We start from the raw sequence: 56451 nt of genomic DNA on the forward strand, positions 1-56451 counted from the left end.
GTCTTTTTAAAAGATTTTTGCAACCTAACTTAACTCACCCGAAGCACCCAAACCGCAGCACCCAGCTACGCGCCCCGCATGACATGCGGCGCGCATTATAGGCCGTTTTTTAAGGGCCGCAAGCGGGACATACAGAAATGACGATCATATGGCGATTAATTAACCAACAGCTCAGGCCGCGACCTTACGGCTATTATATTCAGCCACCATTTGTTGCATCTGGCTCTCATCGTAGGGCATCAGATTACTTAAAATCATGCGCTTCTCGCCTTTGCCAATTTGCTCGCCCTGCTCACTTAACGCAAATTCCAACAATGCATTACCTCGCTTCCCCTCGACAGATAAAGAGGAAGCCGTCAGGCGCAGTTCCACCTTATATTGCGGTAATCTAAAAAAGCTTAACGCCATGCTTTCGTATATCACCAATGGCCGTTGTGGGTTAATCATAACCTGATGCTGCTGCATCAGTGGCTGTAATATATGAGGGAAATTCTGGCCAGAGAATTTCACATAATCACGGATCAATGGCTCTATGACACTCAGGTCATGCTGACTCGCGCCACTGTGCTGCAAAGATAAGTATGTTTTATCCTGGCTATCACAAATCGTGATCAGGTTTGGTTGCTCTTTGCATTGCAGTAATACGTCTGCCGCTACCATGCCAGAAAACTGACAACTAAGTTGCTCAGTGATACCGTAGCGCGTTAACAAATAAGCAAATAGCAGGTCTCCGGGCACGCAGAAACGTTTAGCGTCCTCATCGTGTATCGGATTGAAATCCGTCGCAACCTGCTTAGCAAATTCACTAGCCTGTTTACGGCTAAAGCTGAAACCTTCAGCATTCTGATTCACGTATTGTTCTAGCAGCATTCGCTTTCAACTCATGTAACTAATAAGCGTGCCATTGTACTCAAATTTACCTTATGAATGGTCTAGCCAGTAAATATGACTCACTTAGCGTCATTAATTGCTTGCTTTTCGCACAAAGCCAAACTACTGTATATGCATACACTGTACAAATAGACATGTAGAGGAAGCTATGTATAACCACCTATCCGGCATCTCGTTAAATAACGCGGCAGAATCTTTAGTAACTCTGAGTAAACCGTCACAGGCAAGCTATATGGCTGGCAGCGCTAGGGCTGACGATACACAAGATAATTTACTGCAGTTATTGAAACGCTCTGAAAATACACCGGGCTGGATCTTACTGATAGCACCCAACAACTTACCCAGTAAAAGCTGGCTAACACGATACCAATTGCCGCTAAATAAGATACTGGTGATACATGAAAAACAGATATCTGACCTTAACGCCACCTTAGTACGCGCATTAAGCTCAGGCACTTGCCAGCTAGTGGTAAACTTTGCCAAGGCATTATGTCCAGGTGCATTGCCGTGTTGCCAGCAGCTGGCCAAAGTAAACAATGTACTTTTTTATCAGGCAGAGCAGCTCTCTGGCATGACACTGCCACACTAACGACTAAAGAGTGAATTAAGACGTAATAGCGGCATGCCGACAATAAGACTACGCTAGGGTATGATACCCCGTCTTATTCTATAAATGAGCGGATACTATGTTGTGCTATTGTCACTCAGGGCAAGACTTCAGCCTTTGCTGTCAGCCGCTATTAACAGGTGCCACAGCGGCGCAAACCTGTGAACAGTTAATGCGATCTCGATACAGTGCTTATTGCAGTCACGAAATAGCCTACATTTTGGACACCTACCATCCATCTAAACAGCGGGAAAATAGCCTGGCAGCCATTAAGCAGTTTGCTGACAGCTGTCATTTTATCGCGTTACAGGTAAACAGCAGCGAGCAAACGGATACCGGGGGCTTTGTTGATTTTACCGTGCGTTATTTACAGGATAATGTATTACAGCAGTTCAACGAGCGCTCCCGTTTTGTTTATGAACATCGCTGGTATTACCTTGACGGCATTCTGACAGACGCCCCAGCAATAAAAATTAGCCGTAATGACAAGTGTCCGTGCGGCAGTGGTAAAAAGTTTAAGCACTGTACTGCGCATATCCCATCGGGCCAGATGTAAACGCTGAAGTACGCATCTGCAGAGTACCATGTTATGCCGCTTTATTTTGATGCAGCTGTTGTAACACTTCATATAACGCAGTGGGATCAGCCGGCATTTTATGAACGGCTTCAGCGGTTAGATGACGACGGGCATGCAAACTCAAATTCCGCCACACATCGCCTCTGATACGTTTTTGTTCATCAAACTGTGCCAGCGGCCCAGGGTTAAGATAACTGGTTAACTTTAACTGCGACATGCCCCCATGTTGTAATGCAATACTATGTTGCAACAACCTATCGAGATCCCCGTCTTGTAACGCAAAGCGGCGTGCTGCAGACGTATCTATCCCCAGTTGTTGACGCAGTCGGTCGGGCTTAGGTTCTGTAACAGGCTCTGGCGTATAAAATTGAGCGGCTTCTTCTACCTCTGGTGACAACAACGATAAATACAGCGCAAAATCGGCCCTGTGCGCCTGATGCAATGCCTGATTTAGCTTTACATCTAGCTGCCATTCATTAATTACCATCGGCTGAATATGTCCTTCATCACGCAATGAAATGCCTTGCTGCAATTATCGGCAGTCAGATAAAAAAGTTTAGTAAATGGCTTTACATCAAAAGTCAGTTTGATAATATGCCGTCCACTCGTGGAGGGGTTCCCGAGTGGCCAAAGGGATCAGACTGTAAATCTGCCGGCACTGCCTTCGAAGGTTCGAATCCTTCCCCCTCCACCATTTCACTTCTTTACTGTCATTATTTATCCCCCTCGTCTTTCAGCCCCTCAGCAAATTTAGTACAACACCAGATTACAGCTTGGTTTTCTTCTCGGAAAAAACTAATTATCTTGCTAAAGCGGCCGATATTTCCGACACTTAGCTTAATTAAAATTAGTTTTTTGTGGTGCTGATGGATAACAAGACGCTTGAAAATCAACGCGTGCTCATCGTTGACGATCAACGTGCCTTTCAACTGATGTTTAAAGGTATCTTGTACTCTATGGGCGCTACCAATGTCGCCTTTGCGCCAACCGGTGAGCAGGCGTTAGCTAAATGCGCCAACATCAACTATGACATCCTGTTTGTTGATTACCATTTAGGGATCGGCAAAAACGGCAAACAATTGCTGGAAGATTTGCGTGAGAAAAAACTTCTGGCGCCACACAGCATTTTTATGCTGGTTACCGGCGAAAATACCGTACCCATGGTGATGAGTGCCGTGGAGCTGGAACCGGATGATTATTTAGTTAAACCCTTCTCACAAAGTGTATTGCGCAGCAGGATCCAACGCATTCAGCGCAAGAAAACTCAGCTATCAGCAATTTATCAGGCGCTCTATGATGATGAAGCCCAGCATGTAGTCGAGCTGTGTCAGCAGGAGTTAAGCACAGAGAGCCGCTATCAACAGTTTTGCCGCCGGGTATTGGTAGAAAACCTCCTGGCGTTAAAACGCTACGCGGAAGCTGAACAAATATTACAGAGCAGCCTGTCTCAGCGCCGCAACGGCTGGGCCCTGTTACTGCAAGCCAGATTGTGTTTTGAATTACAGCGGTTTGATGAAAGCCTGTTGTTATGCCAGGAAGCGATTGAGGATAACCGCTATTTTGCCGAAGCTTTCGATATACAGGCGCAGAATTACCTGGCCCTGGGTAACCTGGATGCGGCCTTCAGCAGTATACTCGCGGCAGCCGAAATAGCCCCCTACAGCATGAACAGACAATATCTGGTATTGGAAATTGCCCGCCAGCTCGACAACCTGCCGCAACAAGTACAGGCCAGTAAACAATTGTACGAGATTACCAGGCGATCTATTAAGCAGGACATCATGCACCTGCTTAATTATATCCGCACCGTGATCGATGCCGCCGTACGCACTACAGATCCAGCGCAGCGTAACCGCTATTTGCAGGAAGTATCACTGGCGCTGCAACGGGTAAAGCGTGATGAGGGTATGACACGGGAAATCAATTTTGAGCTGTTCGAAGCCTTGTGTCAGGCCAGGCTGGAGTCATTAAGTGGTGCGCAGTATCAGGCGAAAAAAACCTTTGCCGCCGTGGCAGATCAGTTGCCCGAACAGCATCAGATTTTACCGGATGCCATATTTCTGCTAAACCAAATCGGTGAGTTTGAGCAAGCCAATACGTTGACCAAACTGCTACCGGCAGAGCTGATGAAAAATCCCCTGTTAAAAACCCTGTTTAGCGAGCAGCAACAGTTTGTTGATGAAAAACAGCAGCAGTTTGGTGAGCTGAACAAAGCCGGCATTAACAGTTATAAAGAGGGTAACTTTAGTGCCGCGATCAAACACTTTGAAGCGGCACTGGACCTGGCACCGATGAATACCGGCTGTGCACTTAACCTGATCCAGGCTTCTATCCAGCAACTGAACAAACAACAGAAAAATAAATCCAGAGAGTTGTTTGAACGATGCAAAAAAACCTTCCGCATCGTCGACAACATGCCGCTGCCGGAACATCACCGTATACGTTACAAAGAGCTACTGCAGCAATTTGATAAACTACGCGACGAGTTCAGACGCTAATTTATCAGTTCCAACGTTAACCAATAAGTTCTGCCGTTACTCACTTGACTGCCAACGCCTGAGCAAGCTCTGTAGCCAGCGTACTGGCGCCAATGCGCATGCCTTCTGCCGTTGCCACGCGCCCGGTAATATCTTCATACCATTGCACCAGCTGAAGTGCCTGTTGCAACGTTCTTACGCCACCGGATGCCTTAAACCCAACTTCTCGGTCTGCAGCTGAGATGACGGTCAGCATAATACGGGCGGCTTCCTCAGTAATACCCACCGCTGTTTTACCGGTTGACGATTTCACAAAGTCGGCGCCGCAGTCAATCACCAGCTCTGTCGCTTTAGTGATTTGCTGTGCCGTTAACAACTCACCAGACTCAATAATCACTTTTAAACACTTGCCCTGGCTTTGCTGGCGCACATCATATAAAAAATTTTTTACATAGCCCTGCTCGCCACGCAGTAAGGCTTTATAAGGCAAAACACAGTCAATTTCATCAGCGCCTAACATCAAGGCCTGCTGGATCTGCTCGCACACCAGATCTGTGGCCAAATCGCCAGACGGGAAATTGACCACTGTGGCCAGTTTAGCTGGCACTTTAAAGCCCGGCCACTGCGACAAGGTTTGCAAATATTGCGGATACACACAGTAAGCTGCCGCAGACAACTGCGGTAAGCTATTAAGCCAGCTGTCAAAACCGCTAACCGTATCGTCGTCTTGCAAGCGGGTTATATCAAGAAGCTTTGCCAGTTGTTGCAGGCGTAAAATATTGGTCATAACCTAGAGTCCAAAAGCAATGCAGCCATGCCGGCTGTCTGATTATCATAAGTGCCCTGTTGCTGGCGTGGAGCTTAAACCAGGTCAGGCTGGAAAAGCAAAATCCGCTTTAGAAAAAAACTGAAAAAAATTTTGAATTATTTACCCCAGCCATCGTCATAAGCTTCAGTAGTTGTTAGGTGATACTGAATCTCTCCTGTTCCGATGTCCTAGTGTTTACGCCGGCTTAACCGCCGGCGCTTTTTTATATGTTCATCCAGTACTGATTTTGCTTTAAGAACTCGGCCGCTTCTCTGGCTTTAGGATAATGCTTATGCACCAACTGCCAGAACTTTGCTGAATGGTTCAAATGGCGCAGATGGGCCAGTTCATGTACCACCACATAGTCTGCGACCCAGCAAGGCACCATCATTAAACGCCAGTTGAAGCCAAGCTCCGCTTTACTGTTGCAATAACCCCAACGGCTTTTCCAGTCACCGATAACAAACTGTGTTGCTGTCAGTTTCATTTCCTGCTGCCAGTAGGCTAAACGCTGGCCAAACCACTGCTGTGCTTGCTGTTGATACCAGCGTTTTATCTGCTTGCGGGCATGCGTCCCGAGGTTTTTCGCCTGGCAACGCGATGACAGGCTTACCTGCAGCCTGTCGTCAACCAAACGAACGTCAGACTGTGTCGAGACCTGCACATTCAGGGTTAACTGGCACTGCTGAAATGGCAGCTGTTTAAGCGCCAGCCAATCCGGTGCCACTTGTGCTTTGGCGTACTGTAGGTGCTTATCAATCCAGGGCTGCTTCGCAACAAGCAGGCGCTGAATATCGGCCTCACTGATGCCTAAGGGAGCCCTCACTGTCAACTGGCCCTGTTTAATCTGTAACGCCACACTGCGACGTTTTGCGCTGTACACCAGCTGATAAGACACTGTCATCCGACGCCACTTTGCGGCCATATTCAATAGCGGCTATTGTGCCATAGCCGGCGATAAAGTGTTATCATCCGGCCACTTTGCCAACGTATCAGTTTATGGGAACCGCCAGTTAATGAAAATTATCTCTTTTAATATCAATGGCATTCGCGCAAGGCTACATCAGCTACAAGCCTTGATTGATAAACATCAGCCAGACATCATCGGTCTGCAGGAAATTAAAGTACATGACGATGAGTTTCCGCTGGCAGAAGTGCAAGCCATGGGTTATCACGTTTATCATTTTGGTCAGAAAGGCCATTATGGCGTGGCAATGCTAAGCAAGCAGCCAGCGACGACGATGCAGTACGGTTTTCCGACGGATGCAGCGGATGCACAGCGCCGTATGCTGATTGGCCGTTTTAGCCTGGCCGATGGTACCCCTGTCACCGTACTGAACGGGTACTTTCCGCAGGGCGAAAACCGCGACCACCCGATAAAGTTTCCGGCCAAAACGAAATTCTATGCCGATTTACAACAGTATTTGCTCACCCATCACAACCCAACCGAGCATCTGGCGGTGATTGGTGATATTAATATCTCGCCTGTCGATTTAGATATTGGTATCGGTGAAGCCAATGCCAAACGCTGGTTACGCGAAGGCAAAACCTCGTTTTTGCCGGAAGAACGCGCCTGGTTACAGCAGTTAAAAGATTGGGGACTGGTAGACACCTTTCGGGCACTGCATCCGGATGTCAGCACCCAATACAGCTGGTTCGACTATCGCTCAAAAGGCTTTGACGACAACCGCGGCCTGCGCATTGATGTGATTATGGCAACAGCACCGCTGGCACAGCGCTGCATTGAAAGTGGTATCGATTATGAGTTGCGCGGGATTGAGCGCCCTTCCGATCATGCCCCGGTCTGGTCTGTATTTAGCTAATGCTGGCCAGGCTAAGTGGTTGTAGCCCGTTGCGGCTATAACCACTGGACAACAAAACTTTTATCCAGCTGCTGATAGGCTTTTTGCAATAAAGCCGCTAAATCTTTGTAACGCCACGGCTGTGACAGTGGCTTTAGCTCAATCCCCTGCTGCTGCATTTTCTGCCGTACTTGCTGGTACCAACTGGCAACAGAGGGCGGCAAAGGCGTAGCGGCACGCACACCTAACCAGTACCAACCCTGCAGCGGCACAGACGCCACCAACAGCATGCTGGCGACGATCTGCCCCAGATGTTCGTTACCCAGATACCAAAACTGCAACAGTGCCACCAACAGCGCCATCAGCGGCAGCAGTTTGCTACTTAAGGTAGTGAATAAAATTACCTTATTCTCAATGAAAATACTGTTCAGCTCCGGCTTTGCCGGCCATAGCTTACTGTACTCCCGGCCAGCTTTCACGGTAGCGTATAGCGGATACTGCATGGTTAAACTCCCATTCTCAGCTTGTTACAACGATAGCACAAAACAGCCTGTATTACCTCTGCCGCGTTCTTCGACACCGCGACAACCGTTACTGCGCTGCGCTTTTGTCAATTAGCAAAGGCTAAACTGGTGTTTTATCGCCTGCCAAGCTGATCCGTTAGCTTAGTTGCTATTCATAACGTGAATAAGCTGCTGTTTTCGTCATTTTCTACTTAAGAACAACTGCAGTGAAAACAAACAAAAAACATGCCAACCAAACTAATTATTAAAAAACAATAGCTTAAATAAATTAAACAGCGTTACACACAAAGTTATCCACAAATTCTGTGGACAACACCAAGCAATACACTACAGCATCTGAAGCAAAATAAGCCTGCTAATTAGTTATAAAAATGCCTATTTCGGCAAAGTTTAATGTAAAAGACACAAAAATAACGCATTGCTGTAATATTGGCGTGTATTTGCGCCTGTTTAGCCGGTTCTGTGTTATAACGCAAAGGTATTACGCAACACTTGGTTGTTCAGTTTGCAAAAGGTACACTTTGCCGCACATCCGATAATGCTAGTGAGAACGCCCCTCTATGACCACGCTGTACGGTATTAAAAATTGCGATACGATAAAAAAAGCCAGAGCCTGGCTGGAGCAGCTGCAAATCCCCTATCAGTTTATTGATTATCGCCTGGATGGTTTAACTGCTGAGCAACTGACAGAGTTTGCAAGGCATTGCGGCTGGCAGAACCTGCTAAACACCCGCGGCACCACTTACCGCCAGTTAAGCGAGGCTGATAAAGCCGGCATAAACGAGCAAAAAGCGCTGACCTTGATGCTGGCACAACCGACTATGATTAAAAGGCCTTTGTTGGTGCATAACAACCAGTACTTGCTGGGCTTTAAACCTGCTGACTATCAACGCCTGTTTGGAATATCTGCATGAGTGATGTTATTGAACTTACGCGGGAGCTTATCGGCCGCCCGTCTGTTACGCCGGAAGATGCCGGCTGTCAGCAGTTAATGGCGCAGCGCCTGGCCGCTGTCGGCTTTGACATTGAAGTGATGCACTTTGAAGATACGTTAAATATGTGGGCGCGCCGTGGCAGTAACAAGCCGGTTTTTTGCTTTGCCGGCCACACCGACGTGGTGCCTACCGGCCCGCTGGAGCACTGGCACACGCCGCCGTTTGAACCCACGGTGATCGGCGATACCCTGTATGGTCGCGGTGCGGCCGATATGAAAGGCAGCCTGGCAGCGATGATCGTGGCCACTGAGCGCTTTTTACAGCGTTACCCTACGCCAAAATTTGACCTGGCGTATCTTATTACCAGCGATGAAGAAGGGCCTTTTATTAATGGCACCAAAAGGGTTATTGAAACGCTGGAAGCCCGCAATGAGAAAATCACCTGGTGCATCGTCGGCGAGCCATCCAGCAGTAATAAAGCCGGTGATGTAGTGAAAAACGGTCGCCGCGGCTCGCTTACCGGCAACTTACTGGTCAAAGGCATTCAGGGCCATGTTGCTTATCCGCAGCTGGCAGAAAACCCGGTGCATAAAGCGGCCGCAGCGTTAGCAGAGCTTGCTGCCGAGCACTGGGATCAAGGTAATGCCTACTTTCCGGCCACCAGTTTTCAAATTGCTAATATCCATGCCGGCACGGGCGCGTCTAACGTAATCCCGGGTGAATTAAAGGTAATGTTCAATTTTCGCTACAGCACCGAGAGCACTGCAGAGCAATTGCAACAACGGGTAACTGCCTTACTGGACCGTCACGGCTTAAATTACAGCCTTAACTGGACGTTAAACGGGTTGCCCTTCCTGACCGATAAAGGCTCGCTGGTCGAAGCAACGGTAAAAGCGATATATCAGGTGCAAGGCTTCGAGCCACGGCTTGAAACCAGCGGAGGTACCTCTGATGGCCGCTTTATTGCTCCCACCGGTGCACAGGTAGTTGAACTTGGCCCTTGTAATGCCACCATTCATAAAGTAAACGAATGCGTGTCAGTAACCGATTTAGAGCAACTGACTAAAATGTACGAAGCGGTACTGGAGCAACTTGAGCTGAGTTTATGATCCTATGCGATGAGGCTGTGCTTACCGGCTTAACCGAGCGACACTTAGTGCAAAACGCACAAGGCGTTAAACTGCATGCAGAGGTTGCTGCGCCTTTTGCGGCCTTGTGCGCTGCAGCACTGCGTGACGGTATCGCCATTCGCGTAGCATCATCCTTTCGCTCTTTTGAGCGTCAGGCGCATATCTGGCAGGCTAAATTCAGTGGCCAAAAACCGGTGCTTGACCAAAATGGCCAAGCAGTCGTCATTAAGCAACTAGCTGGGCTGGCCAAACTTGAGGCAATACTGCTGTACTCTGCCCTGCCTGGCGCCAGCCGCCATCACTGGGGCACCGATCTGGATTTATATGATGCAGCGGCGGTAACTGCAGACTACCAACTGCAACTGACACCGGCTGAATATGGCACCAACGGGCCTTTTTACCGCTTAGCCTGCTGGCTTAACCAGCATAGCGCCCGCTATGGCTTCTTCTTGCCATATCAGCGTTATCAGGGCGGTGTAGCCGCCGAGCCGTGGCACTTAAGTTATCAACCGGTCGCTTGCGAATACCTGGCGCAATTTAGCCCGGCACTGCTGAAACACTGCTTAGAGCAACACCCTATAGCTGGCCAGGCGTTGGTGTTAACACACCTTGACGCCCTGTATCAGCGCTACATTAGCAATATTTGCCCACCACCATGAACTGGCCACTGTTTTGGGCGCTGTTGCTGGCTTTTGGTGTTGTGATCAGCAATATCCTGCTGGTAAAGCATCTTGCTAAGATCAAGCTGCCGCCAGCGAAAGTTAACGCTGGCGCTGATAAAACCAAAAAGGCGCAACAAATAGCGCAGACCGAGACTACTCAGCACCCGGCTCAGCACGATCAAACGCCGAGTAACCCTGAATAAAACGTTGCAGCTGATCGCGCAGGTTCGGTGGAGTCCCTTTAATTAGTAAGGTATCGCTATGCGGATCATACTGCACACGATCACCCAGCAGTTTTTGTTCGAAGCTCAGTGATAAACCTGCGCCCTGACCGCTAAATTTTATCAGTTTTTTCAGCTCTTTTACTTCAACCGGAAACTGCTCGGCTACCTGCAACTGCTGCTCCTGGCAATAGCGTAAAAACCCTTGTTGCTCCTGCTCGTCAATCACGGCCGACAATTCGGTTAATACCACGTCTTGCCCTGCCTTGGCGCGCTCTTCGCAGTAACTGTATACCTGTTTACGCGCATCGTTTTTCTCTGTGCTGTCAAAATCAGCAGCAGCAAAATACTCTTCGACACTGGCCAGTACCACTTTGCTATTGGCTTTAGCATCGGTGCCTTCCTCACAACCGAGAAAGTCGAGAAAGAAGTCGGCGACTTTACGCCCGGCCCGGCCACGGATAAAACTGATGTATTTGCCCTGCTCCGGCGAGCTTTGATACTCGGTTAAATCAATGCGCGCGGCTAACTGCATACGGGCAATATCTAAATGGCGCGACGTTGCCAGCTCCAATTCCTCGGTTAAAGAGAAATGGTCCTTACTGCCCAACAAACAAAACAGCAGATAGTCGCTGGCTAAATAGCGGTAATGACAAATCAGCAAATAACCGCTTTCCGGTAATTGGTGCGCTTGCAGCTGCTGCTCCAGCGCCGCGGTGGCCGTATTGGCCAGCACCATAAAGTCACTGTTTTGTTTTTGCCAGTCGCCCAGCACCGAGGCCACCTGCGGATCTTTATCAGCACTAAAGGCCGCATAACCTTTGGCGGGTTTACCGTTATAGGCCAGATGCAATTGCTCTACCAAGTGTGCCACGGCGGCGGTAGGCGTAACCAAGGCTGGCCGGTAATGCGCTTTACTTAACGCTTGTTCATCCAGTTCCAGATAATTAATCGCCAACTGCTGCACATCTACAGACATAACTTTTCCTGTTTAAAATGAATTCTGATACTATTCTACCTGTTTACACCACATAACTTGCGGATAATTCATGCCAATTGTATCAAAGTATTCTACCGCGCAGATTGAGAAACTGGTTAATCAGTTGCTGGATGTGTTGCACAGCGAAAAAGCCACTACCGAACTTAGCCTGATGTGTCTGGGTAATGCGATTAGCCATGTCGTTAATAGCAGTGTACCGCCAGCACAGCGCCAGGCCGTGGTCAGTCATTTTAATCAGGCATTAGTGGATGCCGTTAACATTAAAGCTGGCTAACACCCTATGGTGCTGGAAAACAACCTGTCGCTGGTTAAAAAAGTTAACCGCCTGCTGAACTGGGGCCACTGGTTCTGCTTTTTTAATATTCTACTGGCGCTGGGTATCACTTCGGTGTACTGGTTGTCGGAACCCCTGCCTGCCACTTTGTTAGGTCAGTTATATCTGCCGCTGAATTGGATAGGCCATACTGCCTTTTTGTGTTTTTTATTTTTTATCTTAACCATTTTTCCGGTCTCGCTGATCTTCCCTTACCAGCGCCACGTGCGTGGCCTGGCCGCCGTGCTGGCCAGTTGTGCGCTGGTAGTGTTGATTTTTGATGCCTATGTGTACGCCCATCTGGGGTATCACATTGGCAGTGCGTCTTTAGAGCAGGCAATAGATTTACTGCGCCAGCAAATTGTGACGAACCTGCGCAACTTTGTGCTGATCGTACTGGCCGTAGGCGCCATCCTGCTGGCGTTGCAACTTACTCTGAGCAACTACTGCTGGAAAAAAGTGGAACGCTTAAAACAAACCGGTATCGGCGGTATTGCCTTAACGGTGTTTATTGGCAGTTTCAGCTTAAGCCACCTGATCCATATCTATGCGGATGCTAACTTAAATTATGATGTGACCCGCCAGGATAATGTCTTACCACTGTCATACCCTGCTACAGCAAAAACCCTGTTAGCACGTTATCAATTGGTCGATTTAAACCGCCGGGCACAGTTGCAGCTGGATAAACTTAACCTGCCAGCCAGCACAGGCTCAAACAACGAACTCTATTGCGAAGCCACCCGGCAAGGCGCAGCTACAGTAGTGATTATCAGTGCTGTGCTAAATGAACAGCACCAGCCCGTACTGCGAAGCCTGAAGCTAAAACCACTGGAGCAGCATTTTGCTCCGACACAGGCGAGCGAGGCACTGTTAAACCTGGTTTACAGCACCTTTAACACTGAACAACAGCAGGCGCTGGGCAGTTTGCAGCAAGCACCCGGTTGGCTTAACCAAACAACGGCGCAAGGTGTCAGCATAAGCCGGCAAGATAGCACTGAGCTGCCACAGCTTCCCTGGGTAGCGACAGGTACGCCGGGGCAATTTGCCATCGTGTTTGATAACAGTCCAGAGCAGCATTTGGCGCTGTATCAGCAGTACACTAATGTGCTTTTGTTATCACTTAATGCCAGCTCTGCGCAATTTCGCCTGGCGCCGGTACCCGCCTGGAGTAACTGGTCGGCACTGCACCAACTGCAACCACACAGCGTAACGCAGCACTTAGACATAGTGCCGACCCTACTGGCGCAGGCCGGTTGCAACGACCATGCAAGCTGGCTGGGTGACAACCTGCAAAAGCCACTGAGCTTACCTAAGCTGACCATCAGTGGCGATGAAATTATCAGCTTTAAAAAAGATAAAATGTTAATACTGCGCACCGATGGCAGCTTCGGGGTATGGTCAGCCGGCACCCTGCTGCCACTTAACGAAAAACTCGACCAGCCAATGCTGATTGATGCGTTAAAACGTATCGATACACCGACAGTGGCAACACCCTAGTGCGCGTTGCCGGATGGCCTTTTCGTCGGCCGGCCGGCAAGCTCTAATTCAGCCAGGTGCAGCATATTGGTTAGCGCTATAGGTGCTACCGGCTGTGAAAAGCGCTCAACATAAGCAATAGCCGCCTCTTTTAGCATTTGCTGACATAGCTGATCGTACAAACTGAAATTGTCATAAGCCAACGGCTCGTTCAGCGCAGCCAGGTTAAGCTCACGCTGACGACGCATAAACCATTGCAGCAAAAACTCATACTGCTTTACCTCTAACCACTGGCGCCAATCCATACCTTACCCTTCATTATCAGCTTAGGCTTTACGTATCTATCAAAAATTCCGATTAGCGCAAGCGCATTAATTCACTTTAAACAATAACGAGAACCGCTATCATTTAGCTCATCACAGCTTTAAGGAGTTTTAATGATGACTAAGACCATTACCTTTGCCATTATGCATTTTAGCATAGCATTTTTGGTTACCTATCTGATCACCGGAAGCTTCGTATTGGGTGGTTTAGTGGCCGTAGTAGAGCCGGCGGTGAATACGGTAGGCTATTTTATCCACGAAAAAATCTGGCAGCGTTTGGGCAGCCGCCACACAGCGGCACTACCAGTGAAATACCTTAGTTAACGCCGCTATGATGCAGCAGCTGTTGCCCTGGCGGCAAGAAACTCCAGGCCAGTATGCGGCTGACTTTTTGCCCCTGGCGCATCTCTATAATGCGGTGTTGCGCCGCGCCAACGTTTTTTAATAACGCTTGTAATGGCGTCAGGTGTTTTTGCTGCGACACCAAACTGCTAAACCAGCCTACCTGCTGTTTAAATTGCAGGCTCTCGTTAATCATCTGGCTGATAAAAGCCAGCTCACCGCCGTCACACCACAGCTCATGTGGCTGACCGGCAAAATTACGCTGCTGTGCGCTGTGTGTTTTTGCCAAATTAGCCCACTTGCGTGCACTGGCAGCGCTGGCCTCCGCTGCTGAGGCATAAAACGGCGGGTTACACATGGTAAGGTGAACAAACTGGCCGGCGGCTATCACACCGGCAAAAATCGCTGCAGTTTGCTGCCTGATAATATGCACCCGGCCACGTAATACCGGGTTACTTGCTACTATGGCTTGTGCCGCTTTTACCGCTACTGCATCAATGTCTGAGCCAATAACCTGCCAGCCATAAAAACTGCTGGCAATGATCGGATAAATAAGATTAGCACCAGTGCCAATATCAACCAAGGTAACCTGTTTACCATGCGGAATGACGTTATCCTTACCGGCCAGCAAGTCGGCCAGGTAATGGACATAATCAGCCCGGCCGGGCACTGGCGGGCATAAGTAACCTGCGGGCAGCTGCCAAAACTTGACCTGGTAATAGTGTGCCAATAGCGCCTGATTAAGGGCTACTACTGCTGAATTATCACTAAAATTAATGCTTTGCTCGCCATCGGCTTTAGTTAGCACAAAAGCTGCCAGTGCGGGCTGCGCTTTAATCAGCGCCGCAAAGTCATATTTGCCCTGATGAAGATTACGTGGGTGTAATAACGCCTGCGCTACCATAAATTGCTGGCCTGTGTTACCTAAAACGGCGCGCAGTGTAGCATGGTCCAAGGAATAGTCAGCACTAGCGGCAAAAAAACGCTACAATAGCCGCCATGTTCAAAGCCCTTGGCGGCGTAAATAGTGGATGTCAGATGCTGGCGCTTGGAAAAATAAATCGTTTAACGGTAAAAAAGCAGGTTAAATTTGGCTTTTATCTTGATGGCTTAAGCTGGGGTGAGATCTTACTGCCCAATAATGTCGCCCCCAAAGATCTGCAAATTGGCCAAACGCTGGAGGTCTTTTTATATCTGGATTCAGAAGATCAGCTGATTGCCACCACCGAACGGCCGAAAATAAAGGTCGGTGAAGTCGCTATGCTACAAGTGGTCGCCACCACCAAAGTTGGCGCCTTTGTTAACTGGGGCCTGAAAAAAGATTTGCTGGTTCCCTTTAGCGAGCAGCAACTTCCGCTCAAAGAGGGCCAAAGCTATCTGTTGTACTGTTATGTTGATAACAGTAACCGTATTGTCGCCTCCAGCAAACTGGATCGTCATCTGCATAAAACGCCCGCTCCCTATCAGGCGGGCGATAAGGTTGACATTGTCATCAGTGAGCAAACCGACATTGGCTATAAAGCGGTGGTTAATCATCAGCACTGGGGCGTGCTGTATAAAAACGAAGTGTTTAAACCGCTACGCCGCGGCGACAAACTCAATGCCTATATAGTGAAAGTGCGCGACGATGGCAAAATTGACTTACGCTTAAACGCCGCCACCTATAAACAAGCGCTGGAGCTTACTACTCAAATTCTGGCCAAGCTGGAGCAAAATGGTGGCAAGCTGGCCCTGACCGATAAAAGCTCGCCAGAGCAAATTTACGCCAGTTTTGGTGTCAGTAAAAAAGCCTTTAAGCAGGCCATTGGCACCCTATACAAAGACAAGAAAATCGTCATCGCTGAGCACGGTATTATCTTAGTGCCATCTTAGTCGCAGCGCCCTGACAGCATAACGCCGGCAAATGCCGGCGTTATGCTTGATGGATTAACAATCTCGGTTAGCCGGTTTTGATAACACCAGATGCACCGCACTGGTAGCACGCTCACGAAAGCCGCCTTCGCAATAACACAGGTAAAACTGCCATAAGCGGACAAAATTATCATCGTAACCCAGCTGATGCACCTTATCGCGGGCATGCATAAAGTTGTCACACCAGTCTTTCAAGGTACGGGCATAGTCAAAGCCGATATCCTGCAGGTGGCGCACCACTAAGTCGGTTTTACGGCTGACAGCATCCGTCATGCGGCTGATCGACGGCAGACAGCCGCCGGGGAACACATAGCGCTTAATAAAATCGACTTCGCGCACATACTGACGGTAACGCTGGTCAACGATAGTGATGGCTTGCAGCACCATCAGGCCATCCGGTTTTAATAAGCTGGCGCATTTAGCAAAGTAGGTATCCAGGTACTCCTCACCAACCGCTTCGATCATTTCTATTGATACCAGTTTATCGTACTGGCCTTGCAGGTCGCGGTAATCTTCCAGCAACAAGGTGATCTGCCCCTGTAACCCCAGCGCTGCAATGCGTTGTTTGGCATAGTCATACTGCTGCCGTGAAATGGTGGTGGTGGTGACTTTACAGCCATAATGCTGGGCGGCATAAATGGCCATACTGCCCCAGCCGGTACCAATTTCAATCAGGTGGTCAGTGCTTTTAAGCTGCAGGCGCTGGCAAATCAGTGCCAGTTTATGCTGCTGGGCGCTGGCCAAATCAGCCGTCTCATCCGGATATACCGCGCTGGAGTACATCATGCTGTTATCTAAGAACAGGCGGTACATATCATTACCTAAATCATAATGGGCCGCGATATTCTTACGCGCCTGCGATTTAGAATTTTTATTACGCCAGTTCAGTAGTTTCAACAGCGGCCGGCCAAGCCGGGTAATGGCCGAGTCAAGCTTATCTAATGTGGCCAGGTTAAGGGCGAAAATACGTACCAAAGCGGTTAAATTGTCACAACGCCACCAGCCGTAAATATAAGCCTCGCCACCGCCGACAGAGCCTGACATCACCAGCTTTTGATAAAAGGCCGGATCCACTACGGTAATCACCGCTTTTAATGCCGCCTGTTCATCACCAAAACGCAAGCGCTGATTCCCCTCCACTACGGTGATATCACCGTGTTGCAGCTGGCTGATAAAATCCAGCGCGAATTTGCGGCACAGGCGCTCAAACCAGCTTAGGTTGTCAAATACTGAGGTTTCAGTAAGACTCATTGTCATGCATTGTTATCCTTCGTGTTGGGGTGGGCATGTACCGGCACGCCTTTTAGCAGTAACCTCAGTGCATGCCAGTATATACGTAGCAATACCTGTACGTTTTGCCAAGGATGGCGGATCAACCAGTGCCGTCGCCACGCCCGGCTTAATGTCTGACGCTCAAAATTCATCCAGGCACTGAATACCTGCTTGCCTGCTTTGTGGTTAGCGATACTTAAACGCAGCTTTTGTGCAGGCTTGGCGATCTGCCAGTGGTATTGCATATCGATGGAGTTAAATGGCGATACATGAAACGCTTTGGCATGCTGGTACTGAGTCTGACCACTGACAATAGTTTGCAGATAATAGTGCCGCTCGTTCCAGGGCGTATTGGACACCTCCGCCAGCAAATAGCAAAAATCACCGGCTGCATCAAAACAGTAATACAGCGTAAGCGGGCTGAAATACAGCCCCCAGTTTGCCAGCGGCGTTAACACAAATACCTGAGCGGGCTCAATAGTGCCGCCAAGCTCAGTGACTTTGTCACACACCGCCTGATAAAGACTGTTTGCACCGGGTAGATAATCCCGCCGGCGATAACTTAAGGCTGCAAATTGCTCATAGCCTATACCTGCGCCAGCCAATGCTGCGGAATTAAGCTGCGCAGTGTCCAGATAATACAACGCCACCTGATAGCTAAAGCCATGCTGCTTTGGTAACAGCCTTAGATGGCCAACTTCGCCCTGATACGCTGCATGGCCGCTTAGCATTAATAGTCCACTCCCAGTAGCGCAGCAACGTCTACCGCACTTTTGGCGCCGTCCTCATGAAAGCCGTTATACCAGTAAGCACCGCAAAAGTAGGTATGGTTAACCCCATTTATTTTGCTGCGCTGCTGCTGTGCCGCCAGCGTGTAATGGTTATACACCGGATGGTCGTATTGATATACGCCGAGAATTTTATCTGCCGCTATGGCAGCGCTATTGTTCAGCGTGACGCAAAAGGTCACCGGCGCACTAATGCCCTGCAAAATATTCATGTTGTAAGTTAGGGTGGCTCTATCGTTTATATTGGCATCTAAATTATAGTTCCAGGCCGCCCAGGCACGCTGGCGTGTTGGCAGTAACCGGGTGTCGGTATGCAGCACTACTTCATTTTTCTGGTAGGCAATACCGCCAAGCACCGCCCGTTCATCTTCGCTGGCGGCGTCCCCCAATAGCGCCAAAGCCTGATCGCTATGACAAGCCAGTACCAGTTTATCGTAATGCTCGGTGCGTCCGTCGGCAAACTGCAGCATAACGCCTTTGTCGTCGCGCTGTATCTGGCTGATGCGTTGGCCCAGTTTTACATTATCAGTGCCCAGCTTTGTGCAAAGCGCATCGACATAACGCTTAGAGCCGCCTTTAATGACTGACCACTGCGGTCGGTCGCTGACGTTAAGCAGGCCGTGGTTATTGAAAAAACGCAGGAAAAAACGCACCGGGAAGGCCGGCATTTCAGCCAAACCTGCCGACCAGATGGCGGCGCCCATCGGCATTAAATAGTTATCGCGGATAGCACTGCCAAAATCATGCTTATGTAAAAAATCACCCAGGGCTAAATCGAGATCCGCGTGTTGCTCGGCCAGTAACTTTTTACCCAGTTTGTTAAAGCGCACTATTTCCAGCAACATGCCCCAGAATGATGGCCGAATCAGGTTACGCCGCTGAGCAAATAAGCTGCTAAAAGTGTTGCCGTTGTACTCGAGGTTTTGCGCGCTGTGCTTTACCGAAAAGCTCATAGTGGTGTGCTGATACGCCACGCCAAGCTCAGCAATAAAGCGGTTAAAAATAGGGTAAGTCCAGTTATTAAACACAATAAAGCCAGTATCGATGGCATATTGCTTACCTTCAACTGTTACATCAACCGTCGCCGTATGGCCGCCCAGATAATCATTTGCCTCTATTAAGGTGACATCATGTTTTCGTTGTAACAGGTACCAGGCCATCATGCCCGAAATACCACCGCCCACTACTGCTATGCGCATACTACTTCCTTATTCTTGTTGTGCTTGAGTGCGGCGTTGCTTTAACTGTTCGCCATACGTTGTTTTACTTTGCTGGTCAGCCAGCCAATCACCGGCAAGTGCTGATATACCATCTCACTTAAGTCGTAATAATCACGGTGATAAATAATTTGCCCGTCTTGCCAGCGCAATACGGAACAGCCCTCCACCACGATCAGTTTATCTTTGCTGATGGCAGGATGAGAAAACTGCATACGCCAGCTTAAAAAGCCATGGTTGTCCTGCTCCAGCTTATCCTGACCGATAAACTCACAGTGCGCTAAGCGCTCGTAGGCATGGCTAAAGTACGAGCTTAATGCATCGCGGCCATGAATTTTATGTACCGGATCAATAAACACCACCTGCGGATGGTATAGCTGCTGTAACGACTGCAGGTTTTTACCGGACAGCGCGTTGTAAAACTGTAAAAACTGGTCTATTCGGGGACAGGCTATGGTCGTCATCAGCTTTTCTTTACCTCGGCGAATAAGGCTAATGTATGCTTGCGCGCAATACTATGGTCGACGATGGGTTTGGGATAAGCTTTAACGCCCCCGGCCTTCGCTGGCCAATGCAATGCCGCACCTTGCAGCTTGCTAAGCTCTGGCACATACAAACGGATAAAGTCACCTTGCGGATCAAACTTTTCGCTTTGGCTTACCGGATTAAAAATACGAAAATACGGCGCGGCGTCAGTACCGGTTGACGCTGCCCACTGCCAGCCACCATTATTGGCGGCAAAATCACCATCAATCAGCTTCGACATAAAATAGCGCTCACCCCAGCGCCAGTCGATATGTAAATCTTTCACCAGAAAACTGGCTACAATCATCCTAAGGCGGTTGTGCATCCAGCCGGTTTGGTTTAACTGACGCATAGCCGCATCTACGATCGGATAGCCAGTCTGGCCGTCACACCAGGCCTGAAATAGCGTCTTATCATTTGTCCAGCGGATAGCTGCCGTGTCGGCCTGAAACGGCTGATGTTTAATAAGCTGCGGATAGGCCACCAGAATATGTTTGTAAAACTCACGCCAGATAAGCTCTGACAGCCACACCTCAGCGCCACTTTTTTCCCGCGCCCAGCTCTCTTTAGCCTCCAACTGCAAACGGGCCACACATTGCATGGCAGATATAGCGCCTATCGCCAGGTAAGGCGACAGCTTAGAGGTGCCATCAACGGCCGGAAAATCACGCTGCTGCTGATAATCGGCCACCCTTTGCTGGCAAAAGGTTCTGAGCCTAGTAAGCATCAGCTCTTCCGTTACCGGCCAGTTGGCGGAGCTGTCATCCCCCGGCTGCATAACACTATGCTCAGGCAACTGTAGCGGCGGCTGATTAACTCTCTTAGGCCGGCCAAAACACTGCACACCCTGCTGATGCAGCCGTGCCAGCCAGCTGCGTTTAAACGGGGTAAACACTTTATAAATGTCGCCTTGCTGGGTGCGAATGCTGCCCGGCGGCATAATACACTGAGTGTCAAACTGCACCAGCACGCCCTTGTTGGCACTTAGCCGCTGCGCTACTTTGGCATCACGTTGCTGCTCACGCAGTTCATATTCGGTTTGGGCGAACACCGTTACCTGAAACACTTGGCTTAACTGGCCAAACAAAGCCGGCACCTGCTGATAACTGCTACCCTCTACCGCCAGCAGCGGTATGTTTAGCGCTGTTAGCTCTGTGCGCAGCGCCTGTACCCGCCGGCGGATAAAGTCTTGCTTTATCGGCGCCATATCATGCTGCGCCCAGGTCTGCGGCGTGGCAATAAAGAGGCCAACAAGCGCAGTATTGTGTCTGGCCGCGTGGTCAATAGCACTGCACAGCACAGCGTTATCCAGTGTGCGCAAATCATTTCTGAACCAGACAACAGTTAATGCCGACATCTTAGGCTCGCAGTCCAAGGGTTTCAGGATAGGGGTTGAAATAACGCTGCGCACTGACGTAGCTGTTCGGGTGCTGCTGTAAATGGTGCTGCAGTAAGGTAACAGGCGCCAGCAGTGGCACAAAGCCCTGGCGGTAACGGTCAATCAGGCTGACAAGCTCTTGCTTGGCCTGTGCGCTTAAACCATGTTTTAAAAAGCCCTGTAAATGCTGCAGCACATTAGCATGTTGCTTGCGCGTGGCGATGTTTTTCAGCGCCTGCATCAGCTCCAGCAAATAACGCTGCTGCAGATCTGCTGCTGCAAATAATTTGGCATTCGCCACTAAGCGGCCCAGTTCGCGGTAGGCCACCGGGCTGTGCGCCATCACCAGAAACTTATAACGGCTGTGAAAAGCCACTAACTTAGCGATGGTAAAACCCTCCTGCATCGTTTGCTGATAGTCATAGCAGCTAAATACCCGGCAAATAAAGTTCTCTTTCAGCGCGGGGTCAAACAAGCGGCCATCTTCTTCTACCGGCAGCCAGGGATATTTTTGCATCAGTTGATGGGTAAACAGGCCCACGCCCAGCTTGCCCATTTGCTGGCCCTTGGCATTGAATAACCGCACCCGCTCCATACCGCAGCTGGGCGATTTGGCGCAGACGATATAACCGCTAAGCCCGGATAACTGCGGCAGTTTCGCCTCGGCAAACGCCAGCATCGCCGCAGTGTGATCCAACGACGGGTTGTTACTTTGCACCAGCTGTACTTGCTGAGTATCATCCAGCTGCAGCCGTATCGCCGGCCGTGGTGAGGGCATGCCAATCGCCATTTCCGGGCACACCGGCACATATTGCACCTCAGACGCCAGCTGCTGCATGCAGAAAGCCGAGCCTTTATGGCCGCCGTCAAAGCGCACCTTTTCACCCAGCACACAGGCGCTGATACCTATTTTTACCGTCATAAAGCTTATCCGCTAATTACCTGTGCTACTTACTGAATAACATCACCTTTGGATCGCTATTATTTTGCTGCCTGGGTGCAACTGCATAAAAAAACGGCAAGTCGCTTGCGCCACTTGCCGTTTTTTAAGCCAGGTTAACCCCCGACTTATTTCTTGCTGGTGCCCACCTCAACCCGCGACTTTAATTTTTGTCCGGGGCGGAAGGTAACCACACAACGGGCAGAAATAGGAATGTCTTCACCGGTCTTAGGGTTGCGACCCGGTCGCTCATTTTTAACCCGCAGGTCAAAATTGCCAAAGCCGGATAACTTTACCTGATCACCCGCCTCTAAGGCAGCGCGGATCTCTTCAAAAAAAGCTTCCACTATTAATTTGGCATCGCGTTTGCTAACACCAAATTTTGTAAACAGACGTTCTGCTAAATCGGCTTTGGTAAGCGCCATTCTTAATCCCTCAACGTTGCGTTGAACTCTTCACCAAGCGCGCTAACTACTTGATTTACCAACTGTTGGATATCTTTATCTTCCAGGGTACGCGCTATATCCTGCAGGGTCAGAGCAATGGCCAGCGATTTAAAACCCTCTGCCACACCCGGTCCTGTGTATACGTCAAACAATTTTAGGTCAACTAGTTGATTTCCGCCAACTTTTTTTATAGTAGCAGCTATATCGGCAAAACGCACCTCTGTTTTTACCACCAGCGCCAGATCGCGCCGGTTAGCCGGGTACTTCGACAGCTCTTTGGCCTGTACAATATCACGCAGCCCAAGTGCTGACAGTTCCAGCTCAAACAGATAGGCTTTGCCTTTAATACCCAGCTTACGCTCAGCTTCTGGGTGCAGTGCCCCCAGATACCCTACCAGGCTGTCGCCGCGGTATACTGCGGCCGTTTGGCCCGGGTGCAATGCACTGTGCTCAGCAGTAACAAAGCGAAACGCATCCGGCACCGAGGTTTGAGCCAACAGCGCCTCAACATCGCCTTTAACATCATAGAAGTCGGCAACGCGATTTTCCATGTTCCAATGCTCATTATGCATTGAACCCAGAATAACACCGCCTAACACCGCCACCTGACGCACGCCGTCTTCGGCTTGTGCATCCGGCACAAATTTCAGGCCATACTCAAACAACCGGATCCGGCTTTGTTGCCGGTTTTGGTTGTATTGCACGGTTTGCAATAAGCCTGGCCACAGGTTCAGCCGCATGGCTGACATGTCGGCCGAAATCGGGTTGGGTAACACCAATGCCTGCTGCTGCGGAAACAGTTGTTGCTGCACTTTAGGGTCAACAAAGCTGTAGGTAATGGCTTCCTGATAACCGCGGTCTACCAGCACAGTGCGCAGGCGCTGCACACTGAGCTCAGCTTCATTAAAGCTGCGCATGGTTAAACTGGCTTGCGGCGCTACATTAGGAATATTGTTGTAACCATATACCCGCGCCACTTCTTCTATCAGATCTTCTGCGATACTGATATCAAAACGGTAACCCGGCACTTTCACCTGCCAGCCGTCAGCCGTTTCGCTGACATGCAGGCCTAATCGGCTAAAAATGGCGCTCACGTCGGCCTTGGCGATGCTGATGCCCAAAATACGGCTCAGTTTGGCTTCGGTTAAGCTGATATCCGCAGTTTTTGGCAGATGAGCTTGCGATACGGCTTCCACCACCGGGCCAGGCTCGCCACCACAAATATCGACTAACAAACGGCTGGCGCGCTCCATCGCATCGCGCTGCAGCTGGGGATCTACCCCACGCTCGTAGCGGTGTGAAGCATCGGTATGCAGGCCGTATTGACGGGCTTTACCGGCGATAGCCAAAGGCGCAAAAAAAGCACTTTCTAAAAAGATGTCTTTGCTGTTGCTGGTGACGCCACTGTGCAAGCCGCCAAATACGCCAGCCATTGCCAGCGCTTTACTGTTATCGGCAATCACTAAGGTATTGGCTTTTAGCGTTACTTCGCTTTCATCCAGCAGCACCAGCTTTTCGCCCTCGTTGGCCAGGCGCACAGTAATATCACCATCGATGCTGGCTAAATCAAAGGCATGCATCGGATGGCCCAGCTCCAGCAGCACATAGTTGGTAATATCCACCACCGCATCTATGCTGCGCACACCGCAGCGGCGCAGTTTTTCTGTTAGCCACAGCGGGCTTGGCGCACTGACATTGACGTTACGGATAATACGGCCCAAATAACGCGGACAGGCATCCGGCGCGGCTAAGCTAATGGCTTTTGTCTCGGCATGGGTCGCAGCTACAGGTTCAATCAGCGGCTGACAGACATCCAGCTTGTTTAACACCCCAACTTCACGGGCCAGGCCTTTAATGCCTAAACAGTCGGCGCGGTTAGGGGTGAGATCCACTTCGATAATACAGTCGTCCAGCTCCAGGTACTGACGGATATCCTGCCCCAGCGGCGCATCTTGCGGCAGCTCGATAATACCATCTGAGTCCTCTGCCATGCCCAGCTCCGAGAACGAGCACAGCATACCGTTAGAGGGCTGGCCACGTAATTTGGCTTTTTTGATGACAAAATCACCCGGCAGCACGGCACCCACAGTGGCTACCGCGACTTTTAAGCCTTTACGGCAGTTTTTTGCACCACAGACGATATCCAGCAGCTCGCCACTGCCGGTATTAACTTTAGTCACCTGCAGTTTATCGGCATCCGGGTGCGGGCCGCATTCGACCACTTCGCCCACCACGACGCCGCTAAACTGACCGGCGACCGGCTCAATACCGTCCACTTCCAGACCGGCCATCGACAACTGTTCAGATAAGGTGTTGCTGTCAATAGCAGGGTTTACCCACTGCCGTAACCAGGCTTCACTGAATTTCATTTACTTCACTCCGCTTATCTGAACTGTTTTAAGAAACGTAAATCATTTTCGAAGAAGGCGCGTAAATCGGTTACCCCGTAGCGCAGCATGGTTAGGCGCTCAACGCCCATACCAAAAGCAAAACCGCTGTATACCTCAGGGTCAATACCGACTGAGCGCAGCACATTAGGGTGCACCATACCGCAGCCTAACACTTCCAGCCATTTGCCGTTTTTACCCATCACGTCTACTTCAGCAGAAGGTTCGGTGAAGGGGAAAAACGAGGGCCGAAAACGGATCTGCAGGTCTTCTTCAAAGAAGTTGTGTAAAAAGTCGTGCAGTATGCCTTTAAGCTCAGTAAAGCTGACTTTGGTGTCCACCATTAAGCCTTCCACCTGATGAAACATCGGGGTGTGGGTTTGGTCGTAATCGTTGCGATACACGCGGCCTGGCGAGATGATACGCAGTGGCGGCTGTTGCTGCTCCATAGTACGAATTTGCACGCCCGAGGTTTGGGTGCGCAGCATCAGCTTGGGGTTAAAATAAAAAGTATCATGATCTGCCCGCGCCGGGTGGTGCTCGGGAATATTCAGCGCATCAAAATTATGAAAATCATCTTCAATTTCCGGGCCGTGCTTTACTTCAAAACCAAGCTCAGCAAAAAACGCGCTGATGCGCTCTATGGTGCGGGTTACCGGGTGCAGGCCACCAAACTCCAGGGTGCGGCCCGGTAGGGTAACATCAATTTGTTCCTGCGCCAGTTTTGCCGCCAGCTGAGCGTTTTGCAGCAGATCGCGCCGTGCATTTAGCGCATCCTGCACCTGCTGTTTTAATTCGTTAATTTGCGCGCCGGCTTGTTTGCGCTGCTCGGGATCCATCGCACCCAGCGATTTCAGTAATTCAGTGATGCTGCCCTTTTTGCCGAGAAACTCGACCCGGATCTGTTCCAGTGCCGGAATATCGGCGGCGGCGGCAACGGCCTCTAAGGCGTTTTCCATTATTGCTGTCAGGTTCATGCGTGTCCTCAAAGCAGCTAGTAGGGTTCAGTATTAAAGCCGCTAATGATACACCAGAACCTTGGCTAAACGCAGGCGTTTAACCGACTTTTTCTGGCAAACCGTATGGATTAATTAAGAATTTCTTTGACAAACGGAATGGTTAACTTGCGCTGATGTACTAAGGTGGCTTTATCCAGCTTATCAAGGGTCGCCACCAGGGCGCGAATGTCTCTGTCCTGATGATTCAGCAGATAGCGCGCGACCTCATCCGGCAGCTCCATACCACGCAGGCGCGCCTTTTGTTGCAGCAGCTTTTGCTTGTCGTCATCGGTCAGTAAACGCAGCTGAAAACTGGTGCAGGCCTGCAGGCGCGACACTAAATCAGCCAGTTGCAGCCCCAGTTGGGCCGGTGCCTGGTTACCCACGATGATTAAGGCCTTGCCCTGCTCCAGCATGCGGTTGTATAGGTCAAACACGGCAGTTTGCCAGCTTAGCTCGCCGGCGATGGCCTGGATATTATCCAGACACACCAGATCTAAATGTTCCAGATTATCCAGCAGGCGCGGGCTGAACTGGCGGCACTCATCCAGTGCCACCAGCTGACTGGTTAAGCCCTGCTCCTGCGCCTGCACGCAGGCAGCGTACAGCAAATGCGACTTACCGCTGCCGCTGGCACCAAATAAATACAGCGGGTTTTGCGCCGTGCTTTGGCCAAGATAGTGTTTTAAGTAAGCGACCGCGGCGCTTTGCGCGCCGGCATAAAAGCTGTCGAGGGTTTCATCTTCCGGAAGCGTTACAGCCAGCGTATATTGCAGAGGTTGCATCAGGGCCGGCTGTAAATAAAGGTGGCCAGTACCGGCACGGCGGTGCTGTCTAAGGCCTGCGGCTGCGCTGTCTCCACGGTGCCCAGCACAGGTTCACTAAACTCAGTTGCTGTTGGCGAGGCTGAAACAGCTAATTTTAAGCGCGGGCTAAAGCGCAGCGCATTCATCAGGCCATCGGCACCTGTACTGCTGCTGATCAGATAATAAGCGCTGCCATTGGCAAAACGGCTGATGGTTACCTCCGTAACGCCAACCAGTTGCTGCAATAAACGCTGTACGTTAACGATATCGGCCAGATTTTGCAGTTGCTGCACCTCTAACAACAGCTGCGCGCCACTTTCGCTGCTAAGCACACTGGCGTATTGCTGCGCCAGCTGTGACGCCAGTAACGATGCAAAGGCCTGCATCAGACTGTCGGCATCCGCTGCTGTGACTTCATCACGAAAGGTACGGTTATCGGCCTGGCGCTGCCAGCTGAGCTTAAGCGCCGCGTCGCCCTCGCCGGCTTGCATATCCACGGTGGCCGCAATGACTATATCGGGGTTATAGCGGCCACTGGCCTGCGTTATCGGCTGCCAGAAACCGGCCCACACATCGGTATCCGACAACTGGTTGACATCGTCAAAATCGTATAACGGCTGCAGCAGTGGTAAAGCCGATTGCTTAAATGCCTTTTGCAGCGCAGTTGTCAGCTCAGTATCGGCGCTACGGATAAAACGGCGCTGCTGACCGTCCTGTACAACCAGCCACACCAGAATATCGGGTCGCATATTGCCCCATACCGGCAGCTGGTTACTCTGCAATAACTGGTTAATTTTTACCGCATCCAGCAGCACCCGCATCCGGTTACCATCCTGATGCCGCACCGATTCAAACTGCTTAACGTACGCCGAGGGTGCGGCAAGCTCAGGAGCAATCGCCGGCAGGCTGGCAATATCGGCATTGCCGGTTACCCGCACTAACACCTGCTGCAGGGCAAGACGCTGCCACTGCGCCGCGCCGCCTGTGGCTTCCACCTCTGCCTGGTACAAGTCTGTCACTTGCGCCGCGCCAGCACTCAGGCTGGTTACCAAAACAAACAGCAGCAGTCCCGTTATCCGCATTCTCATTCCCTACCTAAGCCTTGGTCAAATTCCGTGCTACAGCGCTTTTAGCCGTTACAGCTCTACCCGGGCCAGCCGGATCGCCTCCACAAATGGCTGATGCAGCGCCAATACGGTTTCCGGCGCCAGCTCGGCGCCGTCTTTGTCGCGCAGGCTGATGGCCGTTTGCTGGGCCACGCGGCTTAACACCAACTGGTATTCACCGTTAGCCACCGGTAATACCGGTTTCTCAGCCGAGCCCCAGATGCGCGACCACAAGCCCGGTTCCTGCCTGGTGTAGTTTAGATAGTAGGTAAAGACCGAACGGTTCATATCGGTCACTTCCAGATTAAGCTCGGTAAATACCGCTTCCAGCTGTGACCACACCACGTCTATCGGTTGTGGTGACAATAACGCCGCGTTGCCGTTCGCATCCATCCCGGGCTCTAATGCTACATCGGGGGCTTTGGCTTTATTGGCCTGGGCAATAATGATTTCTTCTTTACCAATCCTGTCTATGATTTGGTTGAGTAACGCCACTTCCTGGCGCTGTGCTGCACGCCCAATCAGCTTGGCGTCTTCATTAAAGTATTGATGCTCCAGCATAGAGACTGTCATGCTGGCTGAGCGGCCATGTGGCCTGGGTTCGATACGAATAGTGAACCTTGCCTGCTCCGTTTGCTGCACAGATTTCCAAAACCAAAAACCCTGCTCTTCGCTACGGCTGATCCAGCCGGTGGTATACACCAGACCTGTCTCGTCAGCGTCAAGCGCTACCCCTTGTTCAGAAAACTGCGTCTGTAACATTTGCTGTAAAAACGGCACTAAATCACCGGTGTAGTCATTACGGTCAAACCACACCCGCGACAGTTTATCGCCCTCTTCTACCCGGCTGCTGCTGGCCGTTGCCAGCACTAATGCCGGTGAACGGGTACCTGTCTCAGCTTGTGCCGCACTGGCTTCTGGGATATCAAACTGTGCCGGTTGTGCCGGCTGCGCTAAACCGGTGGGGATTTTAAGGCTGCTTACGCCTTTAGTGCCCTCATCCTGTGTTGGCTGCTGTGCCGAAAACAACGAGCATCCGGATAACAATACGCTGGCCACTAAACTACTTTTCACCCAATGTTGCACTTACTTACTCCTAAGATAAGGTGGCGCACAGTATAACTGCGCGCAACACCATCAAACTGATATGCCGGCTTTTGCCAGTGCCTGTTCGATTACCGCCGCATGAATTGGTTCAAGCGGTGTCAGAGGCAGACGCATAGTGTCAGAGGCTATCAGGCCCATTTTTTTCAGCGCCCATTTTGCCGGTATTGGATTCGCTTCGATAAATAAATCATGATGCAGTGCCTGCAGCGGTGCATCGGTAGCTCTGGCAGATGCCTCTTCGCCGGCCATGGCAAACTGGCAGAGTTTTGCCATCGCCGCTGGGGCTATATTGGCAGTCACCGAAATAACGCCATGCCCACCTTGTAACATAAAATCGCAGGCCGAAGCATCATCACCGCTTAACAGGGTAAAGCCAGTGGGACACAGCTGTTTTAGCTCGGCCAAGCGCTGCATAGAGCCGGTCGCTTCTTTAATACCAACGATATTGACGGTCTTACTCAGCTCTGCAACGGTTTCGGGCAGTAAATCTACGCCGGTACGGCCAGGTACGTTATACAGCAGCACAGGTTTATCGCCCGCCGCCGCTGCAACCGCATTAAAATGCAGCACCATGCCTTTTTGCATCGGCTTATTGTAAAACGGCGTTACGGTTAAAAAACCGTCTATTGGCAAGCGCGCCAGGGCTTTGGTACGCTCAACCGCTTCGGCGGTGGCATTGGCACCGTTACCGGCGATAACGCCAATTTTGCCCTGTACCTGCTCACAGACTGCTGACATCACCTTAAGTTGTTCAGCAAAACTGATGGTTGCCGCCTCACCGGTGGTGCCCATAATAACCAGCCCATCGGTGCCGTTTTGCAGGTGAAAATCAACCAGTCGCGCTAAGCTGTGATAATCAATCTCGCCAGAATCCAGCATAGGTGTAACAAGCGCAACCCAACTTCCTTTGAACATCGTAATACAAGCCCCGTCATCTGTAAGGGCGTCTATGTTAAAGAGACACCGGCCTAAACACAAGAAGCGCAGACGCAATGAGCAACATCAGCAAGCCAGATGACTTCAGCTAAGGGTATGTTACACTTGACGCCTTAATGTTGACCTCCTGTCTCTGTGCACAGCCTTCAGGGTTTTATACTATGCCTCAACAACTTGTTGTCACCGCGATCGGCACTGACCGGACCGGTATTGTTAGTAAGCTGGCGCGTTTAGTCACCGATTGCAACTGTAATATCACCGATAGCCGCATGGCCATTTTTGGTGGCGAATTTACCTTTATCATGTTGTTATCCGGTGATCCGGCCTCGATCAGCCGGATAGAACATTTATTACCCGGTCTTGGGTTGGAACTTGATCTGACTACCATGACCAAACGTACTGGTGCCCACCAAAGCAGAGCCGTGGCTGCACATTATGTGCTGGACTACACCGGTGCAGACAGGGTTGGCACCTTAGGTGCGATAACCGGTTTACTGGCCAGTCATCAGGTGTATATCGGCTCTTTACAATCGCAAAGCCGGTTAGATGCCAGCGGGGTGTTACAGATGCATACCCAAATGACGCTGGAAATCCCCGAAGGCGAACAGCCCGATGCTATTCGTGCGGCAGTGATGGCGCTGTTGGCTGAGATGAATTTAACCGGCAGTTTTCATGCCCAGGTATAACAACACCCGGATGGAACAGCTCTGGGTGTAACGCCAGATATCATAAATAGAGGGAAGCAACATGAGCTATTTAGCCGCTGGCCAGAGCGCGCCAGACTTTACCTTAGCAGATCAACACAATCAGCCCGTTACCTTATCTGCCTTATTAAAACAGCAACGCGTGCTGGTATATTTTTACCCTAAAGCCATGACGCCCGGCTGTACCGTGCAGGCCTGTGGCCTGCGCGACAGTAAAGATGAGCTAAGCGCCAAAGGCGTCACTGTCGTAGGCATCAGCACCGATGCACCGGCAAAACTGGCCAAGTTTGCCCAGCGCGACCAGCTAAACTTTACCCTGCTGTCAGACGAAGACCACAAAGTGGCGGACGCTTTTGGTGTCTGGGGCGAGAAAAAATTTATGGGTAAAGTGTATGACGGTTTACACCGCATCAGTTTTTTAATCGGCCAGGATGGCAAAGTCGAAAAAGTCTTTGCTGATTTTAAAACCAAAGACCACCATCAGGTAGTGCTCAATTATCTGGCCTAACACTCTTACTATGCTAGCGGGGAGAACATAATGAAAAAGATACTACTAAGCCTGGCTATCGCCTCGGCCCTTTGCGGTAATGCAGCCGCGACAGTACTGAACACCGAAAAAGCGCATATCCAGGTGGATACCCTGGTATCCGGCCTGAAACACCCCTGGGGCATAAGCTTTTTGCCCGATGGCCGTCTGCTGGTAACCGAGCGTAACGGTGGCTTACTGCTGGTATCCGCTGATGGTAAAAGCAAAACCGCACTGAGCGGCTTACCAGCGATTGAAGCCAAAGGCCAGGGCGGCTTGCTCGATGTGGTGTTGTCACCGGATTTTGCCAACAACAACCGGTTATTTTTCAGCTTCAGCGAGCCCGGTGAGGGCGGCAGCAGCACAGCAGTCGCCAGTGCTATTTTGCGCGGTGACGCCCTTACTGAGGTTAAGGTTATTTTTAGCCAGCAGCCTAAAGTGGATGCCCGTCACCATTTTGGCAGCCGGTTAGTGTTTGATAACGATGGCAACCTGTTTATCACCATGGGCGATCGCGGCAGCCAGCGTAATGAAGCGCAAAACCTGGCCAATCATATCGGTACCGTATCGCGCGTTACGCCAGAGGGTGCTGCGGTAAAAACTAACCCCTTTGTTGATAACAAAGACGCCAGGGCAGAAATTTGGTCGTACGGTCATCGCAATATTCAGGGCGCGGCACTGCACCCAACTACCGGCGAGCTGTGGACCCATGAACACGGCCCTCAGGGTGGTGATGAAATTAACATTGCCCGGGCCGGTAAAAATTATGGCTGGCCGGTGATCACCTATGGTGAGGAATATGGCGGCGGCGTAATCGGTAAAAAGCAACAAGCCGGTTTAGAGCAACCGCTGCATTACTGGGTACCCTCTATCGCCCCCAGCGGTATGGTGTTTTACGGTGCTGAGCTATTCAGTGGCTGGAAAAACAATATGTTGGTTGGCTCGTTAAAATTCGGCCAGTTGGTGCGCCTGGAGCTGGATGGCGAAAAAGTGGCACATGAAGAGCGTATTATGATTGGCCAACGCATTCGTGATGTCGAGCAAGGGCCAGACGGCGCCGTGTATTTACTTACCGACAGCAGCGATGGCCAGGTGCTGCGGTTAACGCCGGCACAATAAATGACAGGCAAGACAACCGGTGCCGCTAGCATGCTGTCTACGCTGGCACTGGCGCTTAGTTACAGCAGCCCTGCGTTCGCACAACAAACAGCTACGGCAGATAACACCGAAGTTATAGTGGTAAGTGCCTCACTGCAGCGTGAGGCCTGGCTTAACAGCCCGGCCTCAACGGCGTTATCCTTTACCCCTGACAGCGGTATTTTAATTGACAGTGCCCAGCTGTTTGCCGGCCTGGTTGGTGTGCAAGCCGACAGCCGGGCCAACTTTGCTCAGGATACCCGTTTAAGTGTGCGCGGTTTTGGCAGTCGCAGTGCCTTTGGTATCCGCTCGTTGTACTTACAGCAAGACGGCATTCCCATTTCAACGCCCGATGGCCAGGGGCAGTTATCGAGCATTTTGCTCGACAACATTGAAAGTGTAGAAGTATTAAAAGGCCCAATGGCGACCTTATACGGCAATGCTTCCGGTGGCGTGATTTCATTGTTCAGCCGCACACCGGTGCAAAACGCGGCTGGCGTTGCGCTGGCAGGCTCTGAGCAGCACCGGCAGTATCAGCTGTTTGCTGACTGGGTATCGGGTGAAAGCAGCTTAAGCGCCAGTGCCAAACATTTCACCACCGACGGCTACCGGCCGCACTCACAGGCCGAGAAACAGCAAGCCCAGCTGCTGTACCGCACAGCGATAGCTGAGCATGCCCGCCTGAGCGCCCGGCTGGACTATGCACGCGACCCGCAATTACAGGATCCGCTGGGGCTAAGCCTGGACGCCTGGCGTGCAAACCCGACGCAAACCGATACTGCAGCACAGCGGTTTGATACCGAGAAAAACAGCAGACAGCGTCAGCTCAGTGTCAGCCTGTCGGATTACCGGCACACCGATGCCTGGCAAATCAGTGCCTGGCTGGGTGAGCGGTACATTGGTCAGCGCCTGGCGTTTACCGGCAGCGCGCCAACCTCTGCCGGCGGCGAAGTGGTACTGGACCGCCAGTTTAGCGGCCTTAATGCCCATTACCGGCTGCTACAGGGCGAAACCTATCAGCTGCGTGTCGGCGCCAGTGTCATGCAAAGCGATGACGACCGGCTGGGTTTTATTAACGACTTTGGCCAGCGCGGCGAGCTGCGCCGCGATCAGACCGACAGTGCCAATAACACTGATGTGTTTGTCCGCGGCCAGTGGCAACCGGCAAAGCGCTGGCAACTGCAGGCAGGCTGGCGCTACAGTGAGCTAAAGCTGAAAATAGCTGACCGCTACATTAACGCGGATAACCCGGACGACAGTGGCAGCAAAGCCTTTTATAACCAGGCGCTGGCGGCCGGCGTCAATTATCGGCTTAATGACAACCTGAGTGCGTTTTTAAGTGCTGCCCGCGGTTTTGAAAGCCCTACTCTTGCCGAAATAGCCTACAAAGCTGATGACAACGGCATCAATCTGGCGCTGGATGCCAGTCGCAACCGGCAATGGGAAAGCGGCCTGAAATGGCAACACCGCGGTATTAGCGGCAGTATCAGCCTGTTTGATATTCAAACTACCGATGAGTTGGTGGTCGATCAGGCGGTTGGCGGCCGCACCAGCTATCGCAATGCCGCCCAGACCGCGCGCCGCGGCGCTGAGCTGCAACTTAGCTGGCGCCACAATGACTATATCCGCCAGCAGCTTGGCGCCCATTATCTGAGCGCCGAGTTTGATGCCGGCGAGCTGAGCGGTAAGCGCTTGCCAGGTGTGGCAAAGCAGCAGCTGGACTGGCAGCTTGAACTAACACCCTGGCAGGATAACACCGTCCTTAGCCTGCAAAGCCGTTATCGCAGTAAGGTTTATGTAGATGATGATAACAGCGCAGCAGCCCCTGCGGCACTGACCTTTTCGCTCGGTGCACGACACAGCCAGCAACTGCAACCACTGATATTGGATTACTGGCTGGCCCTGGACAACCTGACCGACAAAACCTATGTCGGCTCGGTGATTGTCAATAATGGCCGGCCGATAGAGCCGGCAGCGGGACGTGAGCTAAGCGCCGGTGTCAGCGCCCGTTTCTATTGGTAAACATGCATCCGTAGCGCCTCACACGCTGTTACTTTCTGCCTGGTCGGGGTGCACCCGCGTCGACCAGGCATTTACTGTCGCCTTCACCAGTGACGCCAGCGGTATCGCAAAAAAGATCCCCCAGAAGCCAAACAGGCCACCAAAAAACAGCACCGCAATAATAATAAACACCGGGTTTAAATTAACCACCTCAGAAAATAATACCGGCACCAGCAAGTTTCCGTCCAGCGCCTGAATAATGCCGTAGGCCAGCATCAGGTAACCAAACTCGGCACTGGGGCCCCACTGAAAAAACGCCACCAGCGCTACCGGCAAGGTCACCACAGCGGCACCCACATATGGGATCAATACCGACAGCCCCACTAACACGCCCAGCAGCAGCGGGTAATTCAGGCCAAACAAGGCAAACACGATATAACTGGTGGTGCCGACAATCAGGATCTCCAAAATTTTACCGCGGATATAGTTCATGATCTGCATATTCATCTCATGCCAGACCTGGCTTATCAATTTACGCTCGGTCGGCAGCAGTTGCACAAAACTGCTGGTAAGCTGGGCTTTGTCCTTTAGCATAAAAAACACCATCAGCGGCACCAACACCAGATAAATCAGCAAGGCCACCAAATCGACAATCGACGCCAGTGATAACTGCAGCATATCGCGGCCAAAGCCCATCAAGCGCTCGTCTACCGAATGCATAAACAGGTTAATTTGCTCGACACTGACCATACCGGGAAAGGCTTCCGGCAGCTCAAGCAGGTAAGCCTTACCCTGCTCAATCATTTGCGGTAAATCACGCAGTAAATTACGGCCCTGGTACCACACCAGCGGGATGATCCACATCAGCGTTAAGGTTGCCACGCCAACAAAGGCCGACACCACGACGATGGTGCTCACGGCGCGCGATAAGCCTAACCTGGCTAATCTTACAACCGGCCATTCCAGCAAATAGGCCAGCGCAATCGCCACTAATACCGGCGCTAAAATACCACTTAGCCAGTAAATGGCCATAAAACCGATCACCAGTAACAAAAACAGCGTGACAACCTGAGGATCTGAAAACTTATGCAGGTACCACTTTTTTAACCAATCCAACATTAGCCAACTCCAGTAAAGTATCAGTGCCAAGCGCAATAAACGCTTCGCAGTATAACGAAGAAAGCAAGAATTTGGTGCTTAACTGTGAGCAGACGACGAATTTATGCTAAATTAGCGGCCGCTGCCGTTGGAACTAATCGACACAAACTCAGACAAAGTGAGCAATGTTAGCTATCTATCACGCATCAGGGCGGGCGATCCTTTTATGACGTTTTATGCTGTACAAAAACCGTTAGTTTGCCTGCTGGCACTGTGGCTAGCCACTGTACCCACCGCGGCCCAGGCCTCACTGCCCGACCTGGGCGGCAATGCCTTTAGCACCATTACCCCGGACAAAGAAAAGCAGCTGGGCGATGTCATGATGCGCCAAACCCGCGGCAGCCTGCCTATGGTGTACGACCCTTTACTGGATGAGTACATTAACTCGCTGGGTAACCGCCTGGTAGCGCGTGCTAATGACGTCAAGTTCCCGTTTAAGTTTTACTGGGTACAGGATAAAAACATCAACGCTTTCGCCACCCTTGGCGGCAATATTGCTTCGCACACCGGCACCCTGGCGGTGGCGGACAACGAAAGCGAGTTTGCCTCGGTAATGGCGCACGAAATTGCCCACGTTACCCAGCGCCACATTGCCCGTTTTGTTGAAGCGCAAAGCCAAAAAGCCCCCCTCACGCTGGCCGGCATTTTAGGCGCTATAGTACTGGCCACAGTTAACCCCGATGCCGGCATGGCGGCCATGATGGCCACGCAAGGCGCTGCGCAGCAAAGCGCGATTAATTTTACCCGCAGTAATGAGCAGGAAGCTGATCGTATTGGTATGCAAATATTGGCCGATGCAGGGTTTGACCCACACGCCGTGCCGGATTTCTTTCGTAAGCTGACCGAGCAAAGCCGCTTTATCAACCAGCAGCTGGCGTTTTTGCAAACCCACCCCTTATCACAAAGCCGGGTCAGTGACACCCGATTAAGAGCTGAGCAATTCCAGCGTCGCTTTATCCCCGACAGCCAGGACTTTACCCTAAGCCGGGCCAGGGTATTAGCACGCTATCATTACAGCAAGCAGGACGCCGAAACCGTGTTTCGCAAAATGCTGAGCGAGCCCGGTGGCAATACCAAAGCCAATCAGTATGGGCTGGCCATCGCCTTGCTGGATAACAACAAGTTAGATGCCGCACGCAAGCAAATTGAAACCCTGCTGGCGCAGGATGAGCATAATCTGTACTACGTTGACGTTTACACCGATATTCTGCTGGCACAAAAAGAGTACCAGCTGTGCCTGGACATGCTGGAGCAGCAATATATGCTCAGGCCGAATAATCAGGTGGTCACGCTAAATTACGCCAATGCGGCGCTAAAATCCGGCGCTAACCGCTTAGCAATACACCTGCTAAAAAGCCTGTTGTTTTATAAACACGACAGTATCTTAGCCTATGATTTACTCTCAGATGCCTATAAAGCCACCGGCGATATAGCGCGTTTTTATGAAGCGCGCGCCGATTTAAGTTATCAGCTGGCCAATTATCCGCTCGCTATTGATGATCTGAACGAAGCGCTAAATTACCTGAAACCGGAAGAAAAACTGGAAAACCGCCGGCTGGAAGCGAAAAAACGTCAACTACAGGCTGAATTTGACCGCTTACGCCGCATGTAAACAGCCAGACACAACCACAGGACAACCGCATGTTTACCATTTACCATAACCCGCGCTGCTCAAAAAGCCGTGAAGCGCTGGCGCTGCTGCAACAGCACACTGAGCAAGTTAGCGTTATTGAATACCTGAAAACACCGCCCAGCACGGCTGAACTGGCCGCCCTGCTGAAAAAACTTAACATCAGCGCCCGGCAATTGCTGCGCAGCAAAGAAGACGAGTACCAAAGGCTTGGGCTGGATAACCCGGCGCTGTCCGAGCAACAGCTGCTGGCGGTGATGCAGCAACACCCTAAACTGATTGAACGGCCAATAGTCGTGCGTGGTGAGCGTGCTGTTATTGGCCGGCCGCTTAGCAACGTTGAAACCTTGCTGCCATGACCGGTTATGTTCTGATCCTGTATTACTCGCGCCATGGTGCTGTGGCAGCCCTGGCGGATAAAATTGCTATAGGCGTGCAACAAGCCGGTGTTGAGGCGCGGGTGCGCTGCATACCGCCACTGGATAATAGCCATGCCTGTAAACACGCCATTGTCAGCCAGCAAGAACTGGCACAGTGCGATGGCCTGGCCTTTGGCAGCCCGGTGCGCTTTGGTAACATGGTAGCCGATGCTAAAGCCTTTTGGGACAGCACTACCAGCCTGTGGCTAAAAGGTGAACTTATCGACAAGCCTGCCGGCGTCTTTACTTCATCGGGCAGTATGCATGGCGGCAATGAAGCCACTTTGCTCAGTATGAGCCTGCCGTTGTTACATCACGGTATGCTGCTTACCGGCATCCCTTACAGCGAGCCAGAGCTGCATCAAACCCAAAGCGGCGGCACGCCCTATGGCCCAAGCCATGTCAGTGGTCACCATGCTGATAGCAAACTCAGTATTGACGAGCAGCGCCTGGCCATTAGCTTTGGCAAACGACTGGCCAGCTTAAGCCAGCAATTAAAACAACACAGAGTATAAGCATGACAACATCACCCTCCTCTACGACAGCCCCGGTGCCAATGGCGGCAAATACAGCGCGCTATTTACTGCTGGGGCGGCTTGGCTTTTTTGGTTTATGGCTGTTACAACCTCTGTGGATTTTATGGCTGGCGCCGCCGCAACTGGGTAATGCCTATGTGCTGTTGGCGTTATTGTGGCTGCCATTATGGCTACCGTTTTATGGCATTGTGAAAGGCCATGCCTACACGCTGGCCTGGGCCAATTTTATTGTGATGATTTACTTTTTGCACAGCCTGACCAACCTTTGGGTCGCCAGCGGTATGCACCTGTACCTGTCGATACTGGAATTGCTGTTGGCCAGTATGATGTTTATTGGCTGCACCTACTATGCGCGGTTTCGCGGCATGGAGCTGGGCCTTAAGATCCCCCGTTTAAAAGATGATCCACGCCGTTAAGGCGTGGCTGGCCGGCCCATATAAAAATTGAGTTGCCGGCCAATAAAGCCGTTTTCTACCAGCTGTGCAAATTGTTGCTTCAGCCGCGCTGACAGCGCTTTATCATAGTTACTCAGTGCACAATATACCGACGGCGGTGCTGACCAGAGCGCATCAGCGGCAAAGCTGGTGTCACCAGAGGTTTTTACGTAAAAGTGGTAAGACAGATCGACCGTCATTACCACGTCAAGCCGGCCCTGCTTTAACCGCATCAGATTACTTTCCAGCGAATGGGCATCGTCACGGATCACATCGCCTAAGCGAAACACCTGCTCCAGCTCCGGGTAAGTAAAGCCCCAGGTGGTACCCACCCGTTTACCGGCCAGATATTGAATAGCGGTCACCGGCTCGCTGTCGTGCCGGCGGATCATCAGCTGCTGCGTGCTAAAAAGTGCTCCGGTCCAGCTGAGCTTTTCCGGCTCATTAACCCAGTCGGGGTTTAAAAAGCAGGCCAGCTCGGCTTTGCCGTCACGCAGCCAGGGCTCTACCCGGGTGCGCGGCAGATTAAGGTAACTCACGCCGGCTCCCAGCTGTCTGGCCAGCTCATCAATAATATCTTTACTGATCCCCGCTTGTAAGCTGCCATCGGCGGCAAAAATGGCATAAGGCGGTGTATTACTTTCACTGACAATGGCCCTTAACTGCAGCGGCGGCTGTGCCGACAACCAGGCGGAAAAGGTTGCGGAAAACATTACGGCAAACAGCAAAAACCACCGACTACTTTTGCGCATAACAACCCCTTCTCACGGCCGGGTTAATCGTTTAGTTTAGGTTTGTCTGATACAGCTTAGTCAGTTTGCTCCAGCCATTCCACTTTTTCTATCTGGCTAAAACGGCTGCTGATCTTGTTAGCCGAGGTATGAATTTGCTTCACGTCCACCGCAGCCTGATCAATATGCTTGGCCAAATTGTCAAAGCGGCCACGGAAACGGTCAAAGTCTTCGGCCAGTTTCACCAAATGTTCCTGAATTAAATGCACCTGGCGGCGGGTAGCATCATCTTTTAGCACACTGCGCGCTGTGGTTAGTACTGCCATTAGCGTGGTGGGCGATGTTAGCCACACGCGCCGCCGGTAAGCTTCTTCTACCAGATCCGCATGATAGGCATGCAGCTCGGCAAAGATGGCCTCGGCCGGTAAGAACATAATGGCGCCATCGGCCGTTTCATTGCTGATAATGTATTTGTCGGCAATATCGTTAATATGCTTTTTAATATCCAGTTTAAACTGGCGCTGCGCCAGCTTACGCTCATCACTGCTGTACTGCGGATCGGTCATCTTTTTATAGCTTTCCAGCGGAAACTTGGCGTCTATGGCAATATCGCCACTGGGCTTGGGTAAAAACAGCATGCAGTCGGCAATACGGCCATTACTAAGGGTATGTTGCAGCGAAAAGTGCTGCTCTGGCAGGACATTGCGAATAAGCGCGGTTAACTGCACTTCACCAAAAGCGCCACGCGAGCGTTTATCGGCCAGCACTTCCTGCAGGCTGACCACGTTAGTGGACAGTTCGGTGATCTTCTTTTGCGCATCGTCAATCAGCGCCAGCCGTTTAACTATGTCGGTAAAGGTTTGGTTAGTTTTTTCAAAGCCATCGCTTAAGCGTTTTTCTACCTGACCGGCAATGTCTTTCAGGCGCTGATCAATACTTTGCGTAAGCTGCTTTACCTGCTCGGCCAACATTATCGCTTGTTGCTGCAGGTTTTTGCTTAGCTCAAAGCGCGCCGCCTGCTGGGTGTCGGTGATTTTTTGCAGCACCTGCAGCAGATGTTCCTGTTGCTGTTGCTGTAACTGCTGGCGCTGCTGATGTAACTGCTCCAGTAATTGCTGCTGCCACTGACCTTGCTGCTGCAGCTGTTCTAATTTAAATTGCTGCAGCTGCGCCGTAGCTGCCGAGCGGCGCATTAACAAGACCAGCAATAACACCAGGTTCAGGCTGATTAAAGCACCCAGCAGATAAAACCAATGCGCTGTTGTCATAAAACTCCTTTGCCGGCAAACCAGTGCCGGGGCCACTGCGTATAAAGCGCAACTATACAACGTTATTAGCAGTACCATGAAGCAACTGGCATTATTTGTGTTAAGCAGTTTTATTTTACCCGGCGGACGTATGCGCCTCAGGGTATTTGAACCCCGTTATGTGCGTCTGGTTAGCGAAGCCAGTGCCGGCAAGCGTGATTTTGCCATGGCGCAGATCAACCCTTATGTTGACCAGCAGCATCAGGATCGCATTTTGCCCTTGGCTACCCGGGTAAAAATTGAAGATTTTGAGCAACTAGACGATGGCTTACTGGGTATTACCATCGCCGGGGTAGAAAAGGTGCAGATCCTTAAGCGCTGGCAGGAAGCCGACAATCTGAATGTGGCTGAGGTCAATGTCTTGGATAGCTGGCCGTCACAAGCCGTTGCACCTGAATACCGTGAGTTAACCCTGCAGTTACAAAAGATATTGATGCAGTATCCGGCGCTGCAGCAACTATACCCCAATCCACAATACACCGATGCCGCCTGGGTGGCGTCACGTTATCTGGAGCTGTTACCGATGCAACCGGCGTTAAAACAGCAATTAGCGCTGCAAAGTAGCCCGGCGCCCTGCCTGGACAGCCTGCAGGCCTGGTTGGCACATCAGGCCTGAGTAGCAGTTACTCTGTGATAAGCCGCTTGCTCGTCGTCCAGAATAATGGCCACTACCTGCCAGACATCATGGCGTTTTTGTAAGGTGTAAGATGTGTGGCAGGTAAACAGCACACTGCCGCTTTGATCAAAAAAACGCCAGCAGAGGCTGGCAAACTGCAATTGCTCCGATAACCGTAGCTGATGCAGCAATACCGGCTCGGCATCAACCACGCCCAACTGACGGTATTTTTCCACCTGCGACAAAATATGGTTGTGCAGCGCGTCGTTATCCATCAACAGGGTTTTATTATCGCCTGATAACAACATGCTGGGCAGCGAGATAAAATCGCTAAAAGCGGCAATGTCTGCAGTCACATAGGCTTTGGCGTAACGCTGGAAGAAATCGGCAATACTTTGCATGCGGCTATCCTTAGTTCAACTGATACCGATGTATTTATGTACCTGCACGCTTAAGCGCCAGTTATGTTGCTTGCACATGGCAATCGCCAGCTCAGTGGCACGTTGCTGCTGGCTGATTGGCTGTAAGTAAATCAGCTTAGCTGCGGTATCAGTGTGTTGCAATAACTGCAACAGCTCATCAATATGCTTTTGCATTGCCACCGGGTGTTTAATTTCATTGGCTCTGTCGAGCGCACTTTGCAGCACTTTGTAGCCGCCAGCCATATTGACCTTAGGGGATACCGTAACCCAGGTTTGCGCCGGCGCTTTTATGTCAAAGGTGCCGCTGGTTTCAATTTGCGTACTGTAGCCGGCATTATGCAGCGCTTCGCACAACGGGTTTAAGTCGAACATACAGGGCTCACCGCCGGTAATCACCACATGCTTAGCCTGATAGCCTTTTGCTACAAACAACTGCAATAAATCGGCAGGCGTTACAGCCGCCCAATGCTCTGTCTCAGCGGTTTTTATGACGATATCGCCCAGGCTTTGCTTAAGCTCAGGTTTTATCTCCCAGGTATGTTTGGTATCACACCAGCTGCAGCCCACCGGGCAGCCCTGCAAGCGGATAAAAATCGCTGGCGCGCCGGTAAAGCTGCCCTCGCCCTGAATGGTTTCAAAAACCTCGTTAACCTTATACACGCTGTGCTTTACCCTTTAGCCTGTGGCTGAATTACTGTACAATGCGCGCCCGCCCAAAGGCGACGCTTTACCAATACGCTGCATTATACAAGAGAGAGCCTGCTATGCCGAACAAAGTTGTGGTGATTTACTCCGGTGGAATGGATTCGTTCACCGTATTACACAAAGCCGTGCAGGCAGGTCATGATGTATATGCCCTCTCATTCAATTATGGCCAGCGCCATGTGAAAGAGCTGCAATGCGCTGCCACCGTGTGCCAGCAGCTTGGCATTAAGCATAAAATTGTTGATATCTCGGCCATTAATCAGCTATTGGCGGGCTCGTCGCTAACAGATGATATTGATATCCCGGAAGGCCACTATGCGGCAGATAATATGAAATCGACCGTGGTGCCCAACCGCAACATGATTTTGCTGTCGCTGGCGGTCGGTTATGCGGTGTCAATTGGTGCTAACCAGGTGTATTACGGCGCCCATAGCGGCGATCACTTTATTTACCCGGATTGCCGGCCAGAATTTGTGCAAAAAATGCATGATGTCTGTCAGATAGCCAACTATGAGCCGGTGGATATCGTTAGCCCCTATTTGCAGCAAACCAAAATTGAAATCCTCGCCGATGGCCTGGCGATGGGGCTGGATTACAGCCAAACCTGGACCTGCTACAACGGCCGTGACAAAGCCTGCGGTAAATGCGGCTCTTGTCAGGAGCGGTTAGAAGCCTTTGCCCTTAACCACACCACCGATCCATTGCCGTACGAATAGCCTGACGCCTTGATCCAGACCTGCTGGTTATAACATATAGAAAAGCGGCCTTGTGGCCGCTTTTGTTGTCTCTATAATGTCGAAAACTTTCGCTGGAGCAAAAACTTATGTTGGCTTTTTGGTTTGCCATCCCTTTTTGGCAACGGGTATTAGGGGCATTGCTGCTGGGTGTGCTCACCGGCGTATTACTGGGTGAACAGGCCACAACATTAAAGCCGCTGGGCACCTTATTTATTAATGCCATCCGCATGCTGGTGGTGCCGCTGGTATTTTTTGCCCTGATTAGCAGCATTACCTCGCTGGCCGATACCGGTAAAATGCAGCGCCTGGCGTTTAAAACCATTGGTTTATTTTTACTTACCGCCCTGATTGCCAGCCTGATTGGCCTGACGGTAGGCTCGCTGATGCCGTGGGACAACGCCATGCAGTTAACCGCCGCTGAGGTAAAACCGCGTGATATCCCGCCGGTGGCCGATGTGCTGACCAACCTTATTCCGACTAACCCACTGGCCGCTATGGTTAATGGCAATATTCTGCAAATTATCGTATTTGCCGCTATCGTCGGCATCGCTATTAATAAAGTGGGCGACAAAGCGCTGCCGATGAAAAAGGTACTGCTATCGGGTGCCGATATTATGTTTCAGGTTACCCGTATGGTGCTGGAGCTTACGCCGCTGGGCGTATTTGGCTTAATGGCCTGGGCGGTCGGCAGCTATGGCCTGGCGACCTTGCTGCCGCTGGGGCAGTTTATTATCGCCGTTTATATTGGCTGCGCCATCCATATTCTGTTTACCTATGGCGGCCTGGTAAAACTGTTTGGTGGTATGCGTGTGCGCGACTACTTTAAAGCCATACTGCCGGCGCAGTTAGTGGCCTACAGCAGTGCCAGCAGTTACGGTACCCTGCCGGTAAGCCATAAGGTGGTTACCGAAAACCTGAAAGTATCAAAAGACTATGCCAGCTTTGTGCTGCCACTGGGCGCCACCATTAACATGGATGGCTGCGGCGGCATTTACCCGGCCATTGCAGCAATATTTATCGCTCAGTTATATGGTATTGATCTTAGCGCGCTGGATTATCTGTTAATCGCCGGCACCGCCACGCTGGCGTCAGTGGGCACCGCCGGTGTGCCCGGTACCGCTATGGTGATGCTCACCGTGACCTTAAGTGTGGTTGGCCTGCCGCTGGAAGGTATTGCCTTTATCGCCGCGGTAGACCGTATTATCGATATGATGCGCACCGCCACTAATGTGACAGGCGATACTATGGTGGCACTGGTGGTTGGCCGCGCTGAAGGTTTGGTTGACACCCAAGCTACAGCCGATGCTCAATTAGTTAATACGCCGCAGCGCTAGTTTCGCTGCGGCGCACTGCCATTATTTTGGTACATCAGGCGTTTTGCTAAATCAGGCTGCGCTAAACAGGTTTTGGTGCAGCTGTTTTACGACTGCCGGCGCATCGGCATCCTGCACTAAAAAGCACAGGTTATGTTTAGAGGCGCCATGGCAAATCAGCCGCATATTAATGCGCTCCAGCGTGTTAAATAAATCGCCGGTTACGCCTTTACTGCTGTGCAAATGGTTACCTATCACCGCCACCAAACTTAACCCCTGCTCAACGCTGACATCGCAAAAGCTGCGCAGCTCCGCCAGCGCCGGCTCTACCGAGGCACTAAAAGCACTGGTCATGCCGCCTTCATCCAGTGTCAGTGCCACACTAATCTCAGAGGTTGTGACTAAATCTACCGAAATCTGATGCCGGCTTAAGGTATCAAACACCCGGGTTAAAAAGCCGGCAGCGTGCAACATGGCCGGGCTTTTTACCGTAATCAGGGTTTGTGATTTTCTAAGTGCGATAGCCCGGTATGGCGGGCGCTCTTTGACGTCTTTGGCAATCCAGGTGCCGCCGGCTTGGGGCTCGCGGCTGGAGCCGACAAAGACGCCGATATTACGCCGCATGGCCGGTATTAACGTGGCTGGATGCAGCACTTTGGCGCCAAAAGTCGCCATTTCAGCCGCTTCATCAAAGCTTATTTCTTTAATGCAGCGGGCCTGCTCGGTTAAACGCGGATCGGTGGTAAAAATACCGACCACATCGGTCCAGATTTGCACCACACTGGCGGCCAGCGCTTCGCCAAATAAGGCGGCGCTGTAATCGGAGCCCCCGCGGCCCAACGTAGTGGTTTGGCCGGCATCATCGGCGCCAATAAAGCCTTGTGTCACCACTATGTTGTCCGCCAACAGCGGCTGCAGCTGCAGCGCCGCTAACTGGCTAATTTGGCCAACTTGCGGCTCGCCTTTGCCAAAACGGCTGTCGGTACGCATGACACGGCGCGCATCAAAACATAACCCCGGCGCACCGCGTTCACGCAGTACCTGGGCAAACAGCACCGAGCTTAGCCGCTCGCCAAAGCTTTGAATTTCATCTTTGTGCACGCCGCTGTACACAGCGCCGCCCTGCTCAATCAGATCTTTAAGTGCGCCCAGCAGGGCATCAATATCGGCCGCGACCTGTTGTGGTTGCGCCAAGCGGTGCAATACCGCCAGCGTAATACGCTCGATGCCCTGATAACAGGCGTAGCGTTCGCTGATGTCGGTATGTTTGGTGATATCAACTAATAAGTTAGTCACGCCAGAGCTGGCGCTGACGACAACCAAGCGGATCGCCGGGTCGTTAAGGACAATGTCGGCACAGCGCGACATCGCATCGAAATCGGCCACACTGGTGCCGCCAAACTTCGCAACAATAAGCTTAGACAAGGGGTCTCTCCTTATAAAACATAATAAGCAGAGCATGGCATTTGCTAACAGCAAAACGAGAATGACACAGACAGCTTCTGTAATTTCTGTACACTGTAGTTAACAAAGGCCAGAAGCTCTCCACCGCAATTTCAGGTGACAGTCGTAAGGATTCAGCCTTAACGACCGGGATACGCCGCTCTATATCAGCGCCTCCCTCGGCGTTAGTCCCCCTCGTTCAGGCTACGATGTATAGACATCTGTCCTGAACTACCTGGCTAACGCACCTCTTCTGGTCTATCAGATTCGATTGACGGGCGACACCTTACCCTGTTTTACCGCCTCAGGCAATAGCCTTTTAGCCGTCTAAACAAAGTTTCTGCATTGCCGCCACTGTTGCGTCTGCCAGCGCTTATGTATTGCCGCTTATGGTATCGCGTTAACCTGAACAAATCCTTAGCCGGCGTAAAATAATTTAAGCTGCACTGACAATACATTAATAGTTGCGGTTAATTTTCTTTAATTGGCTGACAAACTCATCCATGTCGGCTTCATTTTTGGCATCGCTATGCCATTTATTATGAAAACCTAATGTCAGCTGCACCTTGTTATTACTCAGGTACACCTCATAGCCATCAAAACCGGCATTCACCGTAATGCCATCAAGCGTAAAGCCGGCACCCAATTCGTTGTTAATCGCTGTGCCGTGTTTTTCAACTTTGCCATATACGCTTAATAAGAATTTACCATCAAGTTCATTTTGCATCTGTCATCTCCGCCTTAAATGCTGTGGTCGTTTGCAGTAACTACGGCCTAAAGGTATAGTCCGGCTGTGTTAAAAGGAGAAATATATGCACAAAAGCCTAATTACAACCGCTATTGCCCTGACATTTTCTACCGCGACCAATGCCACTGTTATTCAGGATGCGCCACTGGTGTCTATCGCCAGTCACGATGCTTACTTTGACAACCTGCGCGCCCATTGCGGTAAAGCCTATGAAGGCAAAGTCGTGATGGACACCCCCAAAAGCCCTGGCTTTGAAGGCAGATTAGTCATGCATGTACGTAACTGTACAGACAACCAATTGCAAATCCCCTTCCATGTCGGCGACGATCACTCGCGCACCTGGATCCTTAGCAAAACCGGCTCTGGTTTAAGCTTAAAACACGACCACCGCAAGCCCGATGGCAACCATGATGTGTCGACCATGTACGGCGGCCACACTGTCGATGCCGGCTGGCCGACAGTGCAAAGCTTTCCGGCTGATCAATACTCTAAAGAGCTGTTTGTCCGCTTAGGTAACCCGCAATCGAACACTAACATCTGGCAAATGTACATTTACCCGCAAACCTTTAGTTACCGTTTAATTCGCGAAGGCCGCGAGTTTCGCGTTGATTTCGATTTAACCAAACCGGTCGCTTTACCCCCTACGCCCTGGGGCTATCAAGACTAATTGCGCTTAAGCCGCGACTGCAGCGCTGGTCGCTGCTTTTTTCTTACGTTAAGATAAAACGCTTTTACATGCCGCGTCCGGCGTGGCTAATAACAATAACACATCACGGAGTCACTATGATTACCCTATCCAGGTTCACGCAGCTGGCGGCGGCCGCCACTGCCCTTACCCTGTTGGGCGCCTGCTCTGAGCAGCCGGCCGACATTAAAACCGGCGATAGCCAGCCAGGCACAACAGCGCCTGTTACTGCTGAGTTTAGCTTACCTGTGGTAAACCCACGTTTGGGCGAATATATTAAAACCTTATCGTCTGACGAATTTCAGGGCCGCGCACCGGCCACCAAAGGCGAAGAACTGACCGTTGCCTTTTTAGAAGATAACTTTCGCCGTATTGGCTTAAAACCTATTGATGGCGACAGCTACAAACAGCCGGTATCACTGGTACAAATTGATCCGGTGCAAGTCTCCGCGATGACATTAACAGGCGATAGCCTGCCAGCGCAGTTTACCTATCGTGATGATATGACTGCCTGGACCACCCGCGTAACAGAGCAAGTGCAACTGACTGACAGCGAGATGGTGTTTGTTGGCTATGGTATCGTTGCACCCGAATACGGCTGGAATGACTACGAAGGCCTGGACGTAAAAGGCAAAACCGTGGTGATGTTTGTTAACGATCCGGGTTATGCCACCCAAGACCCTAATTTGTTTAATGGCAACGCCATGACCTATTACGGCCGCTGGACTTATAAATTTGAAGAAGCGGCACGTCAGGGTGCCGCCATGGCGCTGATTATCCATGAAACCGCTGCTGCCAGTTACGGCTGGGGTGTGGTCGCGCATGGCTCGCCGATTAAATTTGATTTAATCAACGAAAATAAAAACATGGACCGCGCCGAAATTGAGGGCTGGATCACCACCGAGTCAGCGGAAAAACTGTTTGCCAATATCGGCACCGATTTAGCCGCTATGCATAAAAAAGCACTGCAAAAAGACTTTGCGCCGGTGCCACTTAATGCCAAGGCGTCTGTCAGCGTAAAAAACAACCTGCGCGAGCTCACTTCCAGCAATGTGGTCGGTTATATCGAAGGCAGTAAATATCCTGACGAATATGTATTGTACATGGCGCACTGGGATCATCTGGGTATGGATTTTTCTAACCCGGATAACAAAGTGTTTAACGGTGCCCAGGACAACGCCTCGGGCACAGGTGGCTTACTGGCACTGGCCGAGTATTTTACCCAACAGGCGCAGCCTGAGCGCTCAGTGGTATTTGTTGCTGTGACCGCCGAAGAGCGTGGCTTATTGGGCTCAGCCTGGTATGCCGCTAACCCGGTATTTCCGCTGGAGAAAACCGTTGTGGGCATCAATATGGACGTGATGAACGTGTACGGCCCAATGAAAGATATGGTGATCGTCGGCCTTGGCAATAACAATGCGGAAGATATTTTAACTAAATACACCCAGCAGCAAGGCCGCTATGTGGTGCGTGAGCACAACCCGGAAGCCGGTATTGCCTACCGTTCAGATCACTTTAACTTATCGAAAAAAGGCGTGCCTATTTTATACGCCAAAGGCGGTAACGACCATTTCGAAAAAGGCGCCGACTGGGGTAAAGCACAGCGCGCGGAATACAACAGCTGCTGCTACCACAAAGTGGGCGATGAGTGGAGCGACGACTGGGACTTGCGCGGCGCGCAGCAAGATTTAATGCTGTATTATCAGGTAGGTAATGAGCTGGCCAACAGCCGCAGCTGGCCAAACTGGCACGAAGGCAACGAGTTTCGTGCCATCCGCGATGCGTCATCGGCAGCACGCAAGCAATAAGCCAGCTATAAACTGAGTCAGGGCAGCTTCGGCTGCCCTTTTTCTTACCTCCAGCGACTTAACAGCATTAGCGCACCGATGGCTAATGCCACAGCAGGCAAAACCGGCACAACGTGATATATTCATTGCCTATTCAGACACTTCGGTCTAATGTCGCCGCATAGCATTAAGGGATAACATTATGCGCCGCTGGCAAAAAGCGTTACTTATTGCTCTGGCTATCTTGCTGCTGGTACTGGCAGTGGCGTATCGCTATGTGCAAAAAACACTGGCGGCACTGCCTGTGCAGCAATTGCACTATCAGCTAAGCAGCCTGGGTTTGCATGGGCTTACGCTTAGCAACCTCAGCTTTGTCATGGACGAGCCTGCTCTACAGGTCACGCTGGATAAACTCAGCCTGAGCTGGCGCTTTAGCGATGTCAAACTCACCACAGTGCAGCTCTCGGGCGGTGATATTAGGCTAAAAACCTGGCCGGTATCTGATAGCACAAACGCTGCTCCAACAGCAGATGCCAGCTTTGTACAAAGCTGGCAGTTACCCGCCGCCTGGCCGGATACGATCCAGCTGGAAAAACTTAACGTCACTCTGCCCTGCGCTGCCGGATCTTGCCGCTATCAACTGAGTGGCCAAAGCCGTGTTAATGAGAGCACGCTTGATTATCAGCTACAGCTGACCGATGCCGATAGCCCACAGCAACCCCGGTTAAGCCTTAGCGGCAGCTATAGCAGTGAGCAGCAATTACCGCAGCTTAGCGCCCGCGTGCAGCTGGATGACAGCGCCACACTCACACTGCGCCAGCAGGTCAGCACCCAAGAGCAAATAGACACACAAAAGAGTGCAGAGTTAGCCATTGATGGCGCATTATCGCTGCAAATAGCTCCGCCCTCGCCCTGGCTGCGTCAGCAACTTGAGCTTTGGCAACTGCCGCTGCCCGACGATGCGCTTAAGCATTTTACCGCACCGGTATCAGTGCAAAGCCAATGGCAATTTGCCCTGCCGGCACAACAGGGTTTAGCGGCACTGGTTAGCGCCGCCAGTGGTCATTGGCAGCTACAGGCACATCTGCCCAGCCCTTTTGCTGTACCGGGTATCGGCTTGCTGCAAGGCGAGCTGACAGGCGCAGTCGCCATCACACAAGGCGAGCTAAGCCAATATCAGCTTGAGGCCAACCTTAACCTGACGGAGCCATTGCTGCCGCAGGCGCTGTCGCAACTGGGCCTTGATAGCGGCAACCTGACTTTGCGAATAAACAGTGAAGGCGCGGCACAGCTTACTGCGCTACCGCTGCAATTTAGCCTAACCAGCGGGGGCCCGACGCAGCTGAGCTTAACCGCGAGCGCCAACCTTAATGCCACCCCACCGTTTAGCGCCAGCCTACAAAACGCTAACCTGATGGTTAACCAGCCACTGCTGCACAGCGACAGGCTGCAACTTAACGCTGTGCAGCTGCAAAGCCGCTTTAATGCGTACTGGCTTGCTGACAGCTGGCAGCTGGATTTAGAGCAGTTAACCGCCAACGTCGCCAGCGCCGGCTTGCAAGATGCGCAGATCCAACAACTTCGTTTAATTAGCAGCAACAGCCGGCTTAGCGGCGATGCAGCCTTTAGCAACGTTAACCTTTCGGCGAAAGCTGAGCTTGCTGCTGACAGCCTTGTGCACAGCGCCGTTAAACCGTTAGCCTGGCAGTGGCAACTGAGTGCCGATGGCAAGCTAAGCGAATTGGCCATTAATGGCCGTATAAGCAACAGCGCAGGGCTTGGCGTGGCACATCAGCTAAAGCATACCCCCAATGCCACCAAGGTTAACTGGCAGCTGGACGAGCTGTTTTTACTGGCTGGCAATCCGCTGGCCGCCACCCTTAACGATTGGCCAGCCCTGCTTGAGCTTAACCGTGGCCGTTTAAGTGGCCATGGCAGTGCCCTGTTGGCGGCACAAACGGCGGCCCAGGCGGAGCTGACATTATCCGGTGTCAGCGGCATTTACGATCGCAGCTTGTTTAAAGACGCCAGCGCTACTTTTGTCGCCAATTATCAGGACGATAAGCTCACCGTCAGTACCGAGCAAAGCCGTATTGGCGAGATAAACCACGGTATTATTGCCGGCCCGCTGCTGCTATCGGCAAGCTATCAGGCTGGCGCCGATGCGTTAAGCGCCGGCACGCTGGATATCCGTCAGCTGCAGCTGGCACTGATGGGCGGCAGTGTCTCGCTACAACCGCAGCAACTTAAGCTTGCTGACAACGAGCAGCTGTTGCAACTGGAGCTAAAGCAGCTGGCGTTAAGTCAGTTACTGCAGCAACACCCCAGCACCGATGTCAGCGGCAGCGGCAGTTTATCCGGCCGTATTCCGCTGTTGTTAAGCAGCAAAGGCGCCAGTGTGCAGCAAGGCGTTATTGCGGCAGAAAGCCCGGGCGGCCAATTGCAATACCGGCCGGCCACAGCACAAAGTATGGCAGCGACAAATCCGGGCATGAAACTGGTACTCGAAGCGCTGGATGATTTTCACTACTCAGTGTTATCCAGTAATGTCAGCTACGACACTAGCGGTAAACTGCTGCTGGCATTACAGTTACAGGGTAAAAACCCGGCATTGGAACAAGGCCGGCCCATTAACCTAAACATTAATCTGGAAGAAGATATTCCTGCGCTTATCACCAGTTTGCAGTTAAGCAGCCAGATAAGTGACGTGATTAAAAAGCGGGTGCAACAGAAACTACAACAGTCTGGCGCCAAAGGCGCTAACGGAGCAAAACCATGATAAAACCCCTGGGCAGCGCAGCCGTGCTTATGCTGTTACTGGCCGCCTGTACCCCCAAGGTGCAGGTCGCTATGCCAGCTGAGCCGATTAACATTAACCTGAATGTAAAAATTCAGCATGAAATTTATATTAAAGTAGATAAACAACTCGACGAGCTGTTTAGCGACGACAGCGGTTTATTTTAAGGAGTGACTTATGAAATTAAGCAATAAAATTAAGCTGTTGCTACTGCCTGTGCTGTTTGCAATCAGCCTGCCGGTACTGGCAATGACCTTACAGCAAGCGATGGCCGCATTGGGTAATGCCAAAGCGCGGGGCCTGGTGGGCGAGCAAGCCAATGGCTATCTGGGCGTGGTGCAAAACAGCAACGACGCTGCCGACATTGTCAAACTGATTAACGATGCCCGCCGCGCTGAATATGCCCGCTTAGCCCAGCAAAACAATATTGCCGTGGCCGATGTTGAAGCCATGGCCGGTAAAAAAGCCATAGAGCGCACCAGCGCCGGCCATTTTATTTTGCTCGACGGCAACTGGGTAAAAAAACCCTAATTCAGTCAGCAGGGTATAAAGCACCCTGCTAGGCTTTGCGATAGAAGGTTGAAAAGGGCTTATTATGGCGCTTCGGCATTACTGTGCAGCATGGTTAGTTAGCGTTAGCAGCATGGCGCTGGCACAGAGTGAACAATTTGACGAGCTGGTGCGGCAAATTGAAAGTGGCGAGCGTTACTTCTTTAGTATTACCGATTACAAAACGGCGCTGACAGAGCTGCAACGTGCGCTGCCCGCCGTCGATACCGAGCGCAGCCAGATGTTCGACCGGTTAAAGTGCACGCTGGGCTTTTATGATCAACCCGAAGCGGGCCTTAGCTTTAGCGATGAAAAAATGGCCGCGGCCAGAGCGCGGGGCGACAGTGAGGCACTGGCCGATTATTATGTCTGCCGCTATTACCTGTTTAGCTTGCTTGGGCGCTCTGCTGAAGCGGAGCAACAAGCCAGGCTAAGTTATCAGGCTGCCAGCGACAGCGAAGACCCGCTGAGTTTGGCCATTAGCCTGAGCCTGCTGGGGAATATTGACTCTTATCGTGGCAATTATGCTGATGCCATGCAGCACTATGTTACTGCCTATCAGCTGCAACGCGGTTTGGGCTATAAACCCTATATCAGCGATTTGGTGTTATCGATAGCGGCAACCTACCGTCGCATGGGCTTATACCGCGATGCACTGGACTACATTGACCAGGCTGAACTGGAGTTTTCCTCGCCGGATGAGGCCTTTCGCGCTGCGCTGATTATGCACGAAAAAGCCTACTCTTACGCTGAACTTGGCGACTATCAGCAGGCGCTAAGCCTGTTTGAGCAATCTATAGCAGTGTATCAACAGTTAGACGAACCGCTGTGGCAAAGTTATAGCAAAGTGAATCTGGTGTGGATTTACAATCTGCTTAAGCGTTACGACGAGGCGCTAAGTGTCGCCAGCGACGCCGAGCGGGAACTTAACCAGCTAAACGGCGTTGATTTATCGGCGCTTAACAGCTACAAAGGGCTGTTAGCGCTGTACCGGGCACAAAGCCTGACCGCAACGGCGCGCGCCAGCCAGGCTATACAATACCTGCATGATGCCGAACGTTATCTGCAAATAGAAGCAAACCCGCGTTATTTATTATTACTTTACCGCGCTAAAGCCCTCGCCTACGATGCCAATGGTGATAGCGACACGGCCTATCAATGGCTAAGCCGCTATGTGGAACTGGACCAACAGCAACAGCAACAGGCCCGTGAGCAACAAAGCCAACTGTTGAAAATTCAATTTGACTCGGCGCGCCAGCAAGAGCGCAATCAGCAACTGGCAGCAGAAAAACAGCTGGTGCAGCAACATGTGGCATCACTGCAACTGGCGCAGCGCTGGCAGTATGCCGCCCTTAGCCTGATAGCCTTGCTGCTGGTAATTTTATTCAGCTTTGCCGTGTCATTAAAACGGCGTAACCGTAAATTGCACCGGCTGGCGATGACTGACGAGCTTACCGGTATCGCTAACCGGCGGCGCATTATGATGCAGGCCGAGCAAGAGCGCGTCAAAGCGCTGGATACCAGCGAGCCGCTCAGTTTTTTAATTGTCGATTTAGACCACTTTAAGCAAGTTAATGATAAATATGGCCATGATGTTGGCGATACCGTGCTGCAGCAAATGAGCATGACGGTGTCTTCCATGCTGCGCGAGCAAGACCACTTTGGCCGCACCGGCGGCGAGGAGTTTTTAATTGTGCTGCCCGACACCGACAGCGAAGCGGCTTTTGCTATAGCCGAGCGGCTGCGGCGGGCCATCAGCGACATCAGCTTTGCCGACACGCCAGGCAAGATGCGGGTGACGTGCAGTATAGGGCTTAGCCAGTTCAGGCCCGATGAGCCGTTAAATATCAGTTTAAGCCGCGCCGATGATGCACTATACCAGGCCAAAGCAGCCGGGCGCGACCAAACAATAGGCGCGGCCTAACCCGACTTTGGTCTAATAGCCGCCCGCCTCACCTTTTTGTACTATGCTTGGCTGACCCTAACCACAATAAAATCAACCGCAACTGAGGCTAAAAGATGAATGCCATTTTTCTGATGTTGATGGGGCTTGGTGCCATGGCGCTGGGCTACTTCGTCTACTCCAAGTTTATCTGCGAAAAAATCTTTAAAGTTGACCCTAACTTTAGAACGCCGGCGCATGAAATGCAGGACGGCATCGACTATGTGCCTACCAACAAGTATATTTTATGGGGCCATCACTTTACCTCTGTTGCCGGTGCAGCGCCTATTATCGGCCCTGCCATAGCAGTAATTTGGGGCTGGGTACCGGCTTTTTTATGGGTCGTATTTGGTACTATTTTCTTTGCCGGTGTGCATGATGCTGGCGCCATCTGGGCCAGCAGCCGCAATAAAGCCAAATCTATCGGCGCCTTAACCGGTGATATCGTTGGCAACCGCGCCCGCAGCATCTTTATGATCGTCATTTTCCTGGTGCTATTAATGGTAAACGCGGTGTTTGCCGTGGTGATTGCCGGCCAGTTAATTAATTTCCCCAGTGCCACCATACCAGTGTGGGGCGCTATCGTGGTGGCGCTGATTATCGGCCAGCTTATTTACCGTAAAAACATGGGCCTGCTGCTGGTGACTATCGTAGGTGTTATTGCGCTGTACGGCATGATCTACATTGGCCCTATGCTGCCAATTTCACTGCCGGAGATGGTTGGCCCGCTAAGCGATAACCAAAGCTGGATCATTCTGCTGTTTGTTTATGCGGCTATTGCCTCGTTACTGCCGGTGTGGATGCTGCTGCAACCGCGTGACTACATTAACGGTATTCAGCTGTTTATCGGCCTGGGGCTATTGTACGGCGCGGTTATTCTGGCCAGCCCTGATGTGGTGGCACCTGCCTTTAATACTGACGTGCCGGAAGGGACACCGTCACTGATCCCGCTGCTGTTTGTGACCATTGCCTGTGGTGCGATCTCGGGCTTCCACGGTCTGGTATCAAGCGGTACTACCTCTAAGCAAATTGATAAAGAGCCGGATGTGCGTTTTGTCGGTTACTTTGGTGCAGTAGGTGAAGGGTCACTGGCACTGGCAGCCATTATTGCTGCTACCGCCGGTTTTGCCACCCTGGCCGACTGGCAGGCGATTTACCACAGCTTTGGTCAGGGCGGTGTGTCGGCCTTTATTAAAGGCGGCGCCAATATTCTGCAAAATGGTATTGGCTTAGACACGGTGTTATCACAAACCCTGCTCACGGTAATGGTGGTGCTGTTTGCCGGCACCACTATGGACACCGGCCTGCGTCTGCAGCGCTATATCTTCCAGGAATGGGGCAGCATTTATAACATCAACTGGATGCAAAAAGCGGCACCAGCCACCTTCTTGGCGGTAGGTTCTTGCTTACTGCTGGCCTTTGGTGCCGGTGGCGATGGCTCTGGCGGTTTACTGATTTGGCCACTGTTTGGTACCACTAACCAGTTGCTGGCAGGCTTAACCTTGTTGGTCATTACCGTAATGCTGGTAAAACTGGGCCGGCCAATGTGGTACACGCTGGGGCCGTTGATGTTCCTGCTTACCATGACCACACTGGGCTTATTAATTCAGCTGAAAAGCTTCTATGAGAAAGGTGACTGGTTCCTGTTTACGCTGGACTTAATTATCCTGGTCGCGGCCGTGCTGGTTATTCTGGAGTCGAGCTCAGCGCTGACCAAACAGATTAAAGCCAACAAAGCGGAAGCCGCCTCGCAAAACACATGAGTTTAGATAAATTCAAGGCCTGGTTCCGCCAGGCCAGTTTTTATGCCGAAGAAGCTTATAACGCGCCCTATCGCAGTGCGATAGCGCGTGCCAAACGTGAGCAGGATGATTTATTTATGCTGCTCATTTTCTCTGAAATGATGGGTGTGCCCAACCCTGCCAGTTATTACACGCTGGAGCTGCAACCCTTGCTATTGGAGCGCTTTCACGACTGGCATACCCGTATGGGCATGGAACACTCGCCGCTGGACAATATTAAATGCTGTTAACTGATAAACGCGTGCTGCTGATTGGCGGCAAAGGTGGCGTGGGTAAAACCACCACCTCATCGGCATTGGCAGTTCTGGCCGCCGAGCGCGGTAAAAAGGTGCTGCTGGTGTCGACCGATCCGGCGCACAGTTTAGCCGATGCCTTTGACCGTGACATTGGCGACAACATTACCCGCTTAGCGCCGAA

Annotated in this window: 60 protein-coding genes, 1 tRNA gene and 1 riboswitch (1 of these 62 only partly in view); of the genes, 33 read left to right on the plus strand and 28 right to left on the minus strand. The window is 51.4% G+C overall.

Annotated elements, in window-relative coordinates; translation table 11 throughout:
- Positions 1-171 precede the first annotated feature (171 nt).
- Entirely contained in the window at positions 172-870 is a 699-nt protein-coding gene (locus RNAN_RS15470) for a DUF3581 family protein (RefSeq protein WP_008223489.1), read from the minus strand.
- 169 nt (positions 871-1039) lie between these two features.
- Between RNAN_RS15470 and RNAN_RS18780 the strand changes: the two genes are divergently transcribed.
- Both RNAN_RS18780 and RNAN_RS15480 read left to right on the plus strand, forming a co-directional pair.
- Complete coding sequence (locus RNAN_RS18780) at positions 1040-1480, plus strand: SulA-like leucine-rich domain-containing protein (protein ID WP_008223491.1); 441 nt, start codon at positions 1040-1042, stop codon at positions 1478-1480.
- Between the two features lie 97 nt (positions 1481-1577).
- Complete coding sequence (locus RNAN_RS15480) at positions 1578-2054, plus strand: YchJ family protein (protein ID WP_008223494.1); 477 nt, start codon at positions 1578-1580, stop codon at positions 2052-2054.
- A gap of 31 nt (positions 2055-2085) precedes the next feature.
- Here RNAN_RS15480 and RNAN_RS15485 read toward each other — a convergent pair whose 3' ends face one another.
- Positions 2086-2589, minus strand: a complete 504-nt coding sequence (locus RNAN_RS15485) for a VC2046/SO_2500 family protein (protein ID WP_148275762.1) — start codon at positions 2587-2589, stop codon at positions 2086-2088.
- Positions 2590-2684: 95 nt separating this feature from the next.
- On the opposite strand from RNAN_RS15485, the gene RNAN_RS15490 reads away from it, so the two are divergent.
- Positions 2685-2769 (plus strand) — tRNA-Tyr (locus RNAN_RS15490).
- Between the two features lie 172 nt (positions 2770-2941).
- Entirely contained in the window at positions 2942-4573 is a 1632-nt protein-coding gene (locus RNAN_RS15495; protein WP_008223497.1) for a tetratricopeptide repeat-containing response regulator, read from the plus strand.
- Positions 4574-4613: 40 nt separating this feature from the next.
- On the opposite strand, the gene deoC is transcribed toward RNAN_RS15495, so the two are convergent.
- Entirely contained in the window at positions 4614-5339 is a 726-nt protein-coding gene (gene deoC, locus RNAN_RS15500) for a deoxyribose-phosphate aldolase (RefSeq protein ID WP_008223501.1), read from the minus strand.
- A 244-nt stretch (positions 5340-5583) separates the two neighbouring features.
- Positions 5584-6264 (minus strand): M48 family metallopeptidase, encoded by a 681-nt coding sequence (locus tag RNAN_RS15505; protein WP_008223502.1) that lies wholly within the window; start codon positions 6262-6264, stop codon positions 5584-5586.
- Between the two features lie 112 nt (positions 6265-6376).
- Here RNAN_RS15505 and xthA point away from each other — a divergent pair, with 112 nt between their 5' ends.
- Positions 6377-7183, plus strand: a complete 807-nt coding sequence (xthA, locus tag RNAN_RS15510) for an exodeoxyribonuclease III (RefSeq protein WP_040552336.1) — start codon at positions 6377-6379, stop codon at positions 7181-7183.
- Positions 7184-7218: 35 nt separating this feature from the next.
- Here xthA and yfbV read toward each other — a convergent pair whose 3' ends face one another.
- Positions 7219-7665 (minus strand): terminus macrodomain insulation protein YfbV, encoded by a 447-nt coding sequence (gene yfbV, locus RNAN_RS15515; RefSeq protein WP_008223507.1) that lies wholly within the window; start codon positions 7663-7665, stop codon positions 7219-7221.
- A gap of 581 nt (positions 7666-8246) precedes the next feature.
- Between yfbV and RNAN_RS15520 the strand changes: the two genes are divergently transcribed.
- Genes RNAN_RS15520 through RNAN_RS19550 form a run of 4 tightly spaced genes read left to right on the plus strand, consistent with a single transcriptional unit; the run spans position 8247 to position 10616 of the window.
- A complete protein-coding gene (locus RNAN_RS15520; protein WP_008223510.1) occupies positions 8247-8600 on the plus strand; it encodes an ArsC family reductase in 354 nt (117 codons plus the stop codon).
- A complete protein-coding gene (gene dapE, locus RNAN_RS15525; RefSeq protein ID WP_008223512.1) occupies positions 8597-9730 on the plus strand; it encodes a succinyl-diaminopimelate desuccinylase in 1134 nt (377 codons plus the stop codon). The genes RNAN_RS15520 and dapE overlap by 4 nt, the downstream gene beginning before the upstream one ends.
- Positions 9727-10410, plus strand: coding sequence for a M15 family metallopeptidase (locus RNAN_RS15530; protein ID WP_008223513.1), 684 nt, complete (start codon positions 9727-9729; stop codon positions 10408-10410). Before dapE ends, RNAN_RS15530 begins: the two co-directional genes overlap by 4 nt.
- On the plus strand, positions 10407-10616 hold the full coding sequence (locus tag RNAN_RS19550) for a DUF2897 family protein (RefSeq protein WP_008223514.1): 210 nt from the start codon (positions 10407-10409) through the stop codon (positions 10614-10616). Before RNAN_RS15530 ends, RNAN_RS19550 begins: the two co-directional genes overlap by 4 nt.
- On the opposite strand, the gene yejK is transcribed toward RNAN_RS19550, so the two are convergent.
- Complete coding sequence (gene yejK / locus RNAN_RS15540) at positions 10567-11613, minus strand: nucleoid-associated protein YejK (protein ID WP_008223515.1); 1047 nt, start codon at positions 11611-11613, stop codon at positions 10567-10569. The two genes, RNAN_RS19550 and yejK, sit on opposite strands and share 50 nt — an antisense overlap.
- A 70-nt stretch (positions 11614-11683) precedes the next feature.
- Between yejK and RNAN_RS15545 the strand changes: the two genes are divergently transcribed.
- Positions 11684-11908: a YejL family protein gene (locus RNAN_RS15545; protein WP_008223516.1), complete on the plus strand. Its 225-nt coding sequence runs from the start codon at positions 11684-11686 to the stop codon at positions 11906-11908.
- A gap of 6 nt (positions 11909-11914) precedes the next feature.
- Positions 11915-13444, plus strand: a complete 1530-nt coding sequence (locus tag RNAN_RS15550; RefSeq protein WP_008223517.1) for a DUF3413 domain-containing protein — start codon at positions 11915-11917, stop codon at positions 13442-13444.
- Here RNAN_RS15550 and RNAN_RS15555 read toward each other — a convergent pair.
- On the minus strand, positions 13441-13728 hold the full coding sequence (locus RNAN_RS15555; protein ID WP_008223519.1) for a hypothetical protein: 288 nt from the start codon (positions 13726-13728) through the stop codon (positions 13441-13443). The two genes, RNAN_RS15550 and RNAN_RS15555, sit on opposite strands and share 4 nt — an antisense overlap.
- A 132-nt stretch (positions 13729-13860) precedes the next feature.
- On the opposite strand from RNAN_RS15555, the gene RNAN_RS15560 reads away from it, so the two are divergent.
- On the plus strand, positions 13861-14070 hold the full coding sequence (locus RNAN_RS15560) for a DUF2061 domain-containing protein (RefSeq protein WP_008223521.1): 210 nt from the start codon (positions 13861-13863) through the stop codon (positions 14068-14070).
- Here the strand turns inward: RNAN_RS15560 and rlmF are convergent.
- Positions 14063-15043 (minus strand): 23S rRNA (adenine(1618)-N(6))-methyltransferase RlmF, encoded by a 981-nt coding sequence (rlmF, locus tag RNAN_RS15565; protein WP_237739939.1) that lies wholly within the window; start codon positions 15041-15043, stop codon positions 14063-14065. The genes RNAN_RS15560 and rlmF overlap by 8 nt on opposite strands.
- 83 nt (positions 15044-15126) lie before the next feature.
- On the opposite strand from rlmF, the gene RNAN_RS15570 reads away from it, so the two are divergent.
- The gene (locus RNAN_RS15570; RefSeq protein WP_008223524.1) at positions 15127-15960 is read left to right on the plus strand and encodes a CvfB family protein; all 834 of its coding nucleotides are present in this window, start codon (positions 15127-15129) and stop codon (positions 15958-15960) included.
- A 54-nt stretch (positions 15961-16014) separates the two neighbouring features.
- Here the strand turns inward: RNAN_RS15570 and RNAN_RS15575 are convergent, their stop codons facing one another.
- The 13 genes from RNAN_RS15575 to dapA form a co-directional block, all read right to left on the minus strand.
- Complete coding sequence (locus RNAN_RS15575; RefSeq protein WP_008223526.1) at positions 16015-17256, minus strand: SAM-dependent methyltransferase; 1242 nt, start codon at positions 17254-17256, stop codon at positions 16015-16017.
- A complete protein-coding gene (locus RNAN_RS15580) occupies positions 17253-18002 on the minus strand; it encodes a DUF1365 domain-containing protein (RefSeq protein ID WP_008223528.1) in 750 nt (249 codons plus the stop codon). The genes RNAN_RS15575 and RNAN_RS15580 overlap by 4 nt, the downstream gene beginning before the upstream one ends.
- Complete coding sequence (locus tag RNAN_RS15585) at positions 18002-19258, minus strand: NAD(P)/FAD-dependent oxidoreductase (RefSeq protein WP_008223530.1); 1257 nt, start codon at positions 19256-19258, stop codon at positions 18002-18004. The genes RNAN_RS15580 and RNAN_RS15585 overlap by 1 nt, the downstream gene beginning before the upstream one ends.
- A 41-nt stretch (positions 19259-19299) precedes the next feature.
- The gene (locus RNAN_RS15590; RefSeq protein WP_008223533.1) at positions 19300-19740 is read right to left on the minus strand and encodes a nuclear transport factor 2 family protein; all 441 of its coding nucleotides are present in this window, start codon (positions 19738-19740) and stop codon (positions 19300-19302) included.
- Entirely contained in the window at positions 19740-21158 is a 1419-nt protein-coding gene (gene phrB / locus RNAN_RS15595; protein ID WP_008223536.1) for a deoxyribodipyrimidine photo-lyase, read from the minus strand. The genes RNAN_RS15590 and phrB overlap by 1 nt, the downstream gene beginning before the upstream one ends.
- Position 21159: 1 nt before the next feature.
- The gene (locus RNAN_RS15600; protein ID WP_008223537.1) at positions 21160-22101 is read right to left on the minus strand and encodes a YbgA family protein; all 942 of its coding nucleotides are present in this window, start codon (positions 22099-22101) and stop codon (positions 21160-21162) included.
- A 146-nt stretch (positions 22102-22247) separates the two neighbouring features.
- Complete coding sequence (locus RNAN_RS15605) at positions 22248-22544, minus strand: integration host factor subunit alpha (RefSeq protein WP_008223539.1); 297 nt, start codon at positions 22542-22544, stop codon at positions 22248-22250.
- A 2-nt stretch (positions 22545-22546) separates the two neighbouring features.
- Positions 22547-24934, minus strand: a complete 2388-nt coding sequence (pheT, locus tag RNAN_RS15610; protein WP_008223541.1) for a phenylalanine--tRNA ligase subunit beta — start codon at positions 24932-24934, stop codon at positions 22547-22549.
- A 14-nt stretch (positions 24935-24948) separates the two neighbouring features.
- Positions 24949-25929 (minus strand): phenylalanine--tRNA ligase subunit alpha, encoded by a 981-nt coding sequence (pheS, locus tag RNAN_RS15615; protein ID WP_008223544.1) that lies wholly within the window; start codon positions 25927-25929, stop codon positions 24949-24951.
- A 110-nt stretch (positions 25930-26039) separates the two neighbouring features.
- Entirely contained in the window at positions 26040-26735 is a 696-nt protein-coding gene (gene hda / locus RNAN_RS15620) for a DnaA inactivator Hda (protein ID WP_008223545.1), read from the minus strand.
- On the minus strand, positions 26735-27838 hold the full coding sequence (locus RNAN_RS15625) for a DUF2066 domain-containing protein (RefSeq protein ID WP_008223546.1): 1104 nt from the start codon (positions 27836-27838) through the stop codon (positions 26735-26737). Before RNAN_RS15625 ends, hda begins: the two co-directional genes overlap by 1 nt.
- A 54-nt stretch (positions 27839-27892) precedes the next feature.
- Positions 27893-28948 (minus strand): NlpB/DapX family lipoprotein, encoded by a 1056-nt coding sequence (gene bamC / locus RNAN_RS15630; protein WP_008223549.1) that lies wholly within the window; start codon positions 28946-28948, stop codon positions 27893-27895.
- Between the two features lie 51 nt (positions 28949-28999).
- Positions 29000-29884 (minus strand): 4-hydroxy-tetrahydrodipicolinate synthase, encoded by an 885-nt coding sequence (gene dapA, locus RNAN_RS15635; RefSeq protein WP_040552327.1) that lies wholly within the window; start codon positions 29882-29884, stop codon positions 29000-29002.
- Positions 29885-30066: 182 nt separating this feature from the next.
- On the opposite strand from dapA, the gene RNAN_RS15640 reads away from it, so the two are divergent.
- The 4 genes from RNAN_RS15640 (at position 30067) to RNAN_RS15655 (ending at position 34294) form a co-directional block, all read left to right on the plus strand.
- Positions 30067-30591 carry a glycine cleavage system transcriptional repressor gene (locus tag RNAN_RS15640; protein WP_008223553.1) on the plus strand — a complete coding sequence of 175 codons (525 nt, stop codon included), beginning with the start codon at positions 30067-30069 and terminating at the stop codon, positions 30589-30591.
- Between the two features lie 61 nt (positions 30592-30652).
- Entirely contained in the window at positions 30653-31117 is a 465-nt protein-coding gene (bcp, locus tag RNAN_RS15645) for a thioredoxin-dependent thiol peroxidase (protein ID WP_008223555.1), read from the plus strand.
- A gap of 30 nt (positions 31118-31147) precedes the next feature.
- The gene (locus RNAN_RS15650) at positions 31148-32254 is read left to right on the plus strand and encodes a PQQ-dependent sugar dehydrogenase (RefSeq protein WP_008223557.1); all 1107 of its coding nucleotides are present in this window, start codon (positions 31148-31150) and stop codon (positions 32252-32254) included.
- Complete coding sequence (locus tag RNAN_RS15655; RefSeq protein ID WP_148275763.1) at positions 32255-34294, plus strand: TonB-dependent receptor family protein; 2040 nt, start codon at positions 32255-32257, stop codon at positions 34292-34294.
- Between the two features lie 18 nt (positions 34295-34312).
- On the opposite strand, the gene RNAN_RS15660 is transcribed toward RNAN_RS15655, so the two are convergent.
- A complete protein-coding gene (locus tag RNAN_RS15660; protein ID WP_008223561.1) occupies positions 34313-35392 on the minus strand; it encodes an AI-2E family transporter in 1080 nt (359 codons plus the stop codon).
- A 205-nt stretch (positions 35393-35597) separates the two neighbouring features.
- Between RNAN_RS15660 and bepA the strand changes: the two genes are divergently transcribed.
- Genes bepA through RNAN_RS15680 form a run of 4 tightly spaced genes read left to right on the plus strand, consistent with a single transcriptional unit; the run spans position 35598 to position 38432 of the window.
- Positions 35598-37043, plus strand: coding sequence for a beta-barrel assembly-enhancing protease (gene bepA, locus RNAN_RS15665; RefSeq protein WP_008223563.1), 1446 nt, complete (start codon positions 35598-35600; stop codon positions 37041-37043).
- Positions 37044-37072: 29 nt separating this feature from the next.
- On the plus strand, positions 37073-37420 hold the full coding sequence (gene arsC / locus RNAN_RS15670; protein ID WP_008223564.1) for an arsenate reductase (glutaredoxin): 348 nt from the start codon (positions 37073-37075) through the stop codon (positions 37418-37420).
- Positions 37417-37995, plus strand: coding sequence for an NAD(P)H:quinone oxidoreductase (gene wrbA, locus RNAN_RS15675; protein ID WP_008223565.1), 579 nt, complete (start codon positions 37417-37419; stop codon positions 37993-37995). The genes arsC and wrbA overlap by 4 nt, the downstream gene beginning before the upstream one ends.
- A 2-nt stretch (positions 37996-37997) precedes the next feature.
- Positions 37998-38432, plus strand: a complete 435-nt coding sequence (locus RNAN_RS15680; protein WP_040552329.1) for a DUF2069 domain-containing protein — start codon at positions 37998-38000, stop codon at positions 38430-38432.
- On the opposite strand, the gene RNAN_RS15685 is transcribed toward RNAN_RS15680, so the two are convergent.
- Both RNAN_RS15685 and RNAN_RS15690 read right to left on the minus strand, forming a co-directional pair.
- The gene (locus RNAN_RS15685) at positions 38429-39202 is read right to left on the minus strand and encodes a substrate-binding periplasmic protein (RefSeq protein ID WP_008223567.1); all 774 of its coding nucleotides are present in this window, start codon (positions 39200-39202) and stop codon (positions 38429-38431) included. The genes RNAN_RS15680 and RNAN_RS15685 overlap by 4 nt on opposite strands.
- Positions 39203-39258: 56 nt before the next feature.
- The gene (locus RNAN_RS15690; protein ID WP_008223568.1) at positions 39259-40449 is read right to left on the minus strand and encodes a DNA recombination protein RmuC; all 1191 of its coding nucleotides are present in this window, start codon (positions 40447-40449) and stop codon (positions 39259-39261) included.
- Between the two features lie 76 nt (positions 40450-40525).
- On the opposite strand from RNAN_RS15690, the gene RNAN_RS15695 reads away from it, so the two are divergent.
- Positions 40526-41104 carry an LON peptidase substrate-binding domain-containing protein gene (locus RNAN_RS15695; protein ID WP_008223569.1) on the plus strand — a complete coding sequence of 193 codons (579 nt, stop codon included), beginning with the start codon at positions 40526-40528 and terminating at the stop codon, positions 41102-41104.
- Here the strand turns inward: RNAN_RS15695 and RNAN_RS15700 are convergent.
- Positions 41095-41505, minus strand: a complete 411-nt coding sequence (locus RNAN_RS15700; protein WP_008223571.1) for a DUF6841 family protein — start codon at positions 41503-41505, stop codon at positions 41095-41097. The two genes, RNAN_RS15695 and RNAN_RS15700, sit on opposite strands and share 10 nt — an antisense overlap.
- 15 nt (positions 41506-41520) lie before the next feature.
- Positions 41521-42186: a 7-carboxy-7-deazaguanine synthase QueE gene (gene queE, locus RNAN_RS15705; RefSeq protein ID WP_008223574.1), complete on the minus strand. Its 666-nt coding sequence runs from the start codon at positions 42184-42186 to the stop codon at positions 41521-41523.
- A gap of 104 nt (positions 42187-42290) precedes the next feature.
- Between queE and queC the strand changes: the two genes are divergently transcribed.
- Together queC and RNAN_RS15715 are read left to right on the plus strand one after the other, a co-directional pair.
- A complete protein-coding gene (queC, locus tag RNAN_RS15710) occupies positions 42291-42947 on the plus strand; it encodes a 7-cyano-7-deazaguanine synthase QueC (RefSeq protein WP_008223575.1) in 657 nt (218 codons plus the stop codon).
- Between the two features lie 107 nt (positions 42948-43054).
- Entirely contained in the window at positions 43055-44302 is a 1248-nt protein-coding gene (locus RNAN_RS15715) for a dicarboxylate/amino acid:cation symporter (protein WP_008223577.1), read from the plus strand.
- Positions 44303-44353: 51 nt separating this feature from the next.
- Here the strand turns inward: RNAN_RS15715 and lysC are convergent, their stop codons facing one another.
- Positions 44354-45706 (minus strand): lysine-sensitive aspartokinase 3, encoded by a 1353-nt coding sequence (lysC, locus tag RNAN_RS15720; protein ID WP_008223579.1) that lies wholly within the window; start codon positions 45704-45706, stop codon positions 44354-44356.
- Positions 45707-45811: 105 nt separating this feature from the next.
- Positions 45812-45985, minus strand: a riboswitch (Lysine riboswitch).
- A 196-nt stretch (positions 45986-46181) separates the two neighbouring features.
- Positions 46182-46451: a DUF3081 family protein gene (locus RNAN_RS15725; RefSeq protein WP_008223582.1), complete on the minus strand. Its 270-nt coding sequence runs from the start codon at positions 46449-46451 to the stop codon at positions 46182-46184.
- A gap of 85 nt (positions 46452-46536) precedes the next feature.
- On the opposite strand from RNAN_RS15725, the gene RNAN_RS15730 reads away from it, so the two are divergent.
- The 9 genes from RNAN_RS15730 to RNAN_RS15770 all read left to right on the plus strand — a co-directional run.
- Positions 46537-47139 carry a hypothetical protein gene (locus RNAN_RS15730; protein ID WP_008223585.1) on the plus strand — a complete coding sequence of 201 codons (603 nt, stop codon included), beginning with the start codon at positions 46537-46539 and terminating at the stop codon, positions 47137-47139.
- Positions 47140-47255: 116 nt separating this feature from the next.
- Positions 47256-48965, plus strand: coding sequence for a M28 family metallopeptidase (locus RNAN_RS15735; protein ID WP_008223586.1), 1710 nt, complete (start codon positions 47256-47258; stop codon positions 48963-48965).
- Between the two features lie 181 nt (positions 48966-49146).
- Positions 49147-51723, plus strand: a complete 2577-nt coding sequence (locus RNAN_RS15740; RefSeq protein ID WP_008223589.1) for an intermembrane phospholipid transport protein YdbH family protein — start codon at positions 49147-49149, stop codon at positions 51721-51723.
- Positions 51720-51908 carry a YnbE family lipoprotein gene (locus tag RNAN_RS15745; protein WP_008223591.1) on the plus strand — a complete coding sequence of 63 codons (189 nt, stop codon included), beginning with the start codon at positions 51720-51722 and terminating at the stop codon, positions 51906-51908. Before RNAN_RS15740 ends, RNAN_RS15745 begins: the two co-directional genes overlap by 4 nt.
- A gap of 10 nt (positions 51909-51918) precedes the next feature.
- On the plus strand, positions 51919-52272 hold the full coding sequence (locus RNAN_RS15750; protein ID WP_008223592.1) for a YdbL family probable chaperone protein: 354 nt from the start codon (positions 51919-51921) through the stop codon (positions 52270-52272).
- A gap of 64 nt (positions 52273-52336) precedes the next feature.
- Positions 52337-54214: a tetratricopeptide repeat-containing diguanylate cyclase gene (locus RNAN_RS15755; protein ID WP_008223594.1), complete on the plus strand. Its 1878-nt coding sequence runs from the start codon at positions 52337-52339 to the stop codon at positions 54212-54214.
- A 95-nt stretch (positions 54215-54309) separates the two neighbouring features.
- On the plus strand, positions 54310-55995 hold the full coding sequence (locus tag RNAN_RS15760; protein WP_008223596.1) for a carbon starvation CstA family protein: 1686 nt from the start codon (positions 54310-54312) through the stop codon (positions 55993-55995).
- The gene (locus RNAN_RS15765) at positions 55992-56264 is read left to right on the plus strand and encodes a cory-CC-star protein (protein ID WP_008223598.1); all 273 of its coding nucleotides are present in this window, start codon (positions 55992-55994) and stop codon (positions 56262-56264) included. The genes RNAN_RS15760 and RNAN_RS15765 overlap by 4 nt, the downstream gene beginning before the upstream one ends.
- A protein-coding gene (locus tag RNAN_RS15770) for an ArsA family ATPase (RefSeq protein ID WP_008223599.1) crosses the window boundary here: on the plus strand, positions 56255-56451 show its 5' end (the start). 808 nt of this gene lie beyond the right edge of the window; 197 of the gene's 1005 nt are visible here — the first part of the coding sequence; the start codon lies at positions 56255-56257; the stop codon falls past the right edge of the window. The genes RNAN_RS15765 and RNAN_RS15770 overlap by 10 nt, the downstream gene beginning before the upstream one ends.

Source organism: Rheinheimera nanhaiensis E407-8 (genome assembly GCF_000296695.1).
Classification (GTDB): domain Bacteria; phylum Pseudomonadota; class Gammaproteobacteria; order Enterobacterales; family Alteromonadaceae; genus Alishewanella; species Alishewanella nanhaiensis.

Excerpts from the sequence above, each read along its gene's own strand:
- RNAN_RS15470 (WP_008223489.1), bottom strand. The coding sequence starts at position 870 with ATGCTGCTAGAACAATACGTGAATCAGAATGCTGAAGGTTTCAGCTTT.
- RNAN_RS18780 (WP_008223491.1), top strand. The coding sequence starts at position 1,040 with ATGTATAACCACCTATCCGGCATCTCGTTAAATAACGCGGCAGAATCT.
- RNAN_RS15480 (WP_008223494.1), top strand. The coding sequence starts at position 1,578 with ATGTTGTGCTATTGTCACTCAGGGCAAGACTTCAGCCTTTGCTGTCAG.
- RNAN_RS15495 (WP_008223497.1), top strand. The coding sequence starts at position 2,942 with ATGGATAACAAGACGCTTGAAAATCAACGCGTGCTCATCGTTGACGAT.
- deoC (WP_008223501.1), bottom strand. The coding sequence starts at position 5,339 with ATGACCAATATTTTACGCCTGCAACAACTGGCAAAGCTTCTTGATATA.
- RNAN_RS15505 (WP_008223502.1), bottom strand. The coding sequence starts at position 6,264 with ATGACAGTGTCTTATCAGCTGGTGTACAGCGCAAAACGTCGCAGTGTG.
- xthA (WP_040552336.1), top strand. The coding sequence starts at position 6,377 with ATGAAAATTATCTCTTTTAATATCAATGGCATTCGCGCAAGGCTACAT.
- yfbV (WP_008223507.1), bottom strand. The coding sequence starts at position 7,665 with ATGCAGTATCCGCTATACGCTACCGTGAAAGCTGGCCGGGAGTACAGT.
- RNAN_RS15520 (WP_008223510.1), top strand. The coding sequence starts at position 8,247 with ATGACCACGCTGTACGGTATTAAAAATTGCGATACGATAAAAAAAGCC.
- dapE (WP_008223512.1), top strand. The coding sequence starts at position 8,597 with ATGAGTGATGTTATTGAACTTACGCGGGAGCTTATCGGCCGCCCGTCT.
- RNAN_RS15530 (WP_008223513.1), top strand. The coding sequence starts at position 9,727 with ATGATCCTATGCGATGAGGCTGTGCTTACCGGCTTAACCGAGCGACAC.
- RNAN_RS19550 (WP_008223514.1), top strand. The coding sequence starts at position 10,407 with ATGAACTGGCCACTGTTTTGGGCGCTGTTGCTGGCTTTTGGTGTTGTG.
- yejK (WP_008223515.1), bottom strand. The coding sequence starts at position 11,613 with ATGTCTGTAGATGTGCAGCAGTTGGCGATTAATTATCTGGAACTGGAT.
- RNAN_RS15545 (WP_008223516.1), top strand. The coding sequence starts at position 11,684 with ATGCCAATTGTATCAAAGTATTCTACCGCGCAGATTGAGAAACTGGTT.
- RNAN_RS15550 (WP_008223517.1), top strand. The coding sequence starts at position 11,915 with ATGGTGCTGGAAAACAACCTGTCGCTGGTTAAAAAAGTTAACCGCCTG.
- RNAN_RS15555 (WP_008223519.1), bottom strand. The coding sequence starts at position 13,728 with ATGGATTGGCGCCAGTGGTTAGAGGTAAAGCAGTATGAGTTTTTGCTG.
- RNAN_RS15560 (WP_008223521.1), top strand. The coding sequence starts at position 13,861 with ATGATGACTAAGACCATTACCTTTGCCATTATGCATTTTAGCATAGCA.
- RNAN_RS15570 (WP_008223524.1), top strand. The coding sequence starts at position 15,127 with ATGCTGGCGCTTGGAAAAATAAATCGTTTAACGGTAAAAAAGCAGGTT.
- RNAN_RS15575 (WP_008223526.1), bottom strand. The coding sequence starts at position 17,256 with ATGACAATGAGTCTTACTGAAACCTCAGTATTTGACAACCTAAGCTGG.
- RNAN_RS15580 (WP_008223528.1), bottom strand. The coding sequence starts at position 18,002 with ATGCTAAGCGGCCATGCAGCGTATCAGGGCGAAGTTGGCCATCTAAGG.
- RNAN_RS15585 (WP_008223530.1), bottom strand. The coding sequence starts at position 19,258 with ATGCGCATAGCAGTAGTGGGCGGTGGTATTTCGGGCATGATGGCCTGG.
- RNAN_RS15590 (WP_008223533.1), bottom strand. The coding sequence starts at position 19,740 with ATGACGACCATAGCCTGTCCCCGAATAGACCAGTTTTTACAGTTTTAC.
- phrB (WP_008223536.1), bottom strand. The coding sequence starts at position 21,158 with ATGTCGGCATTAACTGTTGTCTGGTTCAGAAATGATTTGCGCACACTG.
- RNAN_RS15600 (WP_008223537.1), bottom strand. The coding sequence starts at position 22,101 with ATGACGGTAAAAATAGGTATCAGCGCCTGTGTGCTGGGTGAAAAGGTG.
- RNAN_RS15605 (WP_008223539.1), bottom strand. The coding sequence starts at position 22,544 with ATGGCGCTTACCAAAGCCGATTTAGCAGAACGTCTGTTTACAAAATTT.
- pheT (WP_008223541.1), bottom strand. The coding sequence starts at position 24,934 with ATGAAATTCAGTGAAGCCTGGTTACGGCAGTGGGTAAACCCTGCTATT.
- pheS (WP_008223544.1), bottom strand. The coding sequence starts at position 25,929 with ATGAACCTGACAGCAATAATGGAAAACGCCTTAGAGGCCGTTGCCGCC.
- hda (WP_008223545.1), bottom strand. The coding sequence starts at position 26,735 with ATGCAACCTCTGCAATATACGCTGGCTGTAACGCTTCCGGAAGATGAA.
- RNAN_RS15625 (WP_008223546.1), bottom strand. The coding sequence starts at position 27,838 with ATGCGGATAACGGGACTGCTGCTGTTTGTTTTGGTAACCAGCCTGAGT.
- dapA (WP_040552327.1), bottom strand. The coding sequence starts at position 29,884 with ATGTTCAAAGGAAGTTGGGTTGCGCTTGTTACACCTATGCTGGATTCT.
- RNAN_RS15640 (WP_008223553.1), top strand. The coding sequence starts at position 30,067 with ATGCCTCAACAACTTGTTGTCACCGCGATCGGCACTGACCGGACCGGT.
- bcp (WP_008223555.1), top strand. The coding sequence starts at position 30,653 with ATGAGCTATTTAGCCGCTGGCCAGAGCGCGCCAGACTTTACCTTAGCA.
- RNAN_RS15650 (WP_008223557.1), top strand. The coding sequence starts at position 31,148 with ATGAAAAAGATACTACTAAGCCTGGCTATCGCCTCGGCCCTTTGCGGT.
- RNAN_RS15655 (WP_148275763.1), top strand. The coding sequence starts at position 32,255 with ATGACAGGCAAGACAACCGGTGCCGCTAGCATGCTGTCTACGCTGGCA.
- RNAN_RS15660 (WP_008223561.1), bottom strand. The coding sequence starts at position 35,392 with ATGTTGGATTGGTTAAAAAAGTGGTACCTGCATAAGTTTTCAGATCCT.
- bepA (WP_008223563.1), top strand. The coding sequence starts at position 35,598 with ATGACGTTTTATGCTGTACAAAAACCGTTAGTTTGCCTGCTGGCACTG.
- arsC (WP_008223564.1), top strand. The coding sequence starts at position 37,073 with ATGTTTACCATTTACCATAACCCGCGCTGCTCAAAAAGCCGTGAAGCG.
- wrbA (WP_008223565.1), top strand. The coding sequence starts at position 37,417 with ATGACCGGTTATGTTCTGATCCTGTATTACTCGCGCCATGGTGCTGTG.
- RNAN_RS15680 (WP_040552329.1), top strand. The coding sequence starts at position 37,998 with ATGACAACATCACCCTCCTCTACGACAGCCCCGGTGCCAATGGCGGCA.
- RNAN_RS15685 (WP_008223567.1), bottom strand. The coding sequence starts at position 39,202 with ATGCGCAAAAGTAGTCGGTGGTTTTTGCTGTTTGCCGTAATGTTTTCC.
- RNAN_RS15690 (WP_008223568.1), bottom strand. The coding sequence starts at position 40,449 with ATGACAACAGCGCATTGGTTTTATCTGCTGGGTGCTTTAATCAGCCTG.
- RNAN_RS15695 (WP_008223569.1), top strand. The coding sequence starts at position 40,526 with ATGAAGCAACTGGCATTATTTGTGTTAAGCAGTTTTATTTTACCCGGC.
- RNAN_RS15700 (WP_008223571.1), bottom strand. The coding sequence starts at position 41,505 with ATGCAAAGTATTGCCGATTTCTTCCAGCGTTACGCCAAAGCCTATGTG.
- queC (WP_008223575.1), top strand. The coding sequence starts at position 42,291 with ATGCCGAACAAAGTTGTGGTGATTTACTCCGGTGGAATGGATTCGTTC.
- RNAN_RS15715 (WP_008223577.1), top strand. The coding sequence starts at position 43,055 with ATGTTGGCTTTTTGGTTTGCCATCCCTTTTTGGCAACGGGTATTAGGG.
- RNAN_RS15725 (WP_008223582.1), bottom strand. The coding sequence starts at position 46,451 with ATGCAAAATGAACTTGATGGTAAATTCTTATTAAGCGTATATGGCAAA.
- RNAN_RS15730 (WP_008223585.1), top strand. The coding sequence starts at position 46,537 with ATGCACAAAAGCCTAATTACAACCGCTATTGCCCTGACATTTTCTACC.
- RNAN_RS15735 (WP_008223586.1), top strand. The coding sequence starts at position 47,256 with ATGATTACCCTATCCAGGTTCACGCAGCTGGCGGCGGCCGCCACTGCC.
- RNAN_RS15740 (WP_008223589.1), top strand. The coding sequence starts at position 49,147 with ATGCGCCGCTGGCAAAAAGCGTTACTTATTGCTCTGGCTATCTTGCTG.
- RNAN_RS15745 (WP_008223591.1), top strand. The coding sequence starts at position 51,720 with ATGATAAAACCCCTGGGCAGCGCAGCCGTGCTTATGCTGTTACTGGCC.
- RNAN_RS15750 (WP_008223592.1), top strand. The coding sequence starts at position 51,919 with ATGAAATTAAGCAATAAAATTAAGCTGTTGCTACTGCCTGTGCTGTTT.
- RNAN_RS15755 (WP_008223594.1), top strand. The coding sequence starts at position 52,337 with ATGGCGCTTCGGCATTACTGTGCAGCATGGTTAGTTAGCGTTAGCAGC.
- RNAN_RS15760 (WP_008223596.1), top strand. The coding sequence starts at position 54,310 with ATGAATGCCATTTTTCTGATGTTGATGGGGCTTGGTGCCATGGCGCTG.
- RNAN_RS15765 (WP_008223598.1), top strand. The coding sequence starts at position 55,992 with ATGAGTTTAGATAAATTCAAGGCCTGGTTCCGCCAGGCCAGTTTTTAT.